We start from the raw sequence: 56,637 nt of genomic DNA, 5'->3' as shown, positions 1-56,637 counted from the left end.
AGGGCTGGCCCCGACACGTGAACGCCCCGGACCAGCCCCATAAAGCACTTAGTTCAGCAGTCTCCTAGCCCCTCATGCCCCAACCGGGTAGCAGCAGATGTCGTTTTGAGCGCTCATAACGACATCTACTGCTACCCAGTTGCGTTTAAGTAGTACTCACCTCCCGGCAGCCGCTGGCTACTCGTGTGCGGCAGTACAGCCCCGTCCTACACTGAACCACCAGGGCTCCGCTCACGAGGAATGTCCTGCCGTTGCTGTGGGAGGTGTGGGTTTATGTCGGTAAGGGAACCGCTGGGATTCCGCAAGGCTGCGCTAGGCGGGGCCGTGGCACTCGTCCTGACCGGGACCGGGGTGGCGTTCGCGTGGGCCGCGAACGAGACTCCGCCGCCCGCACCGTCGTCGTCCTCGCCGCCGGGAAAGTCGGGCGATGCCCCTGGGCAGAACAGGGCCCCCGGCCAGGACAAGGCGCCCGGACACGCTAAGCCAGACAAGGCACAGCGCCCCCAGCACCTGCATGGCGAGAGCGTGGCCAAAAAGGCTGACGGGACTATCCATACCGAGGTGACACAGCGCGGCACCGTGGAGTCCGTCAGTGACACCTCCATCACCGTTCGAAGCGAGGACGGCTACTCGCAGGCCTACACCATCGACGCCAGCACGAGGATTACGCAGGTGACGGCTCCGCCGGCGGATGGTGCTGAGGCCAAGGACGACGGCGGCAAGCGGCTTAAGCGGGCCGACGGAACCATCGCGGACATCGCCACGGGCGACGACGTCCGGATCTCCGGAGTGAAGGACGGGGACACCGTGACGGCGGAGCGCATCGTTGAGGGCGCCGGCGGGGGTCCGGGCCTGGGGCTGGGCCGCGGCCACGGCAAAGGGTCCAACTAGGTAGCAGCAGGTGTCGTTGTGGAGGCTCATAACGACATCTGCTGCTACTCAGTTGGGTCAGCCCTGCTCCACCAGCCCCGCCATGATGCCCTGCAGTGCTTCGCACACGATGGTCACGGACCGCCGCTTCAGGTTTTCAGGCCTTGCCAGCAGGTCGATCCGCCGCCGGGTGCTGATTCCTTCGAGCGGACGCAGCACGATATCGGGATTCAGTACCGGCCCCGCGGTGTACCTGGGGAGCAAGCCCACTACCCCGCCGGTGGCAACCAGGGCGGCCACCGTGGAGTAATCGTTGATCCGGTGGACGATGTTCAGTTCCCGGCTGGAAACGGCGGCGACGGCGGACAGCACGTCCGCGGGGGAGTAGCCGGCGTGGCTGGTCACCCAGGTCTCGCCGCCGACGTCGTCCGCTGAGACCGCCGCCTTGGCCGCCAGGGGGTGCCCGGCAGGTAGAGCCACGTCCAGGGGCTCGTGGGCAAGAGGGATCACCGTCACCCGTTCGGCAGGCCAGCGCGGGCTGTGGTCCATCCGGTGGGCGAGCACCAGGTCATACCGCGCGGTGAGGGCGGGGAAGTCCTGCTGGGCCACGTCCTCGTCCGAGAGTTCTATCCGCGGCTGTCCTGGGGCGGCGAGGATCCGGGCGAGCGGGGCGAAGACCGCCTGCCCCGCACTGTGGAATCCGCACAGGCTTACCCTGCCGGCAGCGGAACCGTGGTAGTTCCCGATTGCATCCTTGGCGTCTGCCATGGCGCTGACGACGGCGGCCCCGGCGTCGGCCAGCACCTGGCCTGCCTCGGTGAGCACCAGGTTGCGGCCCTCCTTGCGGGTGAGCGGGACCTCGACCTTCCGTTGCAGCAGGGCCAGCTGCTGGGACACGGCGGACGGGGTGACCATGAGGGTGTCCGCCACTGCCTTGACGCTCCCGAGGGCGCCCAGTTCGCGCAGGATTTCAAGCTGGTGAATCTCCATCACAGCAGTCTATGCATTAGGAATAGCTACATCGTCGATTGAGTATTTTGCTGTTGTGCTAAAGCTTCTTCCTCGCTGTAATGAGGAAGGCAGGACCTGCCACGACAGACAAAGAGTGAGGAAGCCGATGAAGGCTTTGTACAAGGCGGGACCCCGGGCCGGCTTCGAGCTGGTAGACCGCCCCGAGCCGGTACCGGGCCCTGCTGATGTGAAGATCCGGGTCATGACCACCGGCATCTGCGGCACCGACCTCCACATCCAGTCCTGGGATTCCTGGGCGCAGGGGATCATTGAAGCCCCCCTCATTCCGGGCCACGAGTTTTATGGCGAGGTTGTGGAAACCGGGGAGGACGTCCGCGACGCCAAAGTGGGGGACCGGGTGTCCGGGGAGGGCCATGTGGTGTGCGGGATCTGCCGGAACTGCCGCGCCGGCAGGCGGCAGATGTGCATCCATACCGTCAGTGTTGGCGTGCAGCGTGACGGTGCGTTCGCCGAGTATGTGGTGATTCCAGAGACCAACGTCTGGGTCCACCACGATCCCTCGGTCACGCCCGAACTCGGTGCCATCTTCGACCCTTTCGGCAACGCCGTGCACACCGCCCTGAGCTTTCCCCTGGTGGGGGAGGATGTGCTCATCACCGGCGCCGGACCCATCGGCCTGATGGCCATCGCCGTTGCCCGGCACGCCGGGGCCCGCAAGATTGCCATCACCGACGTTTCGCGCCCACGCCTTGAGCTTGCCCGCAAGCTGGGAGCAGACCTCGCGATCGATGTTTCCACCACCCGCGTGCGCGATGCCCAGCGCGACCTCGGCATGCGGGAGGGCTTCGACATCGGCATGGAAATGTCCGGCCATCCCGGAGCGCTGCCGGAGATGATCGACAACATGAACCACGGCGGCCGGATCGCCATGCTCGGCCTGCCCAGCCAGGACATCATCATCGACTGGGGCAAGGTGGTCACCCATATGCTCACGCTCAAGGGCATCTATGGCCGCGAAATGTATGAAACCTGGTACGCCATGAGCGCCATGCTCTCCTCCAACCCCGTGCTGCATGCGGGAATATCCGCCGTCGTCACTGACACGCTGCCTGCCGGCCAATGGGAAGAAGGCTTCGACCTTGCCCGCAGCGGCACAGGTGGCAAAGTTGTCCTCGACTGGACCCAACTTTAAGGAACACCATGTACACCTCGATCAAGGACCAGCTGCGCATGGAGCTGGACGATATCCGCAGCGCGGGCCTCTTCAAGACCGAACGCAGCATCAGTTCCCCGCAGTCCAGCCACATCACAGCCGGACAGATCGGGCAGACGGGCGCGGACGTGCTGAATTTCTGCGCCAACAACTACCTTGGCCTGGCGGACCACCCGGACATCATCCACGCGGCCAAGGCGGCCATGGACGAGCGAGGCTTCGGCATGGCCAGCGTGCGGTTCATCTGCGGCACCCAGGACCTGCACCTCGAACTCGAATCCCGGGTTTCCCGCTTCCTGGGCACCGAGGACACCATCCTGTTCTCCAGCTGCTTTGACGCCAACGGCGGTGTCTTCGAATCGCTCTTCGGGCCGGAGGACGCAATCATCTCCGATGCCCTGAACCATGCATCCATCATCGACGGGATCCGGCTCTGCAAGGCCCAGCGGTACCGGTACGCCAACCAGGACATGGCGGACCTCGAGGCGAAGCTTGTGGAGGCGAAGGACGCCCGCCGCAGGATCGTTGTTACCGACGGCGTCTTCTCCATGGACGGGTACCTTGCGCCGCTGGAGGCCATCTGCGACCTCGCCGAGAAGCACGACGCGCTGGTGATGGTGGACGACTCCCACGCCGTCGGCTTCATGGGCGGAACGGGGGCGGGCACACCCGAACACGCAGGAGTGTCGCACCGGGTGGACATCTACACCGGCACGTTTGGGAAGGCGCTGGGCGGAGCGTCCGGCGGCTACGTGTCCGGCCGGGCCGAGGTGGTGGCCATGCTCCGCCAGAAGGCCCGCCCCTACCTGTTCTCCAACTCGCTTGCTCCGGCCATTGTCGCGGCCACAATTAAGGCCCTGGACCTGGTGGAGAACTCGGCGGACCTGCGGCGCACGCTCTTCGAGAACGCCGTCCTGTTCCGGCGCCGGATGACGGAGGAAGGCTTCGATCTCCTGCCCGGGGAACACGCCATTGTGCCGGTGATGTTCGGCGACGCAGTGCTGGCCGCAAAGGTGGCTGACCGGATGCTGCAGCACGGCGTCTTTGTCACAGCCTTCAGCTTCCCGGTGGTTCCGCGGGGTGCCGCGCGGATCCGGGTGCAGCTATCGGCTGCGCATTCGGCGGACGACGTCGAAGCGTGCGTGCGTGCCTTCGTCGCCAGCCGTGCCGAGGTAGCAGGCCAGGAAGGGTAGCGCTGGAAGCCAAGTCTGCAAGGATAGGGAAATGGCAGCTCATTATGATGTCCTGATTGTTGGCGGCGGCATTGCCGGACTGTCCCTGGCGTCTGCGCTGGCGGGCAAATGCAGCGTGGCATTGGTGGAGGCGGAACAGGAACTGGCGTACCACACGTCATCCCGCTCGGCCCGCCAGTTCATTCCGAGCTACGGCCCGCCCGTGGTCCAGGAACTGACCGTCCGGACGCTTGAGCTGCTTGCCGCACGCGATACGGAGTTGCCCGAACCCATCCTGACGCCCCGCAGCTTCATGCTGATCGGCGCGGAGGAAGACGTGGCCGCGGAAGCCAGTGGGCTCATGCGGTCCATTACCTCCGCTGAGGCGCTGGAGCTTTGCCCGGCGCTGGTCCCCGGTACCTTCCAGGCCGCGGGGCTGGACGAAGGGTCCTTCGGCTGCAACGCGCCGCTGCTGCTGGCAGACCACCGGGAGCGGGCCGCCTCTGCCGGGGTGGACATCATTACCGGCGCCAGGGTGCACACCGCGCAACGGCTTGGTTCCGGCTGGCAGGTGGGTGCCGGCACGGAGGGCTTCCAGGCGGGCGTCCTGGTCAACGCTGCCGGCGCGTGGGCGGACGAACTTGCCGTGATTAGCGGAGTGGAAAAGCTTGGACTCCAGCCGTACCGGCGCACGGCGGCGATTGCCGCCGTCGACCATCCCTTGCCTGAGCACAGCCCCATGGTGGCGGCAGGGGACAATTCGTTTTATTTCCGGCGGGACGGGGACGACGTGCTCATTTCGCCCTCCGAATCGGAGCCCAGCGGGCCCGAGGATGCCCGCCCGCGGCCCGGTGACATCGAGCGGCTGGTGGACAGGTTGAACCGGGAAACCACGTTGGGGATCACGGAAGTCCGCAGGGCATGGACGGGGCTGCGGACGGAGGCGGCCGACGGCGTTCCGGTGGCGGGGTTCGACGCGGAGGCTCCGGGCTTCTACTGGCTCGCCGGGCAGGGCGGCTACGGATTCCAGACGTCCTCGGCCATGGCGGAACTCGCGGCCGCCCAAATTTTGGCGGGCCAGGCCGGTGCTGCTGCCGCAGCCGGGACGGCGGGTCCGGAATCCCGGACAGCGCAGGCGCTGGCGGCCACCCGCTGGTCCGTGCGGCGCTGAAGAATGGCTGTATGAGCACCCTGATTACCAATATCGCCGAGCTGATGACGCAGGACCTGGAACACAGGGTCCTGAAGGACGCGGCGGTGGTGATTGAGGGCGAACGGATTGCATGGATCGGCGCTGCTGCCGATGCTCCGGCCGCGGATGATGTCGTGGACATGGGCGGCCGCGCCGTGCTGCCCGGCTGGGTGGATTCCCATACCCACCTCCTGTTCGCGGGGGACCGGACCGCTGAGTTCGAGGCGCGGATGGCGGGGGAGTCCTATGCGGCCGGAGGCATCGCGGTCACCATGAACGCAACCCGTGGCACGTCGGATTTTGACCTGACCCGCCTGGCGCTTGGCCGTGTTGACGAAGCCGTCTCGCAGGGAACCACCTACCTTGAGACGAAAACGGGCTATGGACTGGACGTTGAGCACGAAACCCGGAGCGCGCGGATTGCCTCCACCGTGGCGGACCAGGTCACCTATCTGGGGGCGCACCTGGTTCCCGCGGGACAGGACCCGGAGGAATACACCAGCCTGGTATGCGGTCCCATGCTGGCTGCCGTCCGGCCCTTTGTGCAGTGGGCAGACGTCTTTTGTGAGGAAGGAGCCTTCACTGCCGAACAGTCCCGGCGGGTCCTTCTGGCCTGCCGCGACGCCGGCCTGGGGCTCCGCGTCCATGGAAACCAACTTGGCGAAGGCCCGGGCGTGCAGCTCGCGGTAGAGCTCGATGCTGCCAGCGTGGACCACGTTAATTACCTCGCCGCAGGGGATGTTGATGCCCTGGCCGGGACCTGGACCGGCTGGGACGCCGGCACGGGCACCGGCAGCCGCGGCACGGTTGCGACCTGCCTTCCGGCCTGCGACCTTTCCACCCGCCAGCCTCTGGCCCCTGCCCGGGCGCTCCTGGATGCCGGCGTCCAGGTGGCGCTCGCGTCCAACTGCAACCCGGGAACGTCCTACACGAGCTCCATGGCGTTCTGTGTCGCCACGGCGGTGCTGCAGATGCGCCTCAGCGTCCATGAAGCCGTCCGGGCAGCCACGTACGGGGGAGCCCTCGCGCTGCACAAGGACACAGGGAACGACGCCGACGGCGAACGGGCGGTGGGGTCCATCGCGGTCGGCCACCGGGCCGATCTGCATGTCCTTAATGCGCCGTCCGCCACCCACCTCGCCTACCGGCCGGGGATGCCCTTGACATACGCTGTGTGGCGGGCAGGAAAGCAGGCGCGGTAGCTCCGGGCTCCTAATGACGTTAGATGATCGTTTGTGGTCTGTTATGATCAGAAAACGTCATCTGAGCAGGTGGCTTGAGTACTTGGAGGCCCTGCATGACCCGCACTGACAGACTGACGGCAATCCTGGACCTCCTCGCACGGACCGGCCAGGTGGAGGTCGAAGAGATTGTCAGCACCCTGAACGTGTCCCCAGCCACCGCCCGGCGCGATCTGGACAGCCTGGCCAAGCGCCGGCTGCTCACCAGGACCCGCGGAGGCGCCACCACGGGAGCCCTTGCCTACGACCTGCCCGGCCGGTACAACCGCGATGACCACGCCGAGGCCAAGGAGCAGATTGCCCAGGCTGCCTCTGCGCTGATAGCTCCCGGTGCGGTGATCGGATTGTGCGGCGGGACCACCAGCACCGCGCTGGCACAGATCCTGGCCACGCGCGAAGACCTCAACGCGCCGTCCAACCAGCCCACCCTGACAGTGGTCACGAATGCGATCAACATCGCTTCGCAGCTGGCGGTCCGGCCCAGCATCAAAGTCATGGTCACGGGCGGGATCCTCAATCCACGCTCCTACGAGTTGGTGGGTCCCTACACGGACATCATCATGCAGAAGGTGGTGCTGGACATCGCCTTCATCGGCGTTAACGGCATTGATCCCGAAGTGGGGCCAACCAATACAGGTGAGGGTGAGGCCTCCGTCAATGCCCTCCTCGCCAGCAGGGCAAGGGTTTCCTACGTCCTGGCGGACTCGTCCAAGGTCGGCGTGCGTGCCTTTGCCACCATGGACGGGTACAACTTCACCCGGCTGATCACGGATTCCGGAATTTCGGCGAAGGACAAGGCTGCCTTCGAAGCCAACGGCACGGAAGTGATCGTCGCCCCCGGCTAAGCGGCATTGGCTGGGCGGCACCGGCTCGTCGCCACCGGGTGGGAGGCACTGGCTGGCGCCACGGGGTAGAAGGCATTGGCTCGGGCTACCGCGTGACACTGGAAGGGCAATCAGCCTGGATCCAGAAACTGAAGGCAAGATGGGAGCATGCTGGTTCCCTCCCGCCGTCGCCTTCGGTTTGAAGTCTGGATTGTCCTGGGCCTGTCCCTGGGCCAGTCTGCTGTGTACTCCGTGGTGCAGCTCCTGGACAAGATGACCCGTGCACCGCTGGCGGAGGGCACGTCCACACTTAACCGCTCGCAGAGCACCCGCGAATATTTTGACCTGACCTACCAGCTGCTGGACATCATTTTCGCGCTGGTTCCGGTGCTGCTGGTGCTCTATTTCCTCAGCGACCATCGTCAGGCCGCGTCCGGCGACGGCAGCAACTCCGGGTCAGCTTTCAACAAGCTTGGCTTCAACTTTGCCCGCCCCGGCGGGGATCTGCTCCAGGGACTCGGGTTGGCAGCACTGATCGGCATCCCCTCCCTGGGCCTTTACGCCGCAGGCAGGGCGCTGGGGATTACCACGGCCATCATTCCCAGTGCACTGGACGCGTACTGGTGGACAGTACCGGTGCTGATCCTGTCAGCGATGCGCCATGCCGTGGTGGAGGAAGTCATCGTGGTGGGATACCTGATGAACCGTTTTGGAAAGTTCGGCTGGAGCATTCCGCTGTCCATCCTGGCGAGCTCGCTGCTCCGCGGCACGTATCACCTGTATCAGGGCTTCGGCCCCTTCATCGGCAATGTGGTGATGGGCATCGTCTTCGCGTGGCTCTATACCCGAACGCGGCGGGTGATGCCGCTGGTCATTGCTCACGCACTGCTGGACATCGTTGCCTTCGTAGGCTTCAGCCTGTTCGGCACGGCAGTCGGGTTGGGCTGAATTCCTCAGGCGACGTCGGTCACGGTAAGCACCGCGTTAGGCTCGGGTGGGCACGACGGCGGGCAATAGTGAGCACGACGGCGGGCAGCAGGTGGCAGCTAGGTCAGTACCGGGTCAACTTCCCTGAGCGGGCCCTGCGCCAAGACGGCCGGCGCAGCGTAGAAGAGGGAGCGGTCACGAGCAGTGGGCATGGGCGGGTACGGCCCTAAACCATGCGTTTGCCCGGTGTGATGCTCCGTCAGTTTTAACTCCGCCGTTAAGGCCGACAGGACAGGCTGGGCCAGTGGGGTGGTTCCCAGTCCTGGTGTTCGCTTTTGTAGTGGCGGCCGGTGGGTGAGGTCCAGCCGGGTGGTTGGTTTTTGGTGGCTGGTGTTGGTGTCCAGCCGGTGGTGTGCCGGAGTTTGTGGTGTTTGGGGCAGGGTTGTCCGAGGTTGCTGATTCCGGTGGTTCCGCCGTGGTGCCATGCGAGGAGGTGGTCTGCCTCGTTATCCAACGACGGGTTGCTGCAGCCGGGGAAGGGGCATGTGCCGTCGCGCAGCCGGAGCCAGTTCCGCATGGCTTTGGTGACCCGGTAGCTGGTCCGGCCGATCTCCAGCGGCGCCCCGTCCCGCGGATCGACCAGGACCCGGTGGAACGACGCGGCCCCGTTGGCGACCAGGTCCCTCGCCATGGAGGACGGGATGGGTCCGTACCCGTCGAGCATGGCTGGCTCGTCGGTCAGGCTCATGAGGGTGACGACCGGCACGGTGACAAGAACCTGCGCCCGGATCCGCGACGACAGGGTGGGATCCGTTCCGGCACCTGCACCGGCGCTGGTGTCTGCAGGGACGCTGGGACTGTCGGCTCTCCCGTGGGTGGAGTCTGTGTGTCCGGTGCCGCTGGTGAGGATGGCTTCGGCGAAGTGGTCGGCCCGGATTTGGGTGAGGGTGCGGGGTTCGTGGGGTCCTTGTGCGGCGCGGGCGAGGGCGTTGAGCCGGTTCCAGCCTGACATTGCCTGGTGGGCGGGGAGGTAGGCCGAGAGCCAGGCCATGCCGTCCTGGTCAGGACTGTATTCCACCCGCCGGTCCGCCACCGCCTTGGCGTGGCGTTTCTCCAGCGATTCGGGATGGTGGCGTTCCCGCCAGGTCCTGGCTTTGGCCTTGAACCGGTACGCCGGCATCTCCCCGATCGTCGCCGCACCGGCAGGCCTGGGAATGTCCGGGTCCAGGAAGTGGGCCTCCAGGGCGGCGGCGCCGGCGGGGTCGAGGGTGGCTGCCTCGTCCGCCATGCCCCGGGCGTGCTGCCACGAGATCGTGCCGGCCTGCAGGGCCGCGAGGGTCAGGGGCAAGGTGGTGGTCAGGGCGTGCGATACGGACAGGAACGTGCTGGCGGCCCGCGGCCCGATGGCCAGCACGCACCCGATCTCGGCGGCCACAGCCATTTCCTGCGCCTGCACCGGCATCCCGGGAGGGGCCAGGGCATGGGCGGTGCCGGCGTATTTCATGGCAGCTCGGGCCTTCAGGCCCGCCACGCCGGCCTCCACAGCCGCCGCGCCGGCGAGGATGTCCAGGCTCCCATCCGCCAGCCCGGCCAACGGATCAGCGGCCGAGAACGGCTCAGAACCGCACCCGTCCACCTCCGCGTTGAGCACGGCAAGGGCGGCCCTGATGTCCGCAAACGCCCCCGCCACCGCTTCCCTGCCCATAAACCCCTCATGGCAAGGGGGTCTGACAATGTGGCGTTCATGGAGGCGGCATGAACTCCCGCGCACTGGAATGCAGCTAGGAGACGAATTCGGCCGCCATCGGCGGGTGACGCCGTTGTCACCTGCTGATGGCGGCCGAAGCTTTGGCAGGCAGAATGCATTTCCTGCCCACGTTGGTGCCCGGACGTGGACGCCCGGGCAGGCGGGGGGAGCGTCAGATGGTGACTGCCCCGTTGGCGGTCTCGAATGTCACCGAAAGGATCCCGGGGGTTCCGTGCGGTGCCACCCACTCCACGGCTACGTCTTCCAGCGGCTTCTCCACTGGTTCACCCAGCCACTCGGTCACCCGGGCTGCCGATCCGGCAATGGTGAGGCAGCTCATTTTGACGTTGCTCTCGTAGGCGTTGGACGGGTGGAGGGACGGGTCGCCCTCCCACTTGAGCATGTACGGGACCTGGGGGTCGGCGATCAAGCCGAGGATGCCGATTTGCTTCCACACGAGTTCGCGGCCGTCAGGGAATTTGCGGTTGCCGTTGACTGCCGAACGTCCCAGGCGTTCCTCGAAGGGGGCGAGGTCGTCCACTTCGACGCACCAGCCCATCCATCCGCCACCTGCGGCCGAGCGTGCCCGCACTGCCTGGCCGAAGGGGGCCTTGTCAGAAGCCGGGTGGTCAAGGACCTCAACGACCTCAAGGTACTTGTGCCCCGCGAGCGGGATGATCATATTCCGGGTTCCAAACCGCGGGTGCACTCCACCCTTTACTGCCTCAACGCCGAGGGCAGAGGAAATACGTTCGGTGGTGGCAGCCAGGCCATCGTGTTCACAGGCGTAAGAGACGTGATCCATGCGCATGGCAACATCTTGGCACTTTGTGATCGGGCTCTCAGCTAAGGTTAGCCTTACTGGGATTTTCCCTGCGGGAAGTGATTGCGCGGACTTCCGCAAGGGTCATGCGCGGGACCATGTTCGTCACAATGCTGTGCCGCTTTGCGCAGGTGTTCCTACACTGGGCTCAGGTTATGAGTGCCAGCGCTAAGCCCCGGCTTGCTGGCCGGCAACCCTCCTTCCGCGGTGGGGTGCCCCGGGTGAGGACCTGGCTGTCCGGTAAATGGCCGGATGGCAAGCGCGGCCCGCGGTGCTTCGTGCATGCCGGGCCCAGTCAAAGGAGCCTTAATTGTCCAACGGATGGTCATTCGAAACCCGCCAGATCCACGCAGGACAGGAGCCGGACAGTGCCACGGGCGCCCGGGCACTCCCTATCTACCAGACCACGTCCTTCGTTTTTCCCAGCGCCGAGAGCGCCGCCAACAGGTTCGCCCTTGCTGAACTGGCACCCATCTATACCCGCATCGGCAACCCCACCCAGGAGGCCGTGGAACAGCGGATCGCCAGCCTTGAAGGCGGGCTGGGGGCACTGCTGCTGAGTTCGGGCCAGGCCGCCGAGACCTTCGCCATCCTGAACATTGCGGAGGCTGGAGACCATATTGTTGCCAGCCCCAGCCTTTACGGCGGAACATATAACCTCTTTGCCCACACCCTGAAGAAGTTCGGCATTTCGGTGACTTTCGTGGCGGACCCGGACAACCTGGAGCAGTGGCGCACTGCAGTGCAGCCCAACACCAAGCTGTTCTTCGGCGAGGTGGTTTCCAACCCCCGTCAGGACGTCCTGGACATCGAAGGCATCTCCCAGGTGGCACACGATGCCGGTGTGCCCCTGGTCGTGGACAACACCCTGTCCACCCCGTACCTGATCCGCCCCCTGGAATGGGGAGCGGACATCGTTGTCCATTCGGCAACCAAGTACCTGGGCGGCCACGGCTCCGCGATTGCCGGCGTGATCGTGGACTCAGGCAACTTCGACTTCGGCAAGGACCCGGCAAAGTTCCCGGGCTTCAACACCCCGGACCCCACCTACAACGGGCTGGTGTACGCCAGGGACCTCGGCAAGGACGGTGCCCTGGGCGCCAACCTGTCCTACATCCTCAAGGCCCGCGTCCAGCTGCTCCGGGACCTGGGCTCCGCCGTCTCCCCGTTCAACGCATTCCTGATCGCACAGGGCCTGGAAACGTTGAGCCTGCGCGTGGAACGGCACGTTGCCAACGCCACGGAGGTGGCGCGTTGGCTGGAAGGAAGGGACGACGTCGAATCCGTCGCCTATGCGGGGCTGCCCTCCAGCCCGTGGTACGAACGGGGCCGCAAGTATGGCCCCAAGGGCACGGGCGCGATTGTGTCCTTCAACCTGGCCGGCGGAGCCGAGGCCGGCAAGCGCTTCGTGGACGCGCTGGAGCTGCACTCCCATGTGGCAAACATCGGTGACGTCCGCTCCCTTGTCATCCACCCGGCGTCTACCACCCACAGCCAGCTTTCCCCGGAACAGCAGGCTGTTGCCGGCGTAACCCCCGGCCTGGTCCGGCTGTCGGTGGGAATTGAACACATCGATGACATCCTGGCGGACCTGGAAGCGGGCTTCCGGGCAGCGAAGGACGCCACCGGAGCCTAGCCAGGCGCCCAAAGAAAACCAGCACGGCGGCAAGCCGGGGAAGTCATAACCAGTCACACTCTTGGCGGCAGGCGGGGGCTGTTTCGTACACTCGAACCAGGTCATGAGTGCCAGTGACAGCCCCGGCTTGCTGGCCGGCAACCCTCCTTCCGCGGTGGGGTGCCCCGGGTGAAGACCTGGCCTGCCGGTCATTCGACGGCGGGCAAGCGCGTAGAAGAGGTCTTGCCATGACGGTTACCGTCACCCGTACCACCGTCCCCGAACACGGAATCGTCCGCTATGCCTCCATTGGGGGACTGGACCTTGAGGCTGGCGGCTACCTGCCCGAGGTCACCCTGGCCTACGAAACCTGGGGCACACTTAACGCGGACGCCAGCAATGCCGTCCTGATCGAACACGCCCTGACCGGCAGCACCCACGTGACCCGCGGCGATACCGACGAACCGGGCTGGTGGGAGCAGCTGGCCGGGCCGGGTGCGCCCGTGGACACGGACCGGTTCTTTGTAGTGTCCATCAACATTGTGGGCGGCTGCTACGGGTCCACCGGGCCGTCGTCGCCGGCACCGGACGGGGCCCCCTGGGGATCCCGGTTTCCCCTGGTCACGCTGCGGGACAGCACTGTGGCGGAGGCCCGGCTGGCTGACCAGCTGGGGATCCGGAGCTGGTTTGCGGTGCTGGGCGGTTCCATGGGCGGAGCCCGCGCACTTGAGTGGGCCATCTCCTTCCCGGAGCGGGTGCAGCGCTGCGGGGTGATCTCCATCGGCCACGCCAGCACGGCCGAGCAGATTGCGTTCGCACAGGCACAGACCCTGGCGATCCGCCAGGATGCCAACTTCAAGGGCGGCGACTACTACGGCGGCCCGTTCCCCGAGGACGGACTGGCCCTGGCCCGGCGGATCGCGCACATCACCTACCGCTCCGCGGCGGAACTGGAAGGCAGGTTCGGCCGCGAACCCCAGGCTCCGGAGTCACCCCTGCACGGTGGCGTCCTGGCCGCCCGCGGACGCTACCAGGTGGAAAGCTACCTGGACCACCAGGGGAACAAGCTGGTCCGACGGTTTGATGCCAACAGCTACATCGCCATCACCGAGGCCCTGATGAGCCACGACATCTGCCGGGGCAGGGGGCCGCTTCCCGAGACCCTGGCGCGGTCGGGTGCGCGGTTCTTCGTGGCAGCCGTGGATTCTGACCGGCTCTACTTCCCGGCCCAGTCCCGGGAACTTGCCGCGGCGCTGCCGGGAGAAGTGGACGTCCACGTCATCGAGGCACCGATAGGCCATGACGGCTTCCTGACCGAAATAGGCCAGCTGGGCCACCAGCTCCGGGCGCACCTCTCGGCATAAAACTTCCCCCCACAGGCAGTCAGATGTGCATTTATGCAGATAGCCTCTGCATGATTCGCCGTTGAGCTTGGTGTTCAGGCGGACCATACTCGTTGGGACCCGGCGGTTCGTGGCCAAAATCACACGTATCCGCCACAGACTGTCCCAGTGGTGTCGAAGAAGACGCCGAAGGAGTTCATCAATGAGTACGGAAAAGTCCGCCGCACGGCGGCCCGAGGAAACCGACGTCAAGTCCTCAGGCCTGAAGAAGGTCGTCACGGCCTCCATGGCCGGCACCGTGGTTGAGTGGTACGAGTTCTTCCTCTACGCCTCCGCCGCCACGCTGGTGTTCGGCAAGCTGTTCTTCCCCAACTCCGGAACCGAGCTGGACGGCATCATCGCAGCCTTCGTCACCTACGCGGTCGGTTTCGTTGCCCGCCCCATCGGCGGCATCGTCTTCGGCCACTTCGGCGACAAGTTTGGGCGCAAGCAGCTGCTGCAGCTGAGCATCATCCTGGTGGGTGTTGCCACCTTCCTCATGGGCTGCCTGCCGACCTTTGCGCAGATCGGCTACTGGGCCCCGGCGCTGCTGGTGTTCCTGCGCTTCGTCCAGGGATTCGCGGTGGGCGGCGAATGGGGCGGCGCCGTGCTCCTCGTCGCCGAGCACAGCCCGAACAAGTCCCGCGGCTTCTGGTCAAGCTGGCCGCAGTCCGCTGTCCCCATGGGCAACCTGCTCGCCACCGCTGTCCTGTTCACCCTGTCCTCCACCCTCGCCCCGGAAGCCTTCCTCAGCTGGGGCTGGCGCGTCGCCTTCTGGCTCTCCGCAGTGATCGTCATCATCGGCTACTACATCCGCACCAAGGTCCAGGACGCGCCGATCTTCCTCGAGGCCCGCAAGGAAGTCACTGTCGAGAACAAGGGCTACGGTGTTGCCGAAGTCTTCCGCCGGTACCCGCGCGGCGTGTTCACCGCCATGGGCCTGCGCTTCGCAGAGAACATCCTCTACTACCTCGTGGTCACGTTCTCCATCACCTACCTGAAGGTGGTGGTGCAGACGGACACCTCCCGCATCCTGCTCCTCCTGCTGGTGGCACACTTCATCCACTTCTGCGCAGTACCGCTGGTGGGCAAGATGTCCGATTCCCTGGGACGCCGCCCGGTGTACATGGCCGGTGCAATCCTCGCCGGAACCTGGGGGTTCTTCGCATTCCCCATGATGGACACCGGCAACGATTTCATCATCCTCGCGGCCATCACCATCGGCCTGCTCTTCCACGCGCTCATGTACGCCGGCCAGCCGTCCATCATGGCCGAAATGTTCCCCACCCGCATGCGGTACTCGGGCGTTTCCCTCGGCTACCAGGTGACGTCCATCGTGGCCGGCTCGCTGGCGCCCATCATCGCCAGCTCACTGCTGGGCAGCTTCGGCTCGTCCGTTCCGGTGGCGTTCTACCTCCTGGGCGCCTGCGTGGTGACCGCGGTCTCGGTGTTCTTCCTCAAGGAAACCCGCGGTATCTCGCTGCATGACGTTGATGCCGCCGATGCCCAGGGCACCGCCGACCTTCTGGCCGCGGCCAAGAAATAGCCGCCAGGAAGTAGTCCCACGGCACAGCACCACGGACACGGCAGCTGCCCGGACCTGCACACACCGCAGGTCCGGGCAGCTGCCTGTCAACAAACATAAAGTCAGGAACACCATGCGAGCAGCAGTCCTCTATTCCACAGTTCCTCCTGGCACCAGCTACGCCGAAGCGCAGCCCCTGGTGGTCCAGGAACTCAAGCGTCCCGAACCCCGCGCCGGCGAGCTGGGTGTCACCGTCACCTACTCCAGCCTCTGCCACTCTGACCTTTCGGTGGTGGACGGATCCCGCGTCCGGCCGCTTCCCATGGCGCTGGGGCACGAGGCCGTAGGGCGGGTGGCGGCGGTGGGTGAGGGCGTCACCGACGTTGCAGTGGGGGACCACGTCGTCCTCGTTTTCGTCCCCAGCTGCGGTTCCTGCCGTGCCTGCCTGGCGGGCCGGCCCGCGCTCTGCCACCGGGCCGCGGAGGTTAACGGCTCCGGTGACCTTCTGCACGGCGGGGCGCTGCTGCGCACGCCTGCGGGGGAGCGGATCAACCACCACCTGGGGGTTTCTGCCTTCGCGGATTACGCGGTGGTGGCCCGCGAATCAGTGGTGGTGATCGACGACGACGTCCCCGACACGGTCGCGGCGATGTTCGGTTGCGCCGTGCTCACCGGAATGGGAGCCGTCCTCAACACGGCCGCCATCCAGGAAGGCCAGTCTGTAGCCGTCTTCGGGCTCGGCGCGGTGGGGCTTTCGGCCGTCATGGCTGCCGCGCTCGCCGGTGCCTCCGCCGTCATTGCCATTGATCCGAACAAGGCCAAGCACGGACCTGCCATGAAGTGTGGGGCAACCGCGGTGGGGACCCCGGAGGACGTCACCCGCCTGATCGCGGAAGCCGCCGGTGACGGTGTGGACATCGCGGTCGAGGCCGTGGGCTCGGCCCGGGTGATTGCGTCCTGTCTGGGGCATGTGACGAGGGGTGGCGCGGTGGTCTCCGTCGGCCTGCCGCACCCCACCGCAGAGCTGACGGTACCTGCGCTGCAGTTTGCCGGCGCGGGCAAGCGGCTGCTGGGCTCCTACATGGGCGACGCCGTACCGGACCGGGACATTCCCCTCTACCTGGGGTACTGGCGCGAGGGCCGGCTACCCGTTGAGCTGCTGCACACGGATACCAGGCCCCTGGCGGAGATCAACGAAGGCCTCGACGCGCTCGCCGCCGGGCAGGTGGTGAGGCGGCTCTTCCAGGCGTAACACCGGTCCGGCGTCCACTACCACGGCGTCCACCACCGAAGCTGTCAGCAGCTCAGGCGGCCAGCAGATCCTGGCGCTCCGCCACCTCGTGCTGAAGGGCACCGATCACGGCCTGCACCCGGGCGGACCGCAGCGACTCCGGGCGGGCCACTGCCCAGATGGGGACCTGGCGCTGGAACGCATCGGGGAGCACCGGAACGAAGTCCGGGTTGCGGGCCACCATGAAGTTCGGCAGCAGCCCGATCCCGGCGCCCCGGCGCACCGCCTCTACCTGGGCAAGGATGCTCGTCGCCTGGAAGCTGGACTTCGGCATCGGCAGCTGCGAGGACCGGTGCCCCAGTTCAGCTACCTGGAGCGCCGACTCAACGTAAGAGACGAAGCCGTGCTGCCCCACGCCGTCGGGCGTTTCCGGCAGGCCGCGCTCTGCCGCGTAGGCGGGGCTGGCGTAAAGCCGGAGGAAGTAGTTGGTCAGGAAGATGGTCTGGGCGTTGCTCACGTCGGTGCGGCCCACCACCACTTCAAGGTCCACGCCGGAGCGGTTCTGGCTGACCCTGCGCGTGGCGCTCAACATCTCCACGTTCAGCAGTGGATGCCGCTGCTGCAGGCGGACCAGCGCCGGTGTCACGAATTCGGCGCCGAAACCGTCCGAGGTGCTGATGCGCACCATGCCGGACAGGGCGTCCCGGTCCTGGCTTGTGGCAGCGGCCAGTGAACCGAGTGTTTCCTCAATCCGTTCCGCCGCGGCGACGGCCGAAGCTCCGAGCTCCGTCAGTTCCCACCCGTGCGGGCTGCGCTCCAGGGTGCGGCCGCCCAGCTGCCTGTCGAGGGCCAGGATCCGGCGCGAAATGGTGGTGTGCGTTGTGCCCAGCGTTTCGGCGACGGCGTTGAAACGCCCCAGCCGGGCTACTGTCAGCAGGATCAGCAGGTCGTCCGGACTCGGTAGCTGCGCCATGCCTGCCTCCCACGGATGTGCATCAGTGCACATGCCATCTGTGATTTTTTGCCTTGATTGCACTATAGCGGGGTGTGATGGTGGACACAGACTTTACGGCCGCCGGCCGGAGACACAGCAAAGGAGCTTATGCCATGGCAGTAATCGGTTGGATTGGTTTGGGGAACATGGGCGGGTCCATGTCGGCGAACCTGGCAAAGGCCGGGCATGACGTGAGGGGGTTCGACCTCAACCCGGCAGCCCTGGCCGCAGCAGAGGCCGGTGGGGTCAAGCCCGCGGGGAGCATCGCCGAGGCCGTTGCGGGCGCGGACGCCGTGTTCACCATGCTTCCGAAAGGCGAGCACGCCAAGGCGGTCTACCTGGGCGGAGATGGGGTGTTGGCGCACGCCGATACGCGCACCCTCCTCATCGATTCCTCCACCATCGACATCGCAGCCGCAAAGGAACTGCACGACGCCGCCGCTGCCGCCGGCTTCCGCTTCGTCGACGCCCCGGTGTCGGGCGGGATGAGCGGCGCCAAGGCAGGAACGCTGACGTTTATGGTGGGCGGCGAACCGGACGCTGTGGCCGACGCCAGCCGCTTCATCGCGCCGATGGCCGCGAACACCATCCCCACCGGAGGACCCACCACGGGGCAGGCGGCCAAGATCTGCAACAACCTGATGCTCCTGATCAACCTGGCGTCCACTGCAGAGGGCGCCGTGCTGGCGGACAGGCTGGGCCTGGACAAGAAAGTCTTCTGGGACATCGCCTCGGTTTCCTCCGGAGACAGCTGGGCCCTGCGCACCTGGTACCCCGTACCGGGTGTGGTTCCCACCGCAGCATCCAACAACGGCTTCGCACCCACGTTCACCGCAGAACTGGCGAACAAGGACATCGGACTGGCCATCAGCGCCGCTGAGGACACGGGAACGCCGCTCGAAATCGGCAGGCATGTGCAGCAGCTGTACCAGCGCCTCATTGATGCCGGTGACGCCGGCAAGGACTGCTCCATGATCATCAAGCTTGCCGACGGCTCGCTCGATGCAGCGAAGTAGCTGCCTCCGCGAACCCGCCGTCCACGCCACAGCCATCTGAACGCCCTGGAAAGAGACCTTCGTGCACACCATTCCGCATTACATCAACGGCAGCCGCGTCACCGATGCCGAGCGCTTCGGCCCCGTCTTCAATCCCGCCACCGGCGAGCAGGAAAAGCAGGTGGCGCTGGCCTCCGCGGCCAGGGTGGAGGAAGCCATTGCCGCGGCCAAAGCCGCGCTGCCGGCGTGGCGGGCGGCGAGCCTCGCCAAACGGACCAACATCTTTTTCCGTGTCCGCGAAATCCTTAATGAGCGCAAGTCCGAACTCGCCGCCATCCTGACCAGCGAGCATGGCAAAGTTCTCTCCGATGCCGAAGGGGAGATCTCCCGTGGCCTTGAGAACATCGAGTTCGCCACCGGCCTGTCCCACATGCTCAAGGGAGAACGCTCCGAGCAGGTGTCCAGCGGTGTGGATGTCCACTCCGTCCGGCAGCCCGTGGGCGTGGTGGCCTGTATTACGCCGTTCAACTTTCCGGCCATGGTGCCGCTGTGGATGATCGGCAGCGCCCTGGCGTGCGGCAACACTGTGCTTTTGAAACCCAGCGAGAAGGATCCGTCCTCTGCCGTGTTCATCGCGGAGGTCTTCGCGGAGGCAGGGCTTCCGGCCGGGGTGCTGAACGTGGTCCAGGGTGACAAGGAAGCCGTGGACACCCTGCTCAAGCACCGGGATGTCAAAGCAGTCAGCTTCGTTGGCTCCACACCCATTGCACAATCGATCTACAAGCGTGCAGCCGACCACGGCAAACGGGTCCAGGCCCTTGGCGGCGCCAAGAACCACATGGTTGTCCTGCCGGATGCGGACCTGGACATGGCAGCCGACGCCGCCATCTCCGCCGCCTACGGCTCTGCGGGTGAGCGCTGCATGGCGGTGAGCGTGCTCGTCGCCGTCGGCAACATCGCCGATGACCTCGTGGCTGCCATCAAGAGCCGGATGGCCACCCTGAAGATCGGCCCCGGCACGGATCCGGCCTCGCAGATGGGTCCGCTGATCACCGCGGAACACCGCGAGAAGGTTGCCTCCTACGTTGCCGGCGCCGAAAGCGAGGGGGCCACGGTGGTTGTGGACGGCCGGTCCCAGCAGTTCGACTCGAACGGGTTCTTCATCGGCGTCAGCCTGGTGGACCACGTCAAGCCCGGCATGAAGGTCTACGACGACGAGATCTTCGGCCCCGTCCTGTCCGTGGTCCGGGTGGACAGCTACAGTGACGCCGTCCGCCTGGTCAACGACAACGAGTTCGGCAACGGGGTTGCCATTTTCACCCGCGACGGCGGGGCGGCGCGGCAGTTCGAGTTCGACGTCGAAGCCGGGATGGTGGGCGTCAATGTGCCCATTCCGGTGCCGGTGGGCACCTTCTCCTTCGGCGGCTGGAAGAACTCCCTGTTCGGTGACACCCACATGTACGGGCCGGACAGCATCCGGTTCTACACCCGCGGCAAGGTAGTGACCACCCGCTGGCCGGACCCGGCAACATCAGTCATCGACTTGGGCTTCCCCCAGGTGGACTGAGCCAGCGGGTCGACTGATCGGACGGACGCCCGTTGTGCCCTAGCCGTCCATGATCTCGCTGCGGCGGGCCATGTACTCCTCAACGGACAGTTCCCCGTTGCTGTACTGCTGGTCCAGTTCCGCGAGCTTGCGCGCCCGGAACCCCTGCGGGGCCGACGGCGGCGGGGGAGTGGCGGGGGCAGCGGGCTGCTGCGGGGCTTCTTCGCGCTGGTTTTGACCGTACGGTTGCTGCCCGTACGGCTGCTGTCCGTAAGGCTGCTGCCCGTACGGCGGAAACTGCTGGTCCGCGGGCGGGACCGGCGGGATGGGCTGGATTGGGGGCAGGGGCTGGCTGGGCGGCAGCGGCGCCGGCTGCCCGATTTGGCGGAAGCCGCCCGCGAGGTAATCCTGCTGGGTGAAGCCGTCCCGGGGCTGCTTGCTCTGCGGACCGTTCGAGCCAAAGCCCCCCGGCCCGGGGAACTGCCCGGAGCCCGGGAACTGGTCCGGGTACCGTCCCGAGAAGGTTTGCTCCTGGTCCCGGCGGGCCACAGACTTCCGGTACATCCGCATGGCCATCGGAATCACGAATGACAGGATGATGATCCAGAAAAACAGGTTGCTCACGGTGCTAAGCCTCTCGTGTGTGTCCCTCCAGCTTAACCCCGGCGCGTTAATACCGGGCTTAGTTCCGGATGCCGGCTGCCGACCCCAGCGGACCCTCGCCGGATCCCAGCGGAACGCCCGGACCAAAGACGGGGCCCGGCGTCGGCCGTTTTGCCGTAATGCCGTCCCCGGACGACTGGTTGCGCAGCCGGCGCAGCACCCACGGCACAAAGTACTGGCGGGCCCACACCAGGTCGCCGGAACGGGCCTCCCGCCAGCTCCGGGCCGGGAACGGCTTGGGCTGGAGGGGCTGCAGGGTGTGCTCCACGTTCAGCGAATCCAGCACCATGGCGGCAATGGTGTGGTGGCCCAGGGGCGAGAAGTGAAGCCGGTCCTCGTCCCACATCTGGGGATCGCTGAGCTGGCGGAGCGACCACATGTCCGCAATGACGGCGTCGTGTCGGGCGGCGACAGTCCGCAGGTTCTCGTTGTAGATGGCAACCTTGCTGCGGATCCTGCCGAGCACGGACGTGCCGGTGTCCGGGCCGTTGAACAGCACCACCGTGGCGCCGCCCATCGTCAGGATCTGCACCACCGAATCGAGCTTCGCGGCGAGGACATCGGGATCCCCGCCCCGCCGCAGCAGGTCGTTTCCGCCCGCCGACAGGGTGACCAGGTCAGGCTTCAGCGCAAGGCACGGGGCGAGCTGCTGATCCACGATCTGCTGCAGCAGCCGGCCGCGGACGGCAAGGTTGGCATAGGCGAAGTCCGGCTGGGTCCGGCCCAGTTCCTCGGCAACGCGGTCCGCCCAGCCGCGGAACCCGCCCGGGCTTGAGGGTTCGGGGTCCCCGATGCCTTCGGTAAAGGAGTCACCCATGGCCACATACCGGCTCCAAGGGTGGGAGCCGGCGGTCATGGATGGGGTTTCGATGGCGCTTGTGTCACTCACGGTCCTATCCTGCCTTTCGCTTCCCTGGCTACGCCAACGTAGGTAGTTACCTGTGGGTAACTGGTATGAATGGAAACCATGACTGACGCCGAAGTATTTCCTGCCCCTGTTGTCCTGTGGTCCCATCCGGAGGACCAGCGTGATGGCAAGCCCTTGCTGGTGCTCCTGCACGGCTACGGCGCGAACGAACAGGACCTGCTGAGCCTGGCCGACATGCTGCCGGGCGGCTTTGCCGTAGCGTCCGTCCGCGCCCCCATCGCCATGGGCCCGGGCTTCACCTGGTTCCCGCTCACGGCGTCCATCGACTACTCGCTGGACCGCGTCAAGGAGGCATCGGCCTACGTGCTCGAGTGGATCGACGCCATCCGGGTGGGGCACCCGTCGGTAACCCTGCTCGGCTTCTCGATGGGCATGGCCATGGCCACCACCCTGCTGCGGCAGCGGCCCACCGACTTCGCCGCCGTCGTCGGACTCTCAGGCTTCGTGGTGGACGCCGGCGACGATCCCAGCTTCCGGGACAGCGAGCTGGACGGCACCGTGCCCATGTTCTGGGGCCGGGACCAGCAGGACCCCGTGATCACCCCGGACAAGATCGACTTCACCATGGCCTGGGTCCGCAAGCACGTCAAGCTCACCAAGGTGCTCTACACAGGCATGTGGCACGGGATCAACCAGCAGGAGATCGGGCACGTGGGCGAGTTCCTCACGCATGAGGTCCTGAAGAAATAGAACGTACGACGGCGGGCGGCGGCTTTGGCGGCCCGCCGGGCGCCGGAGGCCCGCCTGCCCTGCCTGTCTTCCTGCCCTGTGGTGGCGGTCAGGCCTCCGGCGCGGCGACCTTCACAGTCTGGCCGTTCACAGTCACGGTGTCGCCATTGTGGAGCTGCCGGCCGCGGCGGTCGTCGATCTCTCCGTTGACCTTGACGAGACCGTTCTTGATGAGCTCCGCCGCCTCCACACCGTCCTCCACCAGGTTGGCGAGCTTCAGCAGCTGGCCCAGGCGGATCATGCTGTCGCGGATGGTGATCTCTTCAACATTGCTCATACAAGCAATGATGCCTGACGTAGGGTTAATTCAATGACTTCCAGCCCCCGCCTGCCGCTGCTCGCAGGCCTTTCACTCGCGGTGGGCGCGGGCCTCGCCATTCCAGTCCAGGGCCGGATTAACGGCGCCCTCGGCACCCGTCTCAATGACGGCATCGCCGCCGCGGTGGTGAGCTTCAGCACTGGGCTGGTGGTGATGATCCTGATCTCGCTGCTCCTGCCGCGGGGCCGGGCCGGCCTTGCGCGGATCCTGCCCGCGGTCCGCAGCAGGGCGTTTCCACGCATCTATGTTCTGGCCGGCGGCATCGGTGCGCTGTTCGTCTTCGCCCAGTCCTTCACGATTGGCATCCTCGGCGTCGCCCTCTTCACCGTGGCAACTGTCACCGGCCAGACCGTCAGCGGCCTGCTGGTGGACAAGCTCGGTATTGGACCGGCCGGCCGGAAGTCGGTGACTGCCATCCGGGTCATCGGGTGCCTCCTGACCATCGCCGCCGTCGCCTGGGCTGTGTCACCCCGGTTCGCGGCGTCAGGCGGCACCCCGGGAATGGCGGCCGACGGCGGCGCAGGACTCGGCGGCCCCGCGGCACTCCTGGTTCCACTCCTCCTGCCCGTGGCGGCAGGGTTCCTGATGAGCTTCCAGCAGGCCATGAACGGGACCGCCACCATGCATTACGGAACACCGATCGCCGCCACGCTGGTGAATTTCGTTGCGGGTTCCGTTGTGCTGTGGACTGCCTACGCGGTCAAGGTTTCCGTGGCCGGACCCGGGAACCCGCTGCCCGCCGAGTGGTGGTACTACCTTGGCGGCCCCATGGGATGCGTGTTCATCGGCCTCGGCGCGCTGCTGGTCCGGAGCCTGGGCGTGCTGGTCACCGGGCTGGGCATGATCGCCGGGCAACTGCTGGGCTCGCTCGCCCTCGACGTGGTGCTGCCGGCTCCGGGAACAATCGTGGCTCCGGCCACGGTCCTGGGCACAGTCCTTACCCTCGCCGCCATCATCCTGGCCACCCTGCCCTGGCCCAGGGGCGCGCTCCGCAGATAACACCTGCGCAGATAACGCCTGCGCAGGTAGCATCCGGGCAGGTAGCGGCCGGTAGGCTGGTACACGCAGCTTTTCGCACTTTCCTTCACCCGCCCCGCCGTGCAGCCAGAGGTATCCCGCCGCTGGCTTCGCCGGGGCCAGAAACCGCGGACCGCACCCAGCGGCCCTGTAGAAATTGGAGTTACCCCCATGGCAGCAAAATCCGTACTCGACCAGGTCATCTCCCTCTCCAAGCGCAGGGGATTCGTGTTCCAGGCCGGTGAGATTTACGGAGGTTCGCGCTCTGCTTGGGACTACGGGCCCCTCGGCGCCGAACTGAAGGAAAACATCAAGCGCCAGTGGTGGCAGTCCATGGTCCGCGGCCGCGAGGACGTGGTGGGCCTGGATTCGTCCGTCATCCTGCCCCGCCAGGTCTGGGAAGCCTCCGGCCACGTGGAGGTCTTCTCCGATCCGCTGGTGGAGTGCCTCTCCTGCCACAAGCGCTACCGCGCGGACCACCTCGAGGAAGAGTACGAGGAAAAGAAGGGCCGCCCCGCCGAAAACGGCCTCAAGGACATCGCCTGCGCCAACTGCGGCACCCGCGGCGAATGGACCGAGCCGCAGGAGTTCTCCGGCCTGCTCAAGACCTACCTGGGTCCCGTTGCCAGCGAAGAGGGCCTGCACTACCTGCGCCCCGAAACGGCACAGGGCATCTTCGTGAACTTCAACAACGTGCTCACCACCTCCCGGAAGAAGCCGCCGTTCGGCATCGGCCAGATCGGCAAGTCCTTCCGCAACGAGATCACCCCGGGCAACTTCATCTTCCGCACCCGCGAGTTCGAGCAGATGGAAATGGAGTTCTTCGTGGAGCCCGGCACGGATGAGGAATGGCACCAGTACTGGATGAAGGAGCGCATGGCCTGGTACACGGGCCTGGGCATCCGGGAGGAAAACCTGCGCTTCTTTGAGCACCCGCAGGAAAAGCTGAGCCACTACTCCAAGGGCACTACGGACATTGAGTACCGCTTCGGCTTCCAGGGCTCCGAATGGGGCGAGCTGGAGGGCATCGCCAACCGCACCGACTTTGACCTCTCCACCCACGCCAAGGCCTCCGGCACGGACCTGAGCTACTTCAACCAGGCCACCAACGAGCGCTACACCCCGTACGTGATCGAGCCCGCCGCAGGCCTGACCCGCTCCTTCATGGCGTTCCTGGTGGACGCCTACACCGAGGACGAGGCTCCCAACGCCAAGGGGGGCGTGGACGTCCGCACCGTCCTGAAGCTGGATCCGCGCCTGGCGCCGGTCAAGGCCGCCGTCCTGCCGCTGAGCCGCAACGAGGACCTGTCCCCGAAGGCCAAGGACCTCGGCGCCCAGCTGCGCAAGAACTGGAACATCGACTTCGACGACGCCGGCGCCATCGGACGCCGCTACCGCCGCCAGGACGAAATCGGCACCCCGTTCTGCATCACCGTGGACTTCGACACCCTCGAGGACCAGGCCGTGACCATCCGCGAGCGGGACACCATGAGCCAGGAACGCGTCTCCCTGGACAAGGTGGAAGGCTACCTGGCCGCACGCCTGATCGGCGCCTAGCCATGGCCATCGAATACCGCGAATGGCGGGAAGGTGACGACCTGGCGCTGCTGGAAATCTGGGGCGACCCGGAAACCCACCAGGCCCGCCAGTTCCGTGGCGCGCTGGCACTTTCCTCCGCCGGTACCAACGGCACGCCGTGGCGGCGCTGCATCGTGGCCGAGGACGTGATCGACGGCGTCGGGATTCCGGTTGCCGCCGGCGTCGTCTACGAAGCTTCCCTGCATCCCGAACGGCTCTGGGCCTACATCGAGGTGGCACGGGACCACCGGCGCGCCGGCATCGGTGCCACGCTCCTGGCGATGCTGCGCCGTGAAGCTGAACACTCGCCGTCGGGCGTTACCAGGCTCCGCGCCAAGGTGGAGCCGGGCACCCCGGGTGCCGCCTTCGTGGAGGCTTTCGAGCTGGAACCCATCCAGCGTTCCCGTTTGGTGGTCATTGAACCGGGAGCCCTGCGGCTGCCGGTGTTCCCGGCCAAGGACGACGGCTGGGGGCCGGCCAACGACGAGAACGCAGGCTCCGACGTCGTGATGGACCTGGCCACGGGCTCCGTGGAACTGACCGACGTTGTGGGCAGGTACTACACCTCCATCCACGACTGGGATTCCCCTGGGGTCCTGTCAATGGGCCAGGTGCAGAAGCTCTTCCTGGACGACCTCACCGGCGCCCACGGCGCAATCGTGCTGCGGGCCCAGCCTGAGTCGGCTTTCGGGGCAGGCGTTGCACCCAGCAAGAAGGGCCGGATCCGGGCCTTCGCCGTGAGCTACGCGGCGCCGGCCAATCCGGACGCGGCACCTGGCCAGGAGGATGCCGCGGCGGAAACGCCCACGGACGTCTTCGTTGGCCACGAGCCCGCCCTCGCGGCGGACGACGCTGCGGAAGCCGTGCGCGACATGCTCTCGCTGATCGCGTACCAGCACCCGGTCATGCTGGAACTGGACGATTCCATGACTGCCCTCCGCGCCGCCGTCGAACCCCTGCTCGAGAACGGCAAGGCACGCCTGGCGGGCGCGGAAACCCTGGTGGTTTCGGACTAGCCCCGCCCAACCCCGACCAGGTAGCGCTAAGTGTCGTTTTGAAGCCTCATAACGACACTTAGCGCTACCTCGTTGGGAAGTACGGGCCGAATCCGGGGGAACGGGTCTAGAGGGTGACCTGGACGGCCGATTCCGGCAGTAGCCTGCTGTAGTCCGCAGGCAGGGGAAGCTCCGCCCCAATGCTTTCGGAAAAGGCCTTCATCACAAAACCGGTAGTCAGCGTCTGCCACACCCCGACCTTGCGGAGCATGAAGTGGCCGGCACCCCTGAGGGCAACGTACTGCATGCTGGCGGCCTCGGCAGAGGCACGCCGGGCGAACAGCAGGGACGCCGAGGCGCTGGTCCACCTGTCCGTGGTTCCGTGCACAATGAGCACCTTGCGGTTGGCCACGCCGGACGTGGGAGTTGCAGGGTTGAGCCAGGGGGCAAGGGCGACGACGGCTTCCACGCCCGGGTGGTCCGCGGCGATCACAGCCGTGAGCCCGCCCATGGAATGGCCTACCAGGAACACGGGCACATCCGGGTGCTGTTCCCGGATCCGGGCGAGTGCCCAGCGGGCGTCCTGCAGCGGAGACATGTCCTGGCCATTCCAGCCGCGAACGCTGTTGCGGAGCGACCACACAGCCAGCCCGTGCTTCCGCCCGGACCGGTGCAGATGCCAGGCGAAAGGCACCATCCGTGCCGGACTAAGGTGCCTGGCCTCCACCGGCTCACGGCTTTGGGATTTGCCCCCGTGCAGGACCAGGGCCACTCCCCGGGTGGGACCTGAGGATTTCCGGACGCTGAGGACTGCCTGCCGCCCAGCGCCGGGTGCTTCGGAAGGGCGCGCGCCGCCGTTTTTCTCAGTATTGCTGTTGGCCATACCTGGTACCTCCGAGTCCCCGATGATCCATTTATCAACCCTACGGTGCCGGACGTAGAGTTCACTGTATGAGGTTCTACAGCTGATGGGGTCCGGTCACTCCCACGCTTCCACAGGTCATTCGGAGCCAACGCCGCAGGCGATGGCCGCCCGGCGGAAGGCAAACCGCATCCTCGCGGCAGTACTCATTCCGCTGACGCTGCTCACCCTCGCAGGGATGGCGATGCTCTGGCCCTCGGGCAGCAAGGAGGGCATCTCCCTGGCCAACCCCTACTCCGCCGCGCCCGGTGTCACCTTCGATACCGGCACCATCCAAAGCGTGGTGACCGAAAACTGCATGCAGGGCATTGCCCAGCAGGGCCAAGGAGAGCCGGGCCAGGGAGACCAGGCCCAAACCCAGCAGGGCCAGCAGAGCCAGCAGGGATCCGACTGCACCTTTGCCTACACGGAGCCGGACAAGGGAGGAAGCCCGGTCAAGGTGGTGATCAACCCGGACGTCGCGAAGTCGCACGGGGTGAAGCCCGGTGACCAGATTCGCTACCTGAACCTGTCCAACGCCCAGGGCGCTTCCGCCTCCCAGGGTTCGCCCGCCTTCATCTTCGTTGACTTCGTCCGCACCCTGCCGATCGTCCTGCTGGCGCTGCTGTACGCGGCGGTGGTGATCGCGGTAGCCCGCTGGCGGGGCCTCCGCGCCCTGATCGGGCTTGTCGGCGCTTACTTCGTGCTGGCCAGCTTTATGCTTCCCGGGCTGGTGGAAGGGAAACCGCCGCTCCTGCTGGCCCTGGTGGGATCCACGGTGATCATGATCGGGGTGCTGTATTTTGCCCACGGCTTCTCGGCCCGGACCTCCACCGCACTGCTGGGCACCATGTTCGGGCTGGGCATCACCGCGCTCCTGGCGGCGTGGGCAACCGGCGCGGCGAACCTTGCCGGGGTGGGGAACCACGAGGCAACCACCCTGGTGAACACCTCCGCCAACATCTCCATTTCCGGCGTCATCCTGTGCGGGCTCATCATCTCCGGCCTGGGTGTCCTCAACGACGTGACCATCACCCAGTCCTCCGCGGTGTGGGAACTCTACGAACTGGCGCCAGGCAGCAGTGCCCGGAAACTCTTTACCTCGGCCATGCGGATCGGCCGGGACCACATTGCGTCCACCGTGTACACCATCGCGTTCGCCTACGCCGGCGCGGCCCTTCCCATCCTCATCATCGTGATGCTTTACGACCGCCCGCTCGCTGACACGCTCACCAGCGCGGAACTGTCCGAGGAGGTCATCCGGACGCTCGTGGGCTCCATCGGACTGGTCCTGGCTATTCCGGTCACCACGCTGATCGCTGTGCTGGTGGTCAAGGCCACCGGCGTCCGGGCAGGAGTCCCGGAGGCGCAGGAGCCCAAGGCAGCGGAAACAGGCAGCCAGGGGGAGCCGGGCGTGGATGACAACGGGTCGCTGGCCGCAGCAGCCCTTGCCCGCCGGTCGCGGCTTTCCGCCGCTGAGCTGGAGGACGCACCGCCCACCAGGCGTGGGCGCCGGGCAGACCGCGGCTGACCACCTTGGTTGACCAGCACGTCCGGCCCGATTTGCCCGGCTTTGCAACAATGGACAGGTGACTGTTGCAGCAACCCCTCCCGCCCCCAAGCTGGAACTCCCGCCCCTGAAGCTGGGTCCCATCACCGTGGACACGCCGGTGATCCTGGCGCCCATGGCCGGCATCACCAACTCCGCCTTCCGCAGGCTCTGCCGTGAATACGGCGGCGGCATGTACGTGGCGGAGATGGTCACCTCCCGTGCCCTGGTGGAGCGGACACCGGAGTCCCTGCGGATCATTTCCCACGACGACGATGAAAAGGTGCGGTCCGTCCAGCTGTACGGCGTGGACCCGGTGACCGTGGGCAGCGCCGTGCGGATGCTCGTGGAAGAGGACCGCGCGGACCACATCGACCTGAACTTCGGTTGCCCGGTCCCCAAAGTCACCCGCCGGGGCGGCGGCTCGGCCCTGCCCTGGAAGATCGACCTTTTCACCTCGATCGTGCAGACGGCCGTCAGGGAAGCGTCGAAGGGCAACGTCCCGCTGACCATCAAGATGCGCAAAGGCATCGACGATGACCACCTCACGTACCTCGACGCCGGCCGCATCGCCCGCGACTCCGGAGTGGCCGCCGTCGCCCTTCACGGCCGGACTGCCGCCCAGTTCTACTCCGGTCAGGCCGACTGGTCCGCCATCGCGCGCCTGCGCGAGGCCCTGCCGGACATCCCGGTGCTGGGCAACGGGGACATCTGGTCCGCGGAAGACGCGGTCCGCATGGTCCGTGAAACCGGCGTTGACGGCGTGGTGGTGGGCCGCGGCTGCCAAGGCCGGCCCTGGCTGTTCGGTGACCTGCAGGCTGCCTTCGAAGGCAGCGACACCCGGCACAAGCCGAATCTGGGCCAGGTGGCCCAGGGCGTGTACCGTCACGCCGAACTGATGGTGGAGACTTTCGGCGACGAGAACAAGGCGCTGCGGGAGATCCGCAAGCACATCGCCTGGTATTTCAAGGGCTACGTGGTGGGAGGCGAACTCCGCACGCGGATGGCTTTGGTGAGCAGCCTTGGGGAACTGCGCGCCGCCCTGGACGAGCTGGACGCCGGTTCGCCCTACCCGGGCAACGACGCCGAAGGCCCCCGCGGCCGCGCCGGCTCACCCAAGAGGCCGGCCCTCCCGAAGGACTGGCTGGAGTCCCGGGCCCTCAATGCCGACCAGTCGCGGGACATCTCCGCGGCGGAACTGGACGTTTCCGGTGGCTGAAACGCGCACTGCAGCCCCCGTCCTGCCGGGCTACGACACCCACGACTCCGCGCGCTGGGTGGAGGAGCCGCCCAAGAACGTCTACCGCTCGGACTTCGAACGTGACCGTGCCCGCGTGCTGCATTCCTCGGCGCTCCGCCGGCTGGGTGCCAAAACCCAGGTGGTGGCACCGGACACGGATGATTTCGTGCGCACCCGCCTGACCCACAGCCTCGAGGTTGCCCAGGTGGGCCGCGAGCTGGGCCGTTCCCTCGGCTGCGATCCGGACGTTGTGGACACCGCCTGCCTCAGCCACGACCTTGGACACCCGCCGTTCGGCCACAACGGGGAATCGGCGCTCAACGAGGTTGCGCACGCCATCGGAGGTTTCGAGGGCAACGCCCAGACCCTGCGGCTCCTGACCCGGCTCGAGCCCAAGGTGCTGACGCCGGACGGCCAGCCCGCAGGCCTGAACCTCACCAGGGCCAGCCTGGATGCGGCAGCCAAATACCCGTGGTCCGCACTGGAAGCCCCGGTGATCCACGGCCAGCGGACCAGCAAGTTCGGCGCCTATGAGGACGATCTGCCGATCTTCAACTGGATCCGGGAGGGCGCTCCGGAGCGCCGCTCCTGCCTGGAGGCCCAGGTGATGGACCTCGCGGACGATATTTCGTATTCCGTGCACGACGTCGAGGATGCGATCGTGGCCGGGCACTTCCAGCTGCGCTGGATGGACAACCCGGACCACCGCGCCCGGGTGGTGGGGTACGCCAAGCAGTGGTACCTGCCGCACAACGATCCCGCCGCCATTGACGCCGCGCTGGCCCGGCTCGAAGCCACGGACGTGTGGGTGCGCGAGGCCGACGGCAGCCGCAAATCCATGGCGGCCCTGAAGAACATGACCAGCCAGCTGATCGGCAGGTTCTGCCAGAGCGCGCTGGAAACCACCCGCGCCGTGTACGGCCCGGAGAACCTGACGCGGTTCAACGCCGAGCTCATGGTTCCGGACGAGACCGTCATGGAGATCGCCGTCATGAAGGGCTTGGCCACAACGTTCGTGATGACCACCGAGCACCGCCAGCCCATCTACGAGCGCCAGCGGGAGGTGCTTCACGCCCTGGTCACCGCGCTGAGCGCCACCGGGGACCGCCACCTGGAACCGATGTTCGCGGCGGACTGGCGGGACGCGCCCGACGACGGTGCGCGCCTTCGCGTGGTGATCGACCAGGTGGCGTCGCTGACCGACGGCTCGGCGCTGGCCATGTACGAACGGCTGGTAGGGAGCCTGCCGTCCCTGTGGTGACCCTGGTTACGCCGGCGCGTCCGAAGTCCGGCCCCGGCACTAGGATGGCTCTGTGCCAGGCCTGATCAAACGCGAAGATATAGACGAAGTACGCCAGCGCACGGACATCAAGGAAGTGGTTGACGGGTACGTCACGCTCAAGGGCGCCGGGCTGGGGACTTTCAAAGGCCTGTGCCCCTTCCACGACGAACGTTCCCCCTCCTTCACCGTCCGGCCGCAGGTGGGCCGCTACCACTGCTTTGGCTGCGGCGAGGACGGAGACGTCATCGCCTTCGTGCAGAAGCAGGACCACAGCTCCTTCCAGGAGGCCGTGGAGAAGCTGGCAGCCCGGATCGGCTACGAGCTGCGGTACGAGGACGGCGGAACCGGCCCCAACCGCGAGGAAGTGGGGCGCCGGCAGCGGCTGCTGGACGCCCACAAAATCGCCGACGAGTTTTTCCAGGCGCAGCTGCTGACGCCCGGCGCCGCGGAGGCCCGCACCTTCCTGCATGGCCGCGGGTTTGACCGGGCGGCCGCGGAGCAGTTCGGTGTGGGCTACGCCCCGCAGGGCTGGGACGCGCTGCTGAAGCACCTCCGAGGGCGCGGATTTACGGACGCCGAGCTCAAACTCACGGGGATGTTCTCCGAAGGCAACCGGGGGATCTACGACCGCTTCCGCGGGCGCCTGATCTGGCCCATTCGCGACATCGCCGGGGACACCATCGGTTTCGGCGCCCGCAAGCTCTATGAGGACGACCAGGGCCCCAAGTACCTCAACACCCCCGAGACCGCGCTCTACAAGAAGTCACAGGTGCTGTACGGCATCGACCTCGCCAAGCGCAGCATCGCCAAGGAGCGGCAGCTTGTGGTGGTGGAGGGCTATACGGACGTGATGGCCTGCCACCTTGCAGGAATCACGACGGCGGTTGCCACCTGCGGCACCGCGTTCGGCACCGACCACATCAAGATCGCCCGCCGCCTGCTGTCCGACGACGGCACTGGGGGAGAGGTCATCTTCACCTTCGACGGCGACGCCGCCGGGCAGAAGGCGGCGCTGCGCGCCTTCGAGGAGGACCAGCGCTTTACTGCCCAGACCTACGTCGCCGTGGAGCCCACCGGTGCGGATCCCTGCGACCTGCGGCAAAGCAGGGGAGACGAAGCCGTGCACGCGCTGGTGCAGTCCCGCCGGCCCCTGTTTGAGTTCGCCATCCGGACCACCCTGAAGCAGTTCAACCTGGACACCGTGGAGGGGCGCGTCCAGGGCCTGAAAGCCTCGGTGCCCGTGGTTGCCGCCATCCGCGACGCCTCCACCCGGACCGGTTACTGCCAGGCCCTCACGGGCTGGCTGGGCATGCCGGACCCGAACGAGGTGCTGCGGCTGGTCACCACGGAAGTCAAAAATGCCGGCAAGCGCGGTGACCAGGGAGGGGCTCCCGCCGCCGCTCCACGGGCCTCCGCCCCCGGAGCCCCACCCGGCGGACCCGGCGTAGCTGCAGGGCCGCCGTCGGGAGCTGTGCCGTCCTACCACCGGCCCGACCCCCGGGACCCCGTGGCCTCCATGGAGCGGCAGGCGCTCGAGGTTGCCCTGCAGGAGCCGTCGCTCCTGGCGGGTGGGGTCTGGGAACGCTTTTCCGCCGCCCGCTTCGCCACCCCTGCCTTCCAGGCCGTCCACGACGCCATGCGGGCCACGGATCCCGCCCTCACTGCCGACCCCGTCCGGTGGGTTGAGCATGTGATGCACGAGGTTCCGGAACCATTGCGGCCCCTGGTATCCGAGCTTGCTGTTGTTCCGTTGCCCGCCAGCACCGAAGAAGCAGTGCAGAAGTACTGCCGGGACATCCTCTCGCGGCTGTTCGAGCTTCAAATTACCCGGGTCAAGGCGGACAAGATGGGCCAGCTCCAGCGGCTGGACCCCGCGGCTGATCCGGAAACGTACCAGCGGCTCAACCGTGAACTGATGATGCTGGAGATGGAACGCCGGGCGCTCAGGTCTGACGCCTGAGCCGTTCCCGCGGCAGCGCCGGACCCTATGACGCCGTTTCCCGATTTCGCTTCCAGCCGGGGTCTTTGCTAGGCTAATACCCGCTTCATTCCTCCTTAGCTCAATTGGCAGAGCATTCGACTGTTAATCGAAGGGTTGCTGGTTCAAGTCCAGCAGGAGGAGCGCACAATCCCCGTTCCGGCCTCCGGAACGGGGATTTTTTATGCCCGCAACTGCCCGTTCCACCCCGGATTGGCGCCGATTTCACTTTGGCCGGAAACCTTTGCTAATGTCATACCTGCTTCATTCCTCCTTAGCTCAATTGGCAGAGCATTCGACTGTTAATCGAAGGGTTGCTGGTTCAAGTCCAGCAGGAGGAGCAACACGGAAAATCCCCGTTCCTCCTTTGTGAGGCACGGGGATTTTCGTTTGTTAGACGAAGTCCATCTCCACCTGCAGGAAGCGCTCCGCCTCCGCAATGGCGGCCAGGAACGCCTCTTTTTCGGTGGGCGACGTCCGGGGCTGGCGAGGGTTCCACTCGTGGGGAGCCGAATGGATTCGCACCACTCCGGTGTCCGGCGGCGCGTAGAAAATACCGAAGCGCTGCACAGGCCATTCGGGGGAGGCCTCAGGGGCTACCAGCAGCGCGGCATTGAAAGCGGGGTTGTACCACTGCGCGATGGGCCGCCGCCGGTCCTCAGTAAACAGTCCCGCCGCATACAGCGCTGCTGACTGTTCGCCCGCCTGGGCACACAGCCGTTCCCACCACAGTGGCAGTATCCGGTGATCGCACCGTTGCCATGTGGCCGGAAGCGGCGGTTGTTCCTGCCAGGTGGGCACAAGCACTATTTTATCGCGGGCGCCCTGCGGGTGGCAGGTACTCCACGCCCGCCACGCACTTTGCTTCCGCCCCTGCGGTACGGCTTCAGGGTCGGTTCCAGGGCCCCGGGTTGACGCGGTACAGCAGTGCCGACCCTGCAACCATGCCCAAAACAATGCCCATGGCAGGGTTGCCCAGGGCCCGGCCAGCGAAGTAGCCCGCGACGGCGCCAATCACCGCTCCGAGGAAAAGTCCCCGGCGGTTCCGGTGCGGCCTGCGCTTTGGTGTGTTCTGCACGGCGTCAGTGGATCGACGGAACGGTACGTGGCCGGACCACCAGCCACAGGGCTGCGATGGCCAGCAGGATGCATGCTCCCTGCACCGCGCCCATGGGGGCGGCGCTGGTGATTCCCAGCCAGCCAACCACCGGTGAGATGAGCCCCGCCATCATGAACGTCGAGAACCCGAGCAGGGAGGCTGCAGTACCGGCCTGTCCCGCGTGGCCGGCCAGGGCGAGCACCTGCACGCAGGGGAACATGAACCCCGTTCCCAGGATGTAGAACCACAGGGGAACCAGCACGCCCCACAAGCCGAAGCCCAGCTGGTCGAACACGACGATCAGCGTGGCCATCACGAACATCCAGGCAGTGGCGGCAGCGATGATCCACTGCGGCGGAACCCGGCGGATGAGGCGGGCGCTAGTTTGGATGCCGGCAACAATACCCAGGGAGTTGATGCCGAACAGCAGGCCGTACTCCTGCGGGGAGAAGCCGAAAACGTCCTGGAACAGGAAAGGGGAGGCCGACAGGTACGTGAAGAGCCCGCCAAAGTTCAGCCCGGCCACCAGCAGCAAACCGACAAACACCCTGTCGCTGAAAAGGACCCGGTAGCGCTGGCGGGCCGTCATGCCGCTCTGTCGGCGCTTTTCAGGCGGCAGGGTCTCGCGGACCAGGAACAGGGCGGAGATGATCACCAGCGTCCCGTAGGCGGCAAGGAACACGAAGATCCCGGGCCATTCCATCACCAGGAGCAGCTGTGAACCGATCACCGGCGCCAGGATGGGTGCCAGCCCGTTCACCAGCGCCATGCGGGAAAACATCTTCACCATGGCGTATCCGGAAAACAAGTCCCGGACCATGGCCATGGCCACAACGCCGCCGCCGGCAGCCCCCACGCCCATCAGCACGCGGAAAATGCCCAGGGTGGTGATGTCAGTGGACAGGGCGGCGCCCACGGAGGCTGCAATGTGGACCGCCGTCGCCAGGATAAGCGGGGTGCGGCGGCCGAACCTGTCGCTGAACGGGCCCACCACCAGCTGGCCAATGGCGAATCCAACGGTGGTGCCGGCGAGGGTCAGCTGGACCTGGGCCTCGGTCACGCCCAGGCTCGCCTCCAGGGCCGGGAACGCGGGAAGGTAAAGGTCGATCGTGAACGGACCCAACGCCGTCAGGGCGCCGAGCAGCAGGATGTACAAAAGTTTCCGGCGGCGGCTCAACAGGTCGCCCGGATTGCTGGGAGTGGTCACGGAGATCAATCCTAGGCCCGGCGCTGCCTATTTTGCAGCGTTGTAGTCCACGCCGCCCGGCAAGCCCCGAAGTTCGCCCTGAACCTGAATGATAGTTTTGGTGCGGGGACTGTGCAGCTGCACTTTCCTGCAGCACACGGAAGCCGATTCGACCCATAACCAGTAAGGCGGAACCGATGAGCGGACGTCACAGCGGGCGTACCAGCCAGGGATTGCGCATCACTGCGCTGCCCAGGACGCTTAAACTCCTTTTCCGGTTGGCGCCGCGCCAGCTCAATGACGAAATCGCCTTCGCGAAGATTGAGCTGAAGCGCAAGGGAATCCAGGTCGGAGTCGCCGCTGCCTTTTTCGCCGTCGCCCTCGTTTTCCTCCTCTTCCTGGTGGTGGGCCTCATCGTGGCGGCCATCATGGGACTGGCAACCATCATGCCCGCCTGGCTGGCCGCCCTCCTGGTGTCCGCGGCCTTCCTGCTGATAGCGCTGATCGGCGGCCTGATCGGGGCACGGAAGATTAAGAAGGCCATGCCGCTCATGCCGGAAGAGACCATCCGCGGCATCAAGCACGATATCGGCGTGGTCAAAGAAGGCTCCGCGTTCAACCCGGCTGTCCTTGACCCGCAGAGTCCCGAAGCCAAGGCGGCGAAGGCCGCAAAGGATGAAGCGGCTGCCAAGGCCAAGGCCGAGAAGGCAGCCAAGGCCGCTGAACACGAGAAGGAATTCCCGCACGCCTCCGAACCGGAGCTGGTGCGCAGGCTCAGCCAGCGCCGCCACCACCTCACCGAAGTGCGCGACGAACTCGGCACCGAACTGGATGTCAAGCCCCAGGGCAGGTACCTGCTGGCAACCGCCCAGGACAAACTGCGCGAAGGCCAGGCCCTGGCCGGCCACGGCAGGGATATTGCCGGCCGGAAATTCGCAGCGTTGTCCGGATCCGCGGACCTGGAGCAACGCTGGAAGCCGCTGGCAGCGTTTATCGCCGCGGGAACCGTCTTCCTGGTCCTGGTGCGCAAGCTCCTCCGGACGTACTAGCACAGGGATAGGGCAGGCTCTTCGGCAGCCGCGGAAGTTCAGGGAACGGCAATAGCGCTCGCAGGGGGCAGCAGGAAGGAAGGGGGGACGGGGTGAAGTTCATTGGTGCCGGCTCCCGTCCCGGACGCCCCCAGGTGGACCACGACCTCGTGTTCACCATTCCCAACCTGCTGACCGTGGTGCGCTTCATGGGGGTGCCGCTCTTCATCTGGCTTGTCCTGGCCCAGAAGGAATACGGTGCAGCCGTTGTGGTCCTGGCCGTTATGGCCAGCACCGACTGGGTTGACGGGTACATCGCCCGCCGGTTTGACCAAGCCTCGAAACTTGGCAGGGTCCTGGACCCGATCGCCGACCGGCTGGCGCTGATCGCGGTCGCTGTCACGCTGGTGATTGCCGGCGTCGTCCATTGGCTCTACCTGGCCGCCTTGGTGGTTCCGGACGCTGTCCTGCTGACCATGACGCTGTTTTTCTTCCGTGGACACCCTGACCTTCCCGTGAGCGTGGTTGGCAAGGTGCGCACAGGCCTGCTGCTGCTGGGGACCCCCATGCTGGTCCTCTCACGCCTGGACACCGGGTTCTCCACCGAATTGTTCGTCACCGCGTGGATAGTCCTGGGCCTGGGGTTGATCGGCCACTGGATCGCCGCCTACAACTACTTCTGGGCCATCCTGCGAAAGGGCAGAATGCAGGCACAGCACGGCGACGGGACCGCCTGATGGTATGGCTGGCAGTCGGGCTTGCGCTGGTTGGCGCGTTCTGCCTGGCCCTTGGTGCGCAGCGCCAGGGGAGCGCCGTCAAAGCCGACACTGGCGGCCTGGCCCTGAGCTCGAACGGCTTCCTGCGCCTGCTGCGAAATCCCCGCTGGGTGTTTGGCCTCCTACTCCTGTGTGCCGGCATGGCCATGAACGCCGTGGCACTCGTGTCCGCACCGCTCACTGTGGTGCAGCCCATTGGCGCGATCGCCCTGGTGATCACCACCGTCATCAATGCCAAGGACCAGAACCTCACCATCAACCGGGCAACGGTGGTGGCCATCGCGGCCTGCGTGACGGGCTCTGCGCTCTTCGTCCTCCTGGCGGTCAACGTCACGCAGGAAAACCACGACGTAAACGTCGCTGACGAGATCACCATCGTGCTGCTGCTGGCCCTCGCCGTCGGTCTCTTCGGCACCCTGGCCGTGATGTTCAGGCACCGGATCAACGCCTTCGTCTATATCCTCGGCGCCGGGGTCCTCTTCGGGTTCGTGGCCGTCCTGACCCGGATCATCGGCAAGCACCTGCTCGATCCGAACGGGCTGTTCCTGCTGAACGTGCAGTGGTACTCCGTGGTGGCCCTCATCGCCGCGGGCGGGCTGGGGTCCTGGTTTGTCCAGAGCGCCTACTCGTCGGGTCCGCCGGACCTGGTGATCGCAGGACTGACCGTCATTGATCCCCTGGTGGGAATAGCCATCGGCATTGTGATCCTCGGCGAACTGCGGCCGGATGTCCACGCCGTGATGGCCATTGCCATGGGAACCGCTGCCTCCCTTGCTATCGTTGGGGTGATCGCCCTTTCCAGGCACCATCCTGAGGTCACGAAGCGCAAAAAGGACGCGCGGAAGGCCGTGGGCCGGGCGAGCCGCTAGCCACTGACCACCAGATCCCGCCCGTTATCTACGCAAGCAAGTTTCACCACGAGGCCAGGCGCCACCGCGCCAGCGGCCAACTGTGCTGCCAGTACATGCTGTGCGCACCGTGACCATCAGGAGCTCTCCACGTGACCACGCCCGCAGACCAGCGTCCCTTGACCATCCTGATCGCTGCAGACACATACCCGCCCCACATCAACGGAGCAGCACAGTTCGGCTACCGCCTGGCCAAGGGAATGACCGGCCGCGGGCACAACGTCCATGTGCTGGCCTGCCGCGCGGACAACGGAAAGAGCTTCACGGAGTTTCGGCCCGAAGGGACAGTCCACAGGCTCCGCTCCCACGGCGTCCCCACGCACGAGTACTTCCGGATTTGCCTTCCCTGGGAAATCAAGAAGGAGATCAGCCTCCTCTTCGACCGGGTGAAACCAGACGTGGTGCACATCCAGAGCCACTACATGATCGGCGAGCACGTCCTATACGAGGCCGTGAAACGCGGCGTCCGGATCGTGGCCACCAACCACTTCATGCCGGAGAACCTCAACCCGTTCCTGCCGTTTCCCCAGTGGTTCAAGGACATCATCGGCCGGATCTCCTGGAAGGACATGGGCAAGGTCATGGGCAAGGCGGACGTGGTCACTACGCCCACCCCGCTTGCCGCCAAGGCCATGCACCAGCACGCCTTCCTGCGCAAAGTGCTGCCGCTGTCCAACGGCATTGACTCTGCCGCCTACGAGCTCCAGCCCGGCGAGCAGATCGAACCCCACCCGCACCCAACCGTGATGTTTGCCGGGCGGCTGGCCGAGGAGAAGCACGTGGATGTGCTCATCGAAGCAGTCAGCAAGACTCCGCCGGAACTCAACGTCCACCTTGAAATTGTTGGCGGCGGCGAGGTGAGCTCCTCCCTGGAGGAGCTGGTCCGCCGGCTGCGCATGACGGACCGGGTAAAGTTCCTGGGCCTCGCCAGTGACGAGGAACTGCGCCGGGCCTACATCCAGGCCGACCTGTTCTGCATGCCGGGAACGGCGGAGCTGCAGTCCCTGGTCACGCTCGAGGCGATGTCTGCCTCCACTCCTGTTGTGCTGGCGGACGCCATGGCCCTGCCGCACCTGGTGCGCGACGGCGAAAACGGCTACCTGTTCACGCCGAACGACAGCGACGACCTCGCCAAGAAGATCACCATGGTCCTGGAACTCCCTGCCGATCAGCGTGCCGTCATGGGACAGGCCAGCCGGCAGATGGTGGAACCCCACAGCATCGATGGCACGCTGCAGACCTTCGAGGACCTGTACCGCGGAGCGCGCTTCGAGGACAAGGTGGTCTGAACGCTTTCCCGGGTTTGCTAGAGTAATTTTGCCCTGCCACCGCGTACCGATCGCGGGAGGTTCGGGACATCTAGGGGCTATAGCTCAGCTGGTTAGAGCGCGGGACTCATAATCCTAAGGTCCTCGGTTCAAGTCCGAGTAGCCCTACCCCCCAACGCGGAATCCGCGGCCGGCATGCATGCCAGCCGCGGTTTTCTTTCTTAAGCCTTAGATCTGCGGTATGTTACTGAGCAGTAACTTACCGTGCTCCTTCCTGGAGAGCTCCGGTCACCGCTGATCATTGTGAGGTAACCATGTCCACCACCGCTGCCGACCTCAACGAACTTCCCTATGCGGATGGCGACTTTTTCGCCTTCGAGCAACTGCTGAGCGACAAGGAACGGGACCGGCTGGCGGAGATCAGGGAGTTCCTGGCCCGCGAAGTGCGGCCTATCGCAGTGGACTGCTGGAACCGGGGCGAGTTCCCGATGGACCTCATCCCGAAGCTTGCCGGCATCGACCTGGTCAGCCCCGTCCACCGGCAGGGCCACTCCAACCTGTTCGCCGGTCTGGTCCACGCCGAAGTGACACGCGCCGACACCTCCATTTCCACCTTCATGGGAGTCCATGACGGGCTGTTCACGGGTTCCATCGAAGCGCTGGCTTCGCAGGAGCAGAAGGATGCGTGGCTCCCGGACATCTACAGCATGAAGAAGATCGGGGCTTTTGGCCTCACTGAGCCGCTTGGCGGATCGGACGTGGCGGGCGGAACCCGCACCGCGGCGCGCAGGGAAGGGGACTCCTGGATCCTCAATGGAGAAAAGCGCTGGATTGGAAATGCAACCTTCTCCGACTGGGTGGTGGTCTACGCCCGCGACCTCGCCGATGACAAGGTCAAGGGGTTCCTGGTGGACACGTCACTCGATGGCTTCAGCGCCAGCAAAATCGAGAACAAGATTGCGCTCCGCACCGTCCAGAACGCCGACATCAAGCTGGACAATGTGGTGGTGCCCGACTTCTTCAAGCTCGCCAACGCCAACAGCTTCCGCGACGTCAACAAGGTCCTGAAGGTCACCCGGCTCGGTGTGGCCTGGCAGGCCGTCGGCCAGCAGCTGGCTGCCTTCGACGTGGCCCGGCGCTATGCGGTGGAGCGCCACCAGTTCGGCCGGCCGCTGGCATCATTCCAGCTGGTGCAAAGCCAGCTGGTCCAGATCCTGGGCAACGCCGTCAGCTCCATGGGCATGATGGTCCGGCTCTCCCAGCTGGAGGACGCCGGCGAGGCCAAGGATGAGCAGTCCGCCCTGGCTAAGGCTTTCACCACTGCGCGGATGCGTGAGAGCGTGGCGATCGGCAGGAGCCTGCTGGGCGGCAACGGCATTGTGACGGACTTTGAGATGGCCAAAATCTTTGCGGATGCAGAAGCTATCTATTCCTACGAAGGAACGCACGAGATCAACACGCTGGTGACCGGCAGGGCCATCACCGGGATCTCCGCTATCGTCTAGGGTCCATGGCAGGCCTCGTCCGGCCTGCTGCTCCCTAGGAGTCCAGGGGCAGCAGGACCGATGGCCTCAGGTCCATCACGAACTGCAGCGGATCCACGTAATCTTCCCCGCGCCGGACGCCCCAGTGGACACAGGGCACGGTAAAGCAGTGCCCGGGAAGCGCAGTGCCGATAACCTGGCCCTCCGCCACTGGGGTTCCGGCGGCCAGGGTGCTGTCCACCGGCTCGAAGCTGCTCCGCAGCCCATCCCCGTGGTCGATGGTGATCACCGGCCGGTCCACCACCATGCCCACGAAGCTGACGGTACCCGCCGCCGGGGAAGTGACCGGTGCGCCGTCGGCCGTTGCTCCCAAATCAACGCCGCGGTGGCCGCTGAGCCAGGGCTTGGGCGGGGGATCGAAATGCCGCAGCACCTGCGGGCGCGGGGCGAGCGGCCATTGCCACGAAGGCACGGCCACCGCCGGGGAGCTGGCGCCCGCAGGGGAATGCCCCGCCTGCTGCACGGAATAGGCCGGCCCGAACGCCAGGGGCGCGCCGGCCGGGGTCAGCAAGGCCGGCAGCAGGAGAAGGGCCGCGAGCTGCCGTGATGGTTTCATGCCACCAGATTGCTCCCGTTTCAAAGGCGCCGGGAGTGCCCACGCCGGCTATGTGGACAAGCCCCGTGCCGGCGTCGTCACTGTCCTCGTCAGTGTCCTCCTGCTGAGGGTGCCTGTAGTACACTTGGTGGAGCAGTTTGCTGCGCCCTCAATGCTTTCGGTCCGGCGGATATCCCAGTGGTCTTTCCAACGGTATATGCCCGTGTCCGGAATGCGTCGGCACATCTCATTCAGGAGTGTGGGGGAGCAGCAGCTGACTACGCGCATCCAGCCCTCCTGCAAGCGACGCTCCGGCCTCGCTGACGGGGGATCAGGCCTCCTGCGGTCAGGACCATCGTCCTGATGGGAAGCATGGTGGATGCCAGGAGCACGGCCCGGCCTGGGCCACGCTAATCAACCGTCAACTATTGGCAGGGTAAGAGAGCCATGGGCTCTCTCATGAATGACCTGCCGGAAGGAGCGCCGGCATGCCCGTCGTAACCATGCGCCAGCTGCTTGACAGCGGCGTCCACTTTGGACACCAGACCCGCCGTTGGAACCCGAAGATGAAGCGCTTCATCTTCACCGAGCGCAACGGCATCTACATCATTGACCTGCAGCAGTCGCTGTCCTACATCGACCGTGCCTACGAGTTCGTGAAGGCCACCGTTGCACACGGCGGCACCGTTCTCTTCGTCGGCACCAAGAAGCAGGCCCAGGAAGCGATCGCCGAGCAGGCCACCCGCGTCGGCCAGCCGTACGTTAACCAGCGTTGGCTTGGCGGTATGCTGACCAACTTCCAGACCGTCTCCAAGCGCATCCAGCGCATGAAGGAACTCGAAGAGATCGACTTCGACGACGTCGCCGGTTCCGCGTACACCAAGAAGGAACTGCTGCTCCTTCGCCGTGAACTCACCAAGCTGGAAACCAACCTTGGCGGTATCCGCAACCTGACCAAGGCACCGTCCGTGCTCTGGATCGTGGACACCAAGAAGGAACACCTCGCCGTTGACGAGGCCAAGAAGCTGAACATCCCCGTTGTGGCCATCCTGGACACCAACTGCGATCCTGACGAAGTCGACTTCCCGATCCCGGGCAACGACGACGCCATCCGCTCCGTGAACCTCCTCACCCGCGTTGTTGCCGACGCCGTTGCCGAGGGCCTCATCGCCCGCAACAACCGCGGCACCGGTGCTGCCGAAGCTCCGGAAGAGCCCCTGGCTGAATGGGAGCGCGAGCTCCTCGAAGGCAGCAAGGCTGAAGAGGCTGCCGCTCCGGCCGCTGAAGAGGCTGCTGCTCCGGCTGCCGAGGAAGCTCCGGCCGCTGCCGAGGCTCCCGCCGAAGACGCCAAGTAACACAAGTACATCCGGATTTTCCGGCGCTGCCTGCAGCGCCGGAGCTGCTGACAGGATGGCGGCCCACCCGTGGGCTGCCGTCCTGTCAGTCCGTACACCACCACACATTTCTAGACAGAGGGGTTCACATGGCGAACTACACTGCCGCGGACATCAAGGCCCTGCGCGAGCGCACCGGCGCCGGCATGATGGACGTCAAGAAGGCTCTTGACGAGGCCAACGGTGACGCCGAGAAGGCCATCGAAATCATCCGTATCAAGGGCCTCAAGGGCGCTACCAAGCGTGAAGGCCGCTCCACCGCTGAAGGCCTGGTGGCCGCCAAGGTCAGCAACGGCGTCGGCGTCATGATCGAGGTCAACTGCGAGACCGACTTCGTGGCCAAGGCCGACAAGTTCATCCAGCTGGCCGACAAGGTCCTGGCCGTGGCCGTCGAGTCCGGCGCTGCCGACCTCGAGACCCTGCTCGCCACCGATGTTGACGGCAAGCCCCTCTCCGAGGTCGTCGTCGAAGAAGGCGCTGTCCTGGGCGAAAAGGTTGTTGTCCGCCGCATCTCCCGCATTGAGGGCGCAACGGTTGACGCTTACCTGCACAAGACCTCCAAGGACCTTCCGGCCCAGGTTGGCGTGTTGTTCGCCGTTGACGGTGAAGGCGAAGCCGCTGCCACCGCAGCTCACGACGTCGCAGTCCACATCGCTGCCATGGCTCCGAACTACCTGACCCGCGAGGACGTCCCGTCCGACCTGGTCGAGTCCGAGCGCCGCATCGCCGAAGAGACCGCCAAGGCTGAGGGCAAGCCCGAGGCCGCGCTCACCAAGATCGTGGAAGGCCGCGTTACCGGCTTCTACAAGGGTGAGGTCCTGGTTGACCAGGCATTCGCGAAGGACGCCAAGAAGTCCGTGGCGCAGGTCCTCACAGAGGCCGGTGTCAAGGGAACCGCGTTCACGCGTTTCCGCGTCGGCTCCTAGCCGAAACTGCAAGGGGGTGGCCACTTCGGTGGCCGCCCCTTTTGCATGCGCGGAGGAGGCCCCCGTATGGGACAGGCCGGAATAAGACCTTTGGCCGCGCAGCAGGATAACCTTTTTAGAGTCCACCAACGGGAAGGCATCATGGAAGCCGTCAACACTGTAATCCAGCCAGAGAAAAGCCGACGCCGGGTCCTCTTGAAGCTTTCAGGTGAAGTCTTCGGCGGCGGAAAGCTGGGCGTTGACCCCGAGACCGTCCGCGACGTCGCCAAGCAGATCGCTGCAGCCGTTCCCCAGGTGGAGGTGGCCATCGTCGTCGGCGGCGGCAACTTCTTCCGCGGTGCGGAGCTCTCCCAGAGCGGCATGGACCGTTCCCGCGCGGACTACATGGGCATGCTCGGCACCGTGATGAACTGCCTTGCCCTCCAGGACTTCCTGGAACAGGCCGGCGTCGAAACCCGGGTCCAGAGCGCCATCACCATGGGCCAGGTCGCCGAGGCCTACATTCCCCGCCGTGCCATCCGCCACATGGAAAAGGGCCGCGTGGTCATCTTCGGTGCCGGCGCGGGCCTGCCGTACTTCTCCACCGACACCGTCGCCGCCCAGCGGGCCCTCGAGGTCCACGCCGACGTTGTCCTGATGGCCAAGAGCGGCGTGGACGCCGTCTACACCGCCGACCCCAAGAAGGACCCCACCGCCGAGCGGCTGGAAACCCTTAGCTACGACGACGCCCTCCGCCGCGACATCCGGGTCATGGACCAGACCGCCATGACCATGTGCAAGGACAACGACCTTTCCATGGTGGTCTTCGGCATGGAAGGCGAAGGCAACGTCACCAGGGCCATCCTCGGCGAAAAGCTGGGCACGCTGGTCACCACCTAGCTACAGCTAGGATGATTTCAGGACTGTTCCGTTCCTGCCCCTGCGGGCGGGGGCGGGCCGGCATCAAAGAACCACGTTTGTGCATGGACCCGGCGCCCCGGACTGCACCAGAATCTGAGGAGAGACCGTGATCGAAGAAACCTTGCTCGAAGCCGAAGAAAAGATGGACAAGGCCGTAGAGGTAGCCAAGGAAGACTTCGCTTCCGTCCGCACCGGGCGTGCCAACCCGGGCCTGTACAACAAGGTCCTGGTGGAGTACTACGGGTCACCCACCCCGCTGCAGCAGCTCGCCTCGTTCGCCATCCCGGACGCCCGCACGATCCTCATCACACCCTTCGACAAGACGGCGCTGCGGGATATCGAACGTGCGCTCAGTGATTCCGAGGTCGGCGCCAACCCGTCCAACGACGGCAACGTCATCCGGATCACCATCCCGGAACTGACGAAGGAACGCCGCAAGGAATACGTCAAGATCGTCAAGACCAAGGGCGAGGACGCCAAGGTCTCCATCCGCAACATCCGCCGCAAGGCCAAGGAAACCCTGGACCGCCTGGTCAAGGACGGCGAAGCCGGCGAAGACGAAGGCACCCGGGCCGAGAAGGAACTGGACAGCCTCACCAAGGCGCATGTTGACGGCATCGATGAGCTGCTCAAGCGCAAGGAAGCAGAGCTGCTCGAAGTTTGATGGGCCAGGCAGATCAGGCCCCGGCATCCAGGGCGCGCATACGGGGGAAGCAGCCCAGGAGCAACCCGACGCCGAAGGCAGGGAGGAACCTCCCTGCCGCCGTCGTGGTGGGCCTGGCCATGCTCTTCGCCGTACTGGGCGGACTGCTGCTCCTCCCGCTTGCCTTCGTAGCGGTCACCACCACCTTCGCCATTTTCGGCGTGTGGGAAATCTACCGCGCCCTGGAGGCCAACGGCACCAGGATGCCCATCATCCCGGTCATGACGGGTACTGTCGCCATGCCGTTTGCCGCCTACCTCGGAGGCATCGAGAGCCTCCTGTTCGCGATGCTGCTGAGCTCAGTGGCCGTGCTCCTGTGGCGGTCCATCGAAAGCGCGGCAGGTTCCGCCAACAGCATCTTCGCCGGCGTCTTCACGCTCGGCTGGGTGCCGTTCTTCATCAGCTTCGCCATCCTGCCGCTGCACGCGGCCGGCGGTGCAACGCCCCTGGGCCTCTGGCCGGGCGGAACGGTTCCCCACGGCGCGTGGCAGGTGGCCGTGATGCTCCTGCTGGTGGTCTCCAACGACACCTTCGGATACCTGGTGGGTGCGTCCCTGGGCAAGCACCCCATGGCGCCCAAGATCAGTCCCAAGAAGTCCTGGGAAGGATTCGCCGGCTCCATCGGCGGGGCCATTCTCATTGGAATCCTGGCCTGCCTGTATGTGCTGGACCAGCCCTGGTGGGTGGGTGTCGTCCTGGCGGTCGGCCTGGTGGCGGCTTCCACGGCGGGCGACCTCGCGGAATCGATGGTCAAGCGCGAACTGGGCATCAAGGACATGAGCAGCATCCTGCCCGGGCACGGGGGAGTCATGGACAGGCTCGACTCAATCGTGTTCGCGTCCCCGGCCGCGTTCATCCTGTACGGACTGGTGTCCGTCGCCTGACACAAACCCTGCCGGACCTGCAGAGAACCCCCGGCACAAATAAGCTGGTGCAGAAAGCACCACCGCTGAAGAGCATTGAAGGAAGCAAAGTGGCATTGGACATTCATCGGCAGATCCCTGCGTCCTTTGAGCGCGTCCAGCGCGGCGAATACGGCTACAACGCCAAACAGGTGGACCAGTTCCTGCAGCAGGCGCGCGTATCGCTGGAGAACCCGGAATCAGCGCCGCAGCCCATCAACAGCTCGGATGTGCGGGCTGTCTCCTTCGATCCGGTCAAAGGCGGATACTCCGCGGCCATCGTGGATGCCGCACTGGACCGGCTCGAGGATGCCTTCGCACGCAGGGAACGTGATGAGCTGATCGCTGCCAGCGGCGAGGAAGCCTGGCTGCGCGAGATCGGACACCTCTCGGGCATCCTGCGCGGCCGCCTGCACCGGCCGGACGGCGACCGCTTCCGCCGCCCCGCCAAGAAGAAGGCCCGCAGCTACAACACGGCCGACGTCGACCGGCTGTGCCGTGAGCTCATCGCCTACCTCGAGCAGGACAAGCCGCTCAGCGTGGACAGCGTCCGCCGGGCGGTCTTCCGCCCCGCCGCGGGCCGCGACGGGTACGAGGAAGCCCAGGTGGATGCCTTCCTGGACCGGGTCGTCGAGCTCATGGCTGCCATCGACTGATCCTGCCGGCCCGCCTCAGCGTTCGGTGGCCAGCGGCCGCTCGGGGGTGTGCAGCCGGGTCATCACCTTCGACATGGTTTTGGGGATCCGCTGCGACGTTGCGCGGGACACGATGACCATCACCGCAAAGGCGGCGGGAACCGTCCACGCCGCCGGCTGGGCCAGCCAGCCGGGCGTGCTGGCTGCCCCGGCCAGGGCTCCGGCGATCATTGCCCCGCCGCACAGGACCCCGCCGGTCAGCATCCCGGCGATGGCGCCGGCGTCGGTCAGCCCGCGCCACCAGATGCCCAGCAGCAGTACCGGGCAGACCGTTGAGGCCGTGAATGCGAACACCAGCCCGACGCTCCCGGCGAGGGCGAACGAATCGGTCATGAACGCAAAGCCCAGCGGCACCACGGCGGAAATGACTGCTGCCAGCCGGAAGCTGCCCACACCTGCCCCCAGGACGTCCTGGCTGATGACGCCGGCCAGGGAAACCACCAGCCCGGACGTGGTGGACAGGAACGCGGCGAAGGCTCCCGCCACCACCAGGGCTGACAACAGGTCCCCGGCCGTTCCGCCCACCAGTTCCCCCGGGAGCAGCAGCACCATGGCGTCGGCCTGGCCCGCAGTAGCCAGGCCGGGAGCGAACATGCGTCCCACCAGCCCGTACGCGGTAGGGAACAGGTAGAACACGGACAGCAGGCCCAGGACGATCAGCGTGGTGCGGCGGGCGGACTGCCCGTCCGGGTTGGTGTAGAAGCGCACCAGGACGTGCGGCAGGCCCAGGGTTCCGAACAGGAGGGCCACCAGGAGCGAGACGTTCTGGTAGAGGCCGGCAGGGGGCGCGCCGGTGGGGTTGACCGACGGCGGGGCGAGCGGGGCGGTCCCGCTGCCGGCAAGGACAAAGATGATGAACAGGATGGGCACGGCCAGCGCGGTGAGTTTGAGCCAGTACTGGAACGCCTGGACGAACGTGATGGAGCGCATGCCGCCCGCCACCACGGTGAGGCACACAACAATCACCACCGCCACGGATCCTACCCAGGACGGCAGGCCCGTGGTGATGCGGATGGTGAGGGCAGCGCCATGGAGCTGGGGCACAATGTACAGCCAGCCCACCAGCACCACCACTAGGCTGGTCACTTTTCGGACCGGCAGGGAGTCAAGCCTGGCCTCGGTGAAGTCCGGGATGGTGTAGGCCCCGGACCGCCGCAGCGGTGCGGCCACGAAGAGCAGCAGCATCAGGTACCCGGCCGTGTAGCCCACCGGAAACCACAGCGCATCCGTGCCGGACAGCAGGATCAGGCCGGCAACTCCCAGGAAGCTGGCGGCGGAAAGGTACTCGCCGCCGATGGCGGAGGCGTTCCACCACGGCCGGACCGTCCGGGAGGCAACATAGAAGTCACCCGTGGTCCGTGAAATCCGCAGGCCGTAGAAACCGATGACCGCGGTGGCCACGGACACCCCTACCAGGGCAGCTATCGCCACTCCGGGGTTCACGGAGCCCTCACTGGTCCTCGGCCAGGTCGCGGTAGCGGGCCTCGTTGCGCGCCGCAGTCCGGATGTACAGCCACGCGCTGAGCCCGATGACAGGATAGATGCCGGCCCCCAGCAGCAGCCAGGCGAACGGAATGCCGGCCACCCGGGTTTCCGCCAGGCCGGGGACCGCTGCGAGCAGCAGGGGGAAGGCGCAAAGGATCAGCAGGAAACCTGCAGCCACCACCAGGGCCAGCCGCAGCTGGGACCTGATCAGGGACCTGACGAACACCTGGCCCACTTCCGAGTCCTGCGCGGCCTCCCTCGTCTCCTTGGCCGGACGCGCCGCTGTCCGCGGAGCCGTCACCCGCACCCTGGTCATGTATTGGGCCTGATCCGGGTGGCCTCAAGCTTTTCCCGGACCGTGGGCAGGTGCCGCCTGCTGATGGGAAGGCCTGCGCCCGCCACGGTGACGCTGGGTCCGTCCGCGGCGAGCTTCATCGAGGTCACGTGCTTGAGGGCCACGAGGTAGGACCGGTGCGTCCGGATAAACCCCGCATCCGCCCACTGCTGTTCGAGGTCCGCCAGCGGGACCCTGATCAGGTAGCTGGCTTCGGCGGTGTGGAGCCTCGCATAGTCCCCCTGCGCCTGGACGTACGTCACGTCGTCGCGCCTGATCATCTTGGTGGTCCCGCCCAGGTCCACCGTGATCATCTCCGGGGCGGCGCCGCCGTCGCGCAGCTCACTGATGCGCCCCACGCAGCGTGACAGGCGTTCCACCCGCACGGGCTTGAGCAGGTAGTCCACTGCCGCGAGTTCGAAGGCGTCCAGTGCGTGGTCCTCGTCCGCCGTCACGAACACGACGGCGGGCGGGCGGCTGCTCCCGGCGATGGCACGGGCAATGTCCAGGCCGGACACCGCCGGCATGTGGATGTCCAGGAAGACGGCGTCAACACTGGCGGAGGCGAGCGCTTTGAGCGCATCGCTGCCGGAGGTGGCCCGGAGGATTTTGCCCACGCGCTCGTCCTTGCCCAGCAGGAAGGCCAGTTCCTCTACGGCAGGCAGCTCATCATCAACGACGAGGACGTTAATCATGCTCCTAGGGTAGCTTTCCGGAGCAGGGGCAAGGCGCCGGCGGTCCGGGCAGGGTCACGCATCGTGCCCGGGCTGGGACTTGGGGACCCGCATGGTGATCAGGGTTCCTTCGCCGGGCGCGGTCTCGATGACCAGACCGTGGTCGTTGCCGTAGACCTGGCGGAGGCGGGCATCGACGTTGCGCAGGCCCACATGCTCGCCGTCTGTGTGGCCGGCCAGCATGGACTGCAGCTGCTCCGGATCCATGCCCACGCCGTCGTCCTCGATGGTCACCTCCGCGAACGCGCCGGCGTCGTTGGCGGTGATGCTGATGTGTCCCGGCCCCTCCTTGGCCTCGAGCCCGTGCCGGACCGCGTTCTCCACCAGCGGCTGCAGGCTGAGGAACGGGATAACGGTGCTGAGCACTTCCGGTGCCACCCGCAGGCTGACCTGCACCCGTTCACCAAACCGGGCGCGTTCCAGCAGCAGGTACCGGTCGATGCAGCGGAGTTCCTCAGCCAGCGTGGTGAAGTCCCCGTGCCGCCGGAACGAGTACCGGGTGAAGTCGGCGAACTCAACCACCAGCTCCCGGGCGCGGGCGGGGTCGGTGTTGATGAAGGATGCGATGGCATTGAGCGAGTTGTAGATGAAATGCGGGCTGATCTGCGCGCGAAGGGCCCGCACCTCGGCCTCCATCAGCTGGGTGCGGGAGGCGTCCAGCTCCGCAAGTTCCACCTGCACGGCCACCCAGTCCGCCACCTCGCTGGTGGCCCTGACCAGCCCCGCGCCGGCGGCGGGAGCGAAGGCGGCGACGGCGCCCACCACCCGGGTGCCGGCACGCACCGGTGCGATCACGGCGGCAAGCGGGCCGCCGGTGGCCTCCGTGGCCCCGCCGGCGTCCCCGGCGGGAAGGACAGCCGTGCGGCCGCTGGCCAGGACTCCGGCAGCAAGGTCCATCATCCGCGGCTTCAGGTCCTCGCCGGCACCGTCCCACGCCAGTACTCCGGAGGTGTCCATGATGGCCAGGGCGTCACAGCCCAGCAGGGTGCGCAGCTGGCGGCTGGCCTTGGCAGCGCCGGCGGGGTTGAGGCCCCGGCGCAGGTGCTGGCCTGCCTGGGAAGCGGCATGCAGGGTGTGGTAGGTGGCGCGTTCCGCATCGGTGCCCAGGTCGCGGAAGGACCTGAGCACCTTGAGTCCCACGCCGACGACGACGGCGATGGCCATGGCGATGACGGCCACGGCCGCGGCGGTCAGGAGGGGGGAGTCCGGCATGGTGCCCAGCGTAGCCGCGGGTGCCGTTTGTCGCAGCATCCCGACCGTTGAGCGCCCGCAGGCCTGCAGGCTCTGGAACTGGCGCGATGCAGCCCGCAGAGTGATTGCAGTCACATTTGCGGTATCCCGTCTTCCGGGCCTGCCGTTGGGTGTGTTCAGGCAAGTCTCAACGAGGAGGAACGATGGGTAACGATGCCCACACTCCGGACGCAGCGGCGTCCGTGGACTTCGAGCAGGTCCAGTCGACGGAGCAGTTCAAGGAACTGCGCAAGCGTCACCGCAGCTTTGTCTTTCCCATGGCAGTCGCATTCCTGCTGTGGTACTTCGCATACGTCCTGCTCGCCGACTACGCCGTGGACTTCATGTCCACCAAGGTCTGGGGCAACATCAACGTAGGCCTGATCCTCGGCCTGCTCCAGTTCGTGTCGACGTTTGCCATCACCGGCTGGTATGTCCACTACTCCAACAAGCGGCTGGACCCCATCGCGAAGGAAATCCGGGACGAAATCGAGGGGCACGAATTTGATAAGCACGGCAACCGAGTGAGCGGAGCAAGCAAATGATCGGCATCGCAACAGCGGTGGACGTCGCCGCCCTCAAGGACACCACGCTGCTCAACATGGGAATCTTCGGCATCTTCGTGGCCGTGACCATGGTGATCGTGCTGCGCGCCAGCCGGAACAACAAAACCGCCGCGGACTACTACGCCGCCGGCCGCTCCTTCACCGGCTCGCAAAACGGAACCGCCATCGCCGGCGACTACCTCTCCGCAGCCTCATTCCTTGGCATCACCGGCGCCATCGCCATCAACGGCTATGACGGCTTCATGTACTCCATCGGATTCCTGGTGGCCTGGCTCGTGGCACTCCTGCTCGTGGCCGAGCTCCTGCGCAACACCGGCAAGTTCACCATGGCCGATGTGCTGTCCTTCCGGCTGAAGCAGCGGCCCGTCCGCATCGCCGCGGCCATCTCCACGCTCGCCGTCTGCTTCTTCTACCTCCTGGCCCAGATGGCAGGCGCAGGCAGCCTGATCTCCCTGCTCCTTGGCATCAGCGACTGGGGCGGACAAGCCCTGGTGATCATCGTCGTCGGCGCCCTGATGATCATGTACGTCCTGATCGGCGGCATGAAGGGCACCACCTGGGTGCAGATCATCAAGGCCATCCTGCTCATCGCAGGCGCAGCCGTCATGACCATTTGGGTCCTGGCCATCTACGGCTTCAACCTCTCCAGCCTTCTGGGCGCCGCAGTGGAGACGGCCAACAACCCTGCCGTCCTGAATCCCGGCCTGCAGTACGGCAAGACGGAAACCTCGAAGATCGACTTCATGTCACTCGGCCTCGCCCTGGTCCTGGGCACCGCAGCGCTGCCGCACGTACTCATGCGCTTCTACACGGTCCCCACGGCCAAGGAAGCCCGCAAGTCCGTGGTGTGGTCAATCTGGCTGATCGGCCTGTTCTACCTCTTCACCCTGGTGCTTGGTTACGGTGCAGCTGCCCTGGTTGGTGCCGAGACCATCAAGGGCGCACCGGGCGGCGTGAACTCGGCCGCCCCGCTGCTGGCCTTCTACCTGGGTGGGCCGCTGCTGCTGGGCTTCATCTCGGCCGTGGCCTTCGCCACCATCCTCGCCGTCGTGGCCGGCCTGACCATCACGGCTGCCGCCTCCTTTGCCCATGACATCTACGCCAGCGTCATTTCCAAGGGCAAGGCCGACGCCGACACCGAGGTGAAGGTGGCCCGGCGCACCGTTGTGGTCATCGGCGTCCTCGCCATCCTGGGCGGCATTCTTGCCAACGGACAGAACGTGGCGTTCCTCGTGGCGCTCGCATTCGCCGTCGCCGCCTCCGCCAACCTGCCCACGATCGTCTACTCGCTGTTCTGGCGGAAGTTCACCACCCAGGGTGCAGTCTGGAGCATGTACGGCGGCCTGGGTTCCGCGATCATCCTGATCATCTTCTCGCCGGTGGTTTCCGGCGGAGCAACATCCATGATCAAGGACGTCAACTTCGCACTCTTCCCGCTGAGCAACCCGGGCATCGTGTCCATCCCCCTCGCCTTCTTCCTGGGCTGGCTCGGAACGACGCTCGACAAGAAGCGGGAGGACACCGCCAAGCAGGCCGAAATGGAAGTCCGCTCCCTTACGGGGGTGGGTGCCGAAAAGGCCGTCGACCACTGAGCTGACGGCAGCAACAACAAAGCCTCCGCACAGGGGAGCAGTTCCCCGGTGCGGAGGCTTTGTTGTGCCGGCCGGGACTACGCTGCCGGCCGCAGCTTGATATTGGTCATCTTGAGATCGTCAGTGCCCTCGAAGCGGTAGGCAAGGTCCACGTTTTTGCCGTCGCAGGTGATCAGGCCGGCAACATCCGCGGACTTAACGCCGTTCTCGGTGGCCACCTCGAGGTCGCTGTAGTCCGGCGTGCAGGTTTCATCCATCTCTAGGCTGTTGACGCCTTCAATGAAGGCCTCCTTGGACAGCTGCTCCTGGAGCGCGGGGTCGAGGTACTCGTCATAGGCCTTGGAGCTGTCCCCGGCAAGGACCAGTCTGGTGAAACCGTCAGCCAGGCCCCTGGCCTGGTTGGTGGCACTGCCCACCACGTTAACCAGAATGACGATGCCCAGGACCACCAGCAGCAGGACGCCGCCGGCGCCCGCCAGGATGATCCACAGTTTCCGCCGGCTCCTCGGCGGGGGCTGCCCCGGGAGCCCGAAGGGGGACCCCGGGGCCTGCCCGTAGTGCGGAGGATGTGCCAGCTGCGGGGACGCGGCGCCGGCGCGGCCCGGCTGAAACGGTTCCTGGGGAGTGCTCAAGGTGGAGCCTTTCCGGAAAATGGTGCATGGCACCGCCTGGATGCGGGGCGCTGTGCCTGCCCCGCCGATTAACTGGCATTCAGCCTATAGCGCGGGCCGCCGGCGTCGTGCTCCAGCCCGGCCGCCGGCGTCGTGCCTTCCGCAAAAGTGCGCCGGCTGCTAAGCCCGCCCGGGACCACGTTCAAGGAGGGGCTGGACACGGAAGGGAATAAGCTCTCCCATGGCAAGCGCCGTGTCGGTCCGGTCCACGCCATCGCACGCCAAAATTTTCCCGTTGATCCGGAATAGGTCCTCGGCATCCACCGCCACCACGCGCAGCAGCAGGTCCGCCGAACCCGTCAGGCCATAGCCCTCGAGGATCTCGGGAATGTCAGCGAGCTCCTTCGCCAGCAGGGCGAGCCGCTGCTGCTGGACATGGACGGAGATGAAGGCCATCAGCGGGTAGCCCAGGGCCGCCGGATTGATGCGCCGTTCGAAGGACAGGAAGACGTGTTTCTTCTCCAGCTGCGCCATCCGCGCCTGCACGGTGTTCCGGGAGAGGCCAAGCTTCTGGGCCAGTGCCACCACCGTTTGCCGGGCATCCTGGGCCAGGGCAGAGAGCAGGCGGGCGTCGGTGCCATCCAAGGCTTGCATAATGCGCAACGCTAGCACGGTCCCGTGCCCTTCCGCAGAGCATTTTGCTCAGCGATCGCGCCGGTAGTTGTACCTCCTGAGCATTGTGAGTAGGGTCACAAATATCCGGGGCAACGGCGCCCGGGCGGCCGGCGGCCGAAGGGGCCACAAGTCCCAAAACCGCGGGTCAACGACGTAAGAAGGTTGCGGGCTATCGTGTCTACAGGCGAAACGGGCCAGGGCGGACCAGCCGCCTCCAACAGCGCCCGGCACCCCCAGGGGCAGGGACGGGATCTGGTCCAACTGGTCACCCCTTCCGGTGAGCGGATCAGCCACCCGGAGTTCGACTATTGGGTCAGGGACGTCACTGACGAGCAGTTGTGTTCCCTCTACGAGGACATGACCGTGATCCGGCGCATCGACGTCGAGGCAACCGCCCTGCAGCGGCAGGGCGAACTCGGACTGTGGCCGCCGCTGCTGGGGCAGGAAGCCGCGCAGATCGGTTCGGGCCGGGCGCTCCGCACGGACGACTTTGTGTTCTCCAGCTACCGGGAGAACGGGGTGGCCTACTGCCGGGGAGTGGACCTGACGGACATCCTCCGGGTATGGCGCGGCACTGCGTCCTCGGGCTGGGATCCCTACACCATCAACATGGCCACCCCGCAGATCATCATCGGCGCCCAGACCCTCCACGCCACCGGCTATGCAATGGGCATCCAGAATGACGGCGCCGATTCCGTGGCCGTGACCTATTTCGGTGACGGCGCCACCAGCGAGGGCGATGTCAACGAGGCCATGGTCTTCGCGGCAAGCTTCCAGGTGCCCGTGGTGTTCTTCTGCACCAACAACCACTGGGCCATCTCCGAGCCCGTCCGGCTCCAGTCGCACATCCAGCTGGCCGACAGGGCCGCCGGATTCGGCATCCCCAGCCTGCGGGTTGACGGCAACGACGTCCTGGCCGTGATGGCAGCCACCCGTGTGGCCCTGGACCGGGCCCGCCGCGGCGGCGGCCCCACGTTCATCGAGGCCGTCAGCTACCGCATGGGCCCGCACACCACGGCGGATGACCCAACGCGCTACCGCGACGCCAACGAGCTCGAGGACTGGGCGGCCCGGGACCCGATCAGCCGGATCGCCGCTCTACTCGAGCGGAAGGGCCTGCTGACCGCGGAACTGCAGCAGCAGGTTAAGGACAAGGCCGACGCCGTGGCACGGGAGATGCGGACGGGCTGCACCACCATGCCGGACCCGGAGCCCCTGGACGTTTTCAAGAACGTCTACAGCACGCCCAACTCCTGGCTGGACCGGCAGCAGGACCACTACGCCCGTTACCTGGCCACCTTCGGGGATCCCGCAGGAGCCGTTTCAGAAGAAGGTGCACGCTGATGACCCAGATGACCTTTGCCCGCGCCATCAACGCGGGCCTGCGGAAGTCCCTGGAGAACGACCCCAAAGTGGTGCTCATGGGTGAGGACATCGGCACCCTCGGCGGCGTGTTCCGGGTGACCGACGGGCTGCAAAAGGACTTCGGCACGCACCGGGTGGTGGATACACCCCTGGCCGAATCGGCCATCGTGGGCACCGCCGTCGGCCTCGCCTACCGTGGCTACCGCCCGGTGGTGGAGATCCAGTTCGACGGATTCATCTATCCGGCGTTCGACCAGATCGTCAGCCAGGTGGCCAAACTCCACTACCGCACCCGAGGGGCAGTCAAGATGCCCATCACCATCAGGGTTCCGTTCGGCGGCGGGATCGGCTCCCCTGAGCACCACTCCGAATCGCCGGAGGCCTACTTCACGCACACGTCCGGCCTGCGCGTTGTCACCGTTTCCAGCCCCCAGGACGCGTACACCGTGATCCAACAGGCCGTCTCCTGCGACGACCCCGTGCTCTATTTCGAGCCCAAGCGGCGGTACCACGACAAAGGCGACGTGGACGAGTCCCTTGACCACACCGCGCCCGTGCCCATGGGCCAGGCGCGCGTCCTCACCAAAGGCACCGACGTCACGCTGGTTGCTTACGGCCCGCTGGTCAAGACGGCACTGGACGCCGCGTCGGCCGCCGCCGATGAAGGAGTCTCCATCGAGGTCATCGACCTGCGCTCGCTGGCACCGGTGGACTACGAAACAGTTGTGGCCTC

General features: G+C 66.1%; 54 protein-coding genes, 3 tRNA genes and 2 riboswitches (1 of these 59 only partly in view). Of the genes, 39 read left to right on the top strand and 18 right to left on the bottom strand.

Translation table 11 applies throughout. The annotated features are described in order from the left end of the window. Positions 1-273 precede the first annotated feature (273 nt). Complete coding sequence (locus IEX33_RS17460) at positions 274-891, top strand: DUF5666 domain-containing protein (protein ID WP_188732194.1); 618 nt, start codon at positions 274-276, stop codon at positions 889-891. Positions 892-948: 57 nt separating this feature from the next. On the opposite strand, the gene IEX33_RS17455 is transcribed toward IEX33_RS17460, so the two are convergent. Continuing rightward, complete coding sequence (locus IEX33_RS17455; RefSeq protein WP_188732193.1) at positions 949-1,860, bottom strand: LysR family transcriptional regulator; 912 nt, start codon at positions 1,858-1,860, stop codon at positions 949-951. 127 nt (positions 1,861-1,987) lie between these two features. Here IEX33_RS17455 and tdh point away from each other — a divergent pair, with 127 nt between their 5' ends. From tdh to IEX33_RS17425, 6 genes are all read left to right on the top strand, one after another. Further along, a complete protein-coding gene (gene tdh / locus IEX33_RS17450; RefSeq protein WP_188732192.1) occupies positions 1,988-3,034 on the top strand; it encodes an L-threonine 3-dehydrogenase in 1,047 nt (348 codons plus the stop codon). Between the two features lie 8 nt (positions 3,035-3,042). Further along, positions 3,043-4,248 carry a glycine C-acetyltransferase gene (locus IEX33_RS17445; protein ID WP_188732191.1) on the top strand — a complete coding sequence of 402 codons (1,206 nt, stop codon included), beginning with the start codon at positions 3,043-3,045 and terminating at the stop codon, positions 4,246-4,248. A 31-nt stretch (positions 4,249-4,279) separates the two neighbouring features. Then, entirely contained in the window at positions 4,280-5,398 is a 1,119-nt protein-coding gene (locus IEX33_RS17440) for an NAD(P)/FAD-dependent oxidoreductase (protein ID WP_188732190.1), read from the top strand. 11 nt (positions 5,399-5,409) lie between these two features. Next, positions 5,410-6,621: an imidazolonepropionase gene (gene hutI / locus IEX33_RS17435; RefSeq protein WP_188732189.1), complete on the top strand. Its 1,212-nt coding sequence runs from the start codon at positions 5,410-5,412 to the stop codon at positions 6,619-6,621. A gap of 95 nt (positions 6,622-6,716) precedes the next feature. Next, a complete protein-coding gene (locus IEX33_RS17430) occupies positions 6,717-7,505 on the top strand; it encodes a DeoR/GlpR family DNA-binding transcription regulator (RefSeq protein WP_104185271.1) in 789 nt (262 codons plus the stop codon). A 147-nt stretch (positions 7,506-7,652) separates the two neighbouring features. After that, positions 7,653-8,432, top strand: coding sequence for a CPBP family intramembrane glutamic endopeptidase (locus IEX33_RS17425; protein WP_188732188.1), 780 nt, complete (start codon positions 7,653-7,655; stop codon positions 8,430-8,432). Positions 8,433-8,688: 256 nt separating this feature from the next. Here IEX33_RS17425 and IEX33_RS17420 read toward each other — a convergent pair whose 3' ends face one another. Together IEX33_RS17420 and IEX33_RS17415 are read right to left on the bottom strand one after the other, a co-directional pair. Further along, positions 8,689-10,116: an HNH endonuclease signature motif containing protein gene (locus IEX33_RS17420; RefSeq protein WP_188732187.1), complete on the bottom strand. Its 1,428-nt coding sequence runs from the start codon at positions 10,114-10,116 to the stop codon at positions 8,689-8,691. 214 nt (positions 10,117-10,330) lie between these two features. Next, positions 10,331-10,969, bottom strand: a complete 639-nt coding sequence (locus IEX33_RS17415; RefSeq protein WP_174179567.1) for a VOC family protein — start codon at positions 10,967-10,969, stop codon at positions 10,331-10,333. A 163-nt stretch (positions 10,970-11,132) separates the two neighbouring features. Continuing rightward, positions 11,133-11,249, top strand: a riboswitch (SAM riboswitch). Positions 11,250-11,291: 42 nt separating this feature from the next. Between IEX33_RS17415 and IEX33_RS17410 the strand changes: the two genes are divergently transcribed. The 4 genes from IEX33_RS17410 (at position 11,292) to IEX33_RS17395 (ending at position 16,755) form a co-directional block, all read left to right on the top strand. Continuing rightward, a complete protein-coding gene (locus IEX33_RS17410) occupies positions 11,292-12,617 on the top strand; it encodes a bifunctional o-acetylhomoserine/o-acetylserine sulfhydrylase (RefSeq protein ID WP_188732186.1) in 1,326 nt (441 codons plus the stop codon). Between the two features lie 99 nt (positions 12,618-12,716). Then, a riboswitch (SAM riboswitch) is annotated at positions 12,717-12,832 on the top strand. Between the two features lie 12 nt (positions 12,833-12,844). Continuing rightward, positions 12,845-13,960 carry a homoserine O-acetyltransferase MetX gene (metX, locus tag IEX33_RS17405; protein WP_188732185.1) on the top strand — a complete coding sequence of 372 codons (1,116 nt, stop codon included), beginning with the start codon at positions 12,845-12,847 and terminating at the stop codon, positions 13,958-13,960. 181 nt (positions 13,961-14,141) lie between these two features. Then, on the top strand, positions 14,142-15,524 hold the full coding sequence (locus tag IEX33_RS17400) for an MFS transporter (protein WP_188732184.1): 1,383 nt from the start codon (positions 14,142-14,144) through the stop codon (positions 15,522-15,524). A gap of 112 nt (positions 15,525-15,636) precedes the next feature. After that, the gene (locus IEX33_RS17395) at positions 15,637-16,755 is read left to right on the top strand and encodes an alcohol dehydrogenase catalytic domain-containing protein (protein WP_188732183.1); all 1,119 of its coding nucleotides are present in this window, start codon (positions 15,637-15,639) and stop codon (positions 16,753-16,755) included. A gap of 52 nt (positions 16,756-16,807) precedes the next feature. On the opposite strand, the gene IEX33_RS17390 is transcribed toward IEX33_RS17395, so the two are convergent. Beyond that, a complete protein-coding gene (locus IEX33_RS17390; protein WP_188732182.1) occupies positions 16,808-17,707 on the bottom strand; it encodes a LysR family transcriptional regulator in 900 nt (299 codons plus the stop codon). Positions 17,708-17,841: 134 nt separating this feature from the next. Here IEX33_RS17390 and mmsB point away from each other — a divergent pair, with 134 nt between their 5' ends. Beyond that, positions 17,842-18,744 (top strand): 3-hydroxyisobutyrate dehydrogenase, encoded by a 903-nt coding sequence (gene mmsB, locus IEX33_RS17385; RefSeq protein WP_188732181.1) that lies wholly within the window; start codon positions 17,842-17,844, stop codon positions 18,742-18,744. 61 nt (positions 18,745-18,805) lie between these two features. Beyond that, entirely contained in the window at positions 18,806-20,290 is a 1,485-nt protein-coding gene (locus IEX33_RS17380) for a CoA-acylating methylmalonate-semialdehyde dehydrogenase (RefSeq protein WP_188732180.1), read from the top strand. Between the two features lie 39 nt (positions 20,291-20,329). Here the strand turns inward: IEX33_RS17380 and IEX33_RS17375 are convergent, their stop codons facing one another. Both IEX33_RS17375 and IEX33_RS17370 read right to left on the bottom strand, forming a co-directional pair. Then, positions 20,330-20,893, bottom strand: coding sequence for an SHOCT domain-containing protein (locus tag IEX33_RS17375; RefSeq protein WP_188732179.1), 564 nt, complete (start codon positions 20,891-20,893; stop codon positions 20,330-20,332). A 58-nt stretch (positions 20,894-20,951) separates the two neighbouring features. Beyond that, the gene (locus tag IEX33_RS17370; protein ID WP_377090147.1) at positions 20,952-21,821 is read right to left on the bottom strand and encodes an SGNH/GDSL hydrolase family protein; all 870 of its coding nucleotides are present in this window, start codon (positions 21,819-21,821) and stop codon (positions 20,952-20,954) included. A 78-nt stretch (positions 21,822-21,899) separates the two neighbouring features. Here IEX33_RS17370 and IEX33_RS17365 point away from each other — a divergent pair, with 78 nt between their 5' ends. Beyond that, entirely contained in the window at positions 21,900-22,550 is a 651-nt protein-coding gene (locus tag IEX33_RS17365) for an alpha/beta hydrolase (RefSeq protein WP_104185258.1), read from the top strand. 88 nt (positions 22,551-22,638) lie between these two features. On the opposite strand, the gene IEX33_RS17360 is transcribed toward IEX33_RS17365, so the two are convergent. Further along, entirely contained in the window at positions 22,639-22,866 is a 228-nt protein-coding gene (locus IEX33_RS17360; RefSeq protein ID WP_104185257.1) for an RNA-binding S4 domain-containing protein, read from the bottom strand. Positions 22,867-22,899: 33 nt separating this feature from the next. Here IEX33_RS17360 and IEX33_RS17355 point away from each other — a divergent pair, with 33 nt between their 5' ends. From IEX33_RS17355 to IEX33_RS17345, 3 genes are all read left to right on the top strand, one after another. Beyond that, positions 22,900-23,907: a DMT family transporter gene (locus tag IEX33_RS17355; protein ID WP_188732178.1), complete on the top strand. Its 1,008-nt coding sequence runs from the start codon at positions 22,900-22,902 to the stop codon at positions 23,905-23,907. Between the two features lie 189 nt (positions 23,908-24,096). Further along, positions 24,097-25,482 carry a glycine--tRNA ligase gene (locus IEX33_RS17350; RefSeq protein WP_104185255.1) on the top strand — a complete coding sequence of 462 codons (1,386 nt, stop codon included), beginning with the start codon at positions 24,097-24,099 and terminating at the stop codon, positions 25,480-25,482. Positions 25,483-25,484: 2 nt separating this feature from the next. Next, positions 25,485-26,519 (top strand): GNAT family N-acetyltransferase, encoded by a 1,035-nt coding sequence (locus tag IEX33_RS17345; protein WP_188732177.1) that lies wholly within the window; start codon positions 25,485-25,487, stop codon positions 26,517-26,519. 106 nt (positions 26,520-26,625) lie between these two features. Here IEX33_RS17345 and IEX33_RS17340 read toward each other — a convergent pair whose 3' ends face one another. After that, entirely contained in the window at positions 26,626-27,381 is a 756-nt protein-coding gene (locus IEX33_RS17340) for an alpha/beta hydrolase (protein WP_188732176.1), read from the bottom strand. A 142-nt stretch (positions 27,382-27,523) separates the two neighbouring features. On the opposite strand from IEX33_RS17340, the gene IEX33_RS17335 reads away from it, so the two are divergent. The 6 genes from IEX33_RS17335 to IEX33_RS17310 all read left to right on the top strand — a co-directional run bounded on the left by IEX33_RS17335 (position 27,524) and on the right by IEX33_RS17310 (position 33,789). After that, positions 27,524-28,930 (top strand): YibE/F family protein, encoded by a 1,407-nt coding sequence (locus tag IEX33_RS17335; RefSeq protein WP_188732175.1) that lies wholly within the window; start codon positions 27,524-27,526, stop codon positions 28,928-28,930. A gap of 58 nt (positions 28,931-28,988) precedes the next feature. Further along, positions 28,989-30,167 carry a tRNA dihydrouridine synthase DusB gene (dusB, locus tag IEX33_RS17330; RefSeq protein ID WP_188732174.1) on the top strand — a complete coding sequence of 393 codons (1,179 nt, stop codon included), beginning with the start codon at positions 28,989-28,991 and terminating at the stop codon, positions 30,165-30,167. Next, on the top strand, positions 30,160-31,449 hold the full coding sequence (locus IEX33_RS17325) for a deoxyguanosinetriphosphate triphosphohydrolase (protein ID WP_104185250.1): 1,290 nt from the start codon (positions 30,160-30,162) through the stop codon (positions 31,447-31,449). Before dusB ends, IEX33_RS17325 begins: the two co-directional genes overlap by 8 nt. Before the next feature lie 52 nt (positions 31,450-31,501). After that, entirely contained in the window at positions 31,502-33,430 is a 1,929-nt protein-coding gene (gene dnaG / locus IEX33_RS17320; protein ID WP_188732173.1) for a DNA primase, read from the top strand. Between the two features lie 89 nt (positions 33,431-33,519). Beyond that, positions 33,520-33,592, top strand: a tRNA-Asn gene (locus IEX33_RS17315). A gap of 124 nt (positions 33,593-33,716) precedes the next feature. After that, positions 33,717-33,789 (top strand) — tRNA-Asn (locus IEX33_RS17310). Between the two features lie 52 nt (positions 33,790-33,841). Here the strand turns inward: IEX33_RS17310 and IEX33_RS17305 are convergent. The 3 genes from IEX33_RS17305 to IEX33_RS17295 form a co-directional block, all read right to left on the bottom strand. After that, the gene (locus tag IEX33_RS17305) at positions 33,842-34,249 is read right to left on the bottom strand and encodes a hypothetical protein (RefSeq protein WP_104185519.1); all 408 of its coding nucleotides are present in this window, start codon (positions 34,247-34,249) and stop codon (positions 33,842-33,844) included. 85 nt (positions 34,250-34,334) lie between these two features. After that, positions 34,335-34,526 (bottom strand): hypothetical protein, encoded by a 192-nt coding sequence (locus IEX33_RS17300; RefSeq protein ID WP_104185248.1) that lies wholly within the window; start codon positions 34,524-34,526, stop codon positions 34,335-34,337. A 4-nt stretch (positions 34,527-34,530) separates the two neighbouring features. After that, the gene (locus IEX33_RS17295; protein WP_188732172.1) at positions 34,531-35,754 is read right to left on the bottom strand and encodes a multidrug effflux MFS transporter; all 1,224 of its coding nucleotides are present in this window, start codon (positions 35,752-35,754) and stop codon (positions 34,531-34,533) included. Between the two features lie 176 nt (positions 35,755-35,930). Between IEX33_RS17295 and IEX33_RS17290 the strand changes: the two genes are divergently transcribed. The 6 genes from IEX33_RS17290 (at position 35,931) to IEX33_RS17265 (ending at position 41,218) form a co-directional block, all read left to right on the top strand. Continuing rightward, entirely contained in the window at positions 35,931-36,782 is an 852-nt protein-coding gene (locus IEX33_RS17290) for a phage holin family protein (RefSeq protein WP_188732171.1), read from the top strand. Positions 36,783-36,874: 92 nt separating this feature from the next. Continuing rightward, positions 36,875-37,498, top strand: coding sequence for a CDP-alcohol phosphatidyltransferase family protein (locus IEX33_RS17285; protein ID WP_188732170.1), 624 nt, complete (start codon positions 36,875-36,877; stop codon positions 37,496-37,498). Beyond that, on the top strand, positions 37,498-38,406 hold the full coding sequence (locus IEX33_RS17280; protein WP_188732169.1) for a DMT family transporter: 909 nt from the start codon (positions 37,498-37,500) through the stop codon (positions 38,404-38,406). The genes IEX33_RS17285 and IEX33_RS17280 overlap by 1 nt, the downstream gene beginning before the upstream one ends. Positions 38,407-38,537: 131 nt before the next feature. Further along, positions 38,538-39,734 carry a glycosyltransferase gene (locus IEX33_RS17275; RefSeq protein WP_188732168.1) on the top strand — a complete coding sequence of 399 codons (1,197 nt, stop codon included), beginning with the start codon at positions 38,538-38,540 and terminating at the stop codon, positions 39,732-39,734. A 73-nt stretch (positions 39,735-39,807) separates the two neighbouring features. Beyond that, positions 39,808-39,881, top strand: a tRNA-Ile gene (locus IEX33_RS17270). Positions 39,882-40,027: 146 nt separating this feature from the next. Beyond that, on the top strand, positions 40,028-41,218 hold the full coding sequence (locus tag IEX33_RS17265) for an acyl-CoA dehydrogenase family protein (protein WP_188732167.1): 1,191 nt from the start codon (positions 40,028-40,030) through the stop codon (positions 41,216-41,218). Between the two features lie 34 nt (positions 41,219-41,252). Here the strand turns inward: IEX33_RS17265 and IEX33_RS17260 are convergent, their stop codons facing one another. After that, on the bottom strand, positions 41,253-41,813 hold the full coding sequence (locus IEX33_RS17260; RefSeq protein WP_188732165.1) for a M23 family metallopeptidase: 561 nt from the start codon (positions 41,811-41,813) through the stop codon (positions 41,253-41,255). A 467-nt stretch (positions 41,814-42,280) separates the two neighbouring features. On the opposite strand from IEX33_RS17260, the gene rpsB reads away from it, so the two are divergent. From rpsB to IEX33_RS17230, 6 genes are all read left to right on the top strand, one after another. Then, positions 42,281-43,147 (top strand): 30S ribosomal protein S2, encoded by an 867-nt coding sequence (rpsB, locus tag IEX33_RS17255; RefSeq protein ID WP_188732164.1) that lies wholly within the window; start codon positions 42,281-42,283, stop codon positions 43,145-43,147. Between the two features lie 128 nt (positions 43,148-43,275). Continuing rightward, positions 43,276-44,112, top strand: a complete 837-nt coding sequence (gene tsf / locus IEX33_RS17250) for a translation elongation factor Ts (protein WP_066274704.1) — start codon at positions 43,276-43,278, stop codon at positions 44,110-44,112. 141 nt (positions 44,113-44,253) lie between these two features. Then, positions 44,254-44,991, top strand: coding sequence for a UMP kinase (pyrH, locus tag IEX33_RS17245; RefSeq protein WP_066274706.1), 738 nt, complete (start codon positions 44,254-44,256; stop codon positions 44,989-44,991). Positions 44,992-45,118: 127 nt separating this feature from the next. Then, positions 45,119-45,676: a ribosome recycling factor gene (gene frr, locus IEX33_RS17240; protein ID WP_066274709.1), complete on the top strand. Its 558-nt coding sequence runs from the start codon at positions 45,119-45,121 to the stop codon at positions 45,674-45,676. Further along, the gene (locus IEX33_RS17235) at positions 45,676-46,599 is read left to right on the top strand and encodes a phosphatidate cytidylyltransferase (protein WP_188732163.1); all 924 of its coding nucleotides are present in this window, start codon (positions 45,676-45,678) and stop codon (positions 46,597-46,599) included. Before frr ends, IEX33_RS17235 begins: the two co-directional genes overlap by 1 nt. Before the next feature lie 89 nt (positions 46,600-46,688). Continuing rightward, a complete protein-coding gene (locus IEX33_RS17230) occupies positions 46,689-47,273 on the top strand; it encodes a DivIVA domain-containing protein (protein WP_188732161.1) in 585 nt (194 codons plus the stop codon). A 15-nt stretch (positions 47,274-47,288) separates the two neighbouring features. On the opposite strand, the gene IEX33_RS17225 is transcribed toward IEX33_RS17230, so the two are convergent. From IEX33_RS17225 to IEX33_RS17210, 4 genes are read right to left on the bottom strand one after another with little or no spacing between them, the layout of a single operon-like run. Further along, on the bottom strand, positions 47,289-48,755 hold the full coding sequence (locus IEX33_RS17225) for a sodium/solute symporter (protein WP_188732160.1): 1,467 nt from the start codon (positions 48,753-48,755) through the stop codon (positions 47,289-47,291). Positions 48,756-48,762: 7 nt separating this feature from the next. Then, a complete protein-coding gene (locus IEX33_RS17220; protein ID WP_104185237.1) occupies positions 48,763-49,113 on the bottom strand; it encodes a DUF485 domain-containing protein in 351 nt (116 codons plus the stop codon). Beyond that, positions 49,110-49,826, bottom strand: coding sequence for a LytR/AlgR family response regulator transcription factor (locus tag IEX33_RS17215; RefSeq protein WP_104185236.1), 717 nt, complete (start codon positions 49,824-49,826; stop codon positions 49,110-49,112). The genes IEX33_RS17220 and IEX33_RS17215 overlap by 4 nt, the downstream gene beginning before the upstream one ends. A gap of 54 nt (positions 49,827-49,880) precedes the next feature. Beyond that, positions 49,881-51,077, bottom strand: a complete 1,197-nt coding sequence (locus IEX33_RS17210) for a sensor histidine kinase (protein ID WP_188732159.1) — start codon at positions 51,075-51,077, stop codon at positions 49,881-49,883. A 182-nt stretch (positions 51,078-51,259) separates the two neighbouring features. On the opposite strand from IEX33_RS17210, the gene IEX33_RS17205 reads away from it, so the two are divergent. Both IEX33_RS17205 and IEX33_RS17200 read left to right on the top strand, forming a co-directional pair. Next, positions 51,260-51,640 carry a DUF485 domain-containing protein gene (locus tag IEX33_RS17205; RefSeq protein WP_104185235.1) on the top strand — a complete coding sequence of 127 codons (381 nt, stop codon included), beginning with the start codon at positions 51,260-51,262 and terminating at the stop codon, positions 51,638-51,640. Then, entirely contained in the window at positions 51,637-53,253 is a 1,617-nt protein-coding gene (locus IEX33_RS17200; protein WP_188732157.1) for a solute symporter family protein, read from the top strand. Before IEX33_RS17205 ends, IEX33_RS17200 begins: the two co-directional genes overlap by 4 nt. 77 nt (positions 53,254-53,330) lie before the next feature. Here IEX33_RS17200 and IEX33_RS17195 read toward each other — a convergent pair whose 3' ends face one another. Then, a complete protein-coding gene (locus IEX33_RS17195) occupies positions 53,331-53,885 on the bottom strand; it encodes a hypothetical protein (protein ID WP_229675440.1) in 555 nt (184 codons plus the stop codon). A gap of 159 nt (positions 53,886-54,044) precedes the next feature. Continuing rightward, entirely contained in the window at positions 54,045-54,518 is a 474-nt protein-coding gene (locus IEX33_RS17190; RefSeq protein ID WP_188732155.1) for an Lrp/AsnC family transcriptional regulator, read from the bottom strand. Positions 54,519-54,713: 195 nt separating this feature from the next. On the opposite strand from IEX33_RS17190, the gene pdhA reads away from it, so the two are divergent. Continuing rightward, positions 54,714-55,883 carry a pyruvate dehydrogenase (acetyl-transferring) E1 component subunit alpha gene (pdhA, locus tag IEX33_RS17185; protein WP_188732154.1) on the top strand — a complete coding sequence of 390 codons (1,170 nt, stop codon included), beginning with the start codon at positions 54,714-54,716 and terminating at the stop codon, positions 55,881-55,883. Next, a protein-coding gene (locus IEX33_RS17180) for an alpha-ketoacid dehydrogenase subunit beta (RefSeq protein ID WP_188732153.1) crosses the window boundary here: on the top strand, positions 55,883-56,637 show its 5' portion. It continues 256 nt past the right edge of the window; the window shows 755 of its 1,011 coding nt (coding positions 1-755); it begins with the start codon at positions 55,883-55,885; its stop codon lies off the right edge, out of view. Before pdhA ends, IEX33_RS17180 begins: the two co-directional genes overlap by 1 nt.

This window comes from Pseudarthrobacter scleromae (genome assembly GCF_014644515.1).
Classification (GTDB): Bacteria; Actinomycetota; Actinomycetes; order Actinomycetales; family Micrococcaceae; genus Arthrobacter; species Arthrobacter scleromae.
This window is presented reverse-complemented; position numbering and strand designations above follow the sequence as displayed.

What these genes read in the sequence shown, in the direction of transcription:
- IEX33_RS17460 (WP_188732194.1), top strand. Translation starts at nt 274, where the DNA reads ATGTCGGTAAGGGAACCGCTGGGATTCCGCAAGGCTGCGCTAGGCGGG.
- IEX33_RS17445 (WP_188732191.1), top strand. Translation starts at nt 3,043, where the DNA reads ATGTACACCTCGATCAAGGACCAGCTGCGCATGGAGCTGGACGATATC.
- mmsB (WP_188732181.1), top strand. Translation starts at nt 17,842, where the DNA reads ATGGCAGTAATCGGTTGGATTGGTTTGGGGAACATGGGCGGGTCCATG.
- IEX33_RS17215 (WP_104185236.1), bottom strand. Translation starts at nt 49,826, where the DNA reads ATGATTAACGTCCTCGTCGTTGATGATGAGCTGCCTGCCGTAGAGGAA.
- IEX33_RS17430 (WP_104185271.1), top strand. Translation starts at nt 6,717, where the DNA reads ATGACCCGCACTGACAGACTGACGGCAATCCTGGACCTCCTCGCACGG.
- IEX33_RS17340 (WP_188732176.1), bottom strand. Translation starts at nt 27,381, where the DNA reads ATGGCCAACAGCAATACTGAGAAAAACGGCGGCGCGCGCCCTTCCGAA.
- tsf (WP_066274704.1), top strand. Translation starts at nt 43,276, where the DNA reads ATGGCGAACTACACTGCCGCGGACATCAAGGCCCTGCGCGAGCGCACC.
- IEX33_RS17400 (WP_188732184.1), top strand. Translation starts at nt 14,142, where the DNA reads ATGAGTACGGAAAAGTCCGCCGCACGGCGGCCCGAGGAAACCGACGTC.
- IEX33_RS17280 (WP_188732169.1), top strand. Translation starts at nt 37,498, where the DNA reads ATGGTATGGCTGGCAGTCGGGCTTGCGCTGGTTGGCGCGTTCTGCCTG.
- IEX33_RS17220 (WP_104185237.1), bottom strand. Translation starts at nt 49,113, where the DNA reads ATGACCAGGGTGCGGGTGACGGCTCCGCGGACAGCGGCGCGTCCGGCC.
- IEX33_RS17390 (WP_188732182.1), bottom strand. Translation starts at nt 17,707, where the DNA reads ATGGCGCAGCTACCGAGTCCGGACGACCTGCTGATCCTGCTGACAGTA.
- rpsB (WP_188732164.1), top strand. Translation starts at nt 42,281, where the DNA reads ATGCCCGTCGTAACCATGCGCCAGCTGCTTGACAGCGGCGTCCACTTT.
- hutI (WP_188732189.1), top strand. Translation starts at nt 5,410, where the DNA reads ATGAGCACCCTGATTACCAATATCGCCGAGCTGATGACGCAGGACCTG.
- IEX33_RS17210 (WP_188732159.1), bottom strand. Translation starts at nt 51,077, where the DNA reads ATGCCGGACTCCCCCCTCCTGACCGCCGCGGCCGTGGCCGTCATCGCC.
- IEX33_RS17200 (WP_188732157.1), top strand. Translation starts at nt 51,637, where the DNA reads ATGATCGGCATCGCAACAGCGGTGGACGTCGCCGCCCTCAAGGACACC.
- tdh (WP_188732192.1), top strand. Translation starts at nt 1,988, where the DNA reads ATGAAGGCTTTGTACAAGGCGGGACCCCGGGCCGGCTTCGAGCTGGTA.
- IEX33_RS17335 (WP_188732175.1), top strand. Translation starts at nt 27,524, where the DNA reads ATGGCCGCCCGGCGGAAGGCAAACCGCATCCTCGCGGCAGTACTCATT.
- IEX33_RS17395 (WP_188732183.1), top strand. Translation starts at nt 15,637, where the DNA reads ATGCGAGCAGCAGTCCTCTATTCCACAGTTCCTCCTGGCACCAGCTAC.
- IEX33_RS17235 (WP_188732163.1), top strand. Translation starts at nt 45,676, where the DNA reads ATGGGCCAGGCAGATCAGGCCCCGGCATCCAGGGCGCGCATACGGGGG.
- IEX33_RS17455 (WP_188732193.1), bottom strand. Translation starts at nt 1,860, where the DNA reads ATGGAGATTCACCAGCTTGAAATCCTGCGCGAACTGGGCGCCCTCGGG.
- pyrH (WP_066274706.1), top strand. Translation starts at nt 44,254, where the DNA reads ATGGAAGCCGTCAACACTGTAATCCAGCCAGAGAAAAGCCGACGCCGG.
- IEX33_RS17415 (WP_174179567.1), bottom strand. Translation starts at nt 10,969, where the DNA reads ATGCGCATGGATCACGTCTCTTACGCCTGTGAACACGATGGCCTGGCT.
- IEX33_RS17360 (WP_104185257.1), bottom strand. Translation starts at nt 22,866, where the DNA reads ATGAGCAATGTTGAAGAGATCACCATCCGCGACAGCATGATCCGCCTG.
- IEX33_RS17260 (WP_188732165.1), bottom strand. Translation starts at nt 41,813, where the DNA reads ATGAAACCATCACGGCAGCTCGCGGCCCTTCTCCTGCTGCCGGCCTTG.
- IEX33_RS17425 (WP_188732188.1), top strand. Translation starts at nt 7,653, where the DNA reads ATGCTGGTTCCCTCCCGCCGTCGCCTTCGGTTTGAAGTCTGGATTGTC.
- metX (WP_188732185.1), top strand. Translation starts at nt 12,845, where the DNA reads ATGACGGTTACCGTCACCCGTACCACCGTCCCCGAACACGGAATCGTC.
- IEX33_RS17365 (WP_104185258.1), top strand. Translation starts at nt 21,900, where the DNA reads ATGACTGACGCCGAAGTATTTCCTGCCCCTGTTGTCCTGTGGTCCCAT.
- IEX33_RS17190 (WP_188732155.1), bottom strand. Translation starts at nt 54,518, where the DNA reads ATGCAAGCCTTGGATGGCACCGACGCCCGCCTGCTCTCTGCCCTGGCC.
- IEX33_RS17265 (WP_188732167.1), top strand. Translation starts at nt 40,028, where the DNA reads ATGTCCACCACCGCTGCCGACCTCAACGAACTTCCCTATGCGGATGGC.
- IEX33_RS17350 (WP_104185255.1), top strand. Translation starts at nt 24,097, where the DNA reads ATGGCAGCAAAATCCGTACTCGACCAGGTCATCTCCCTCTCCAAGCGC.
- IEX33_RS17440 (WP_188732190.1), top strand. Translation starts at nt 4,280, where the DNA reads ATGGCAGCTCATTATGATGTCCTGATTGTTGGCGGCGGCATTGCCGGA.
- IEX33_RS17290 (WP_188732171.1), top strand. Translation starts at nt 35,931, where the DNA reads ATGAGCGGACGTCACAGCGGGCGTACCAGCCAGGGATTGCGCATCACT.
- IEX33_RS17345 (WP_188732177.1), top strand. Translation starts at nt 25,485, where the DNA reads ATGGCCATCGAATACCGCGAATGGCGGGAAGGTGACGACCTGGCGCTG.
- IEX33_RS17205 (WP_104185235.1), top strand. Translation starts at nt 51,260, where the DNA reads ATGGGTAACGATGCCCACACTCCGGACGCAGCGGCGTCCGTGGACTTC.
- IEX33_RS17355 (WP_188732178.1), top strand. Translation starts at nt 22,900, where the DNA reads ATGACTTCCAGCCCCCGCCTGCCGCTGCTCGCAGGCCTTTCACTCGCG.
- IEX33_RS17420 (WP_188732187.1), bottom strand. Translation starts at nt 10,116, where the DNA reads ATGGGCAGGGAAGCGGTGGCGGGGGCGTTTGCGGACATCAGGGCCGCC.